The 56922-nt window shown below is 74.4% G+C and carries 39 protein-coding genes and 1 pseudogene; 20 read left to right on the top strand and 20 right to left on the bottom strand.

Going from position 1 to position 56922, the window contains the following annotated elements; all coding sequences use genetic code 11:
- The 6 genes and pseudogenes from AB0M28_RS20605 to AB0M28_RS20580 form a co-directional block, all read right to left on the bottom strand.
- Nucleotides 1-323 (bottom strand): annotated as a pseudogene (locus tag AB0M28_RS20605) (hypothetical protein); the annotation flags it as partial.
- 125 nt (nt 324-448) lie between these two features.
- Entirely contained in the window at nt 449-1441 is a 993-nt protein-coding gene (locus tag AB0M28_RS20600; protein WP_365406604.1) for an ABC transporter ATP-binding protein, read from the bottom strand.
- 64 nt (nt 1442-1505) lie between these two features.
- On the bottom strand, nt 1506-4337 hold the full coding sequence (locus AB0M28_RS20595) for an FtsX-like permease family protein (protein ID WP_365406602.1): 2832 nt from the start codon (nt 4335-4337) through the stop codon (nt 1506-1508).
- A gap of 1 nt (nt 4338) precedes the next feature.
- Nucleotides 4339-7695 (bottom strand): ABC transporter permease, encoded by a 3357-nt coding sequence (locus AB0M28_RS20590; protein WP_365406599.1) that lies wholly within the window; start codon nt 7693-7695, stop codon nt 4339-4341.
- Nucleotides 7696-8053: 358 nt separating this feature from the next.
- Nucleotides 8054-10933 (bottom strand): hypothetical protein, encoded by a 2880-nt coding sequence (locus tag AB0M28_RS20585; protein WP_365406596.1) that lies wholly within the window; start codon nt 10931-10933, stop codon nt 8054-8056.
- Between the two features lie 128 nt (nt 10934-11061).
- Nucleotides 11062-11451 (bottom strand): globin, encoded by a 390-nt coding sequence (locus tag AB0M28_RS20580; protein ID WP_365406593.1) that lies wholly within the window; start codon nt 11449-11451, stop codon nt 11062-11064.
- Between the two features lie 638 nt (nt 11452-12089).
- On the opposite strand from AB0M28_RS20580, the gene AB0M28_RS20575 reads away from it, so the two are divergent.
- Nucleotides 12090-13052, top strand: a complete 963-nt coding sequence (locus tag AB0M28_RS20575) for a methyltransferase domain-containing protein (protein WP_365406590.1) — start codon at nt 12090-12092, stop codon at nt 13050-13052.
- A 33-nt stretch (nt 13053-13085) separates the two neighbouring features.
- Here the strand turns inward: AB0M28_RS20575 and AB0M28_RS20570 are convergent, their stop codons facing one another.
- The 7 genes from AB0M28_RS20570 to AB0M28_RS20540 all read right to left on the bottom strand — a co-directional run bounded on the left by AB0M28_RS20570 (nt 13086) and on the right by AB0M28_RS20540 (nt 23379).
- A complete protein-coding gene (locus AB0M28_RS20570) occupies nt 13086-14060 on the bottom strand; it encodes an FHA domain-containing protein (RefSeq protein ID WP_365406587.1) in 975 nt (324 codons plus the stop codon).
- 22 nt (nt 14061-14082) lie between these two features.
- Nucleotides 14083-15441, bottom strand: coding sequence for a VWA domain-containing protein (locus AB0M28_RS20565; protein ID WP_365406585.1), 1359 nt, complete (start codon nt 15439-15441; stop codon nt 14083-14085).
- A gap of 158 nt (nt 15442-15599) precedes the next feature.
- Nucleotides 15600-16847: a PP2C family serine/threonine-protein phosphatase gene (locus AB0M28_RS20560; RefSeq protein WP_365406582.1), complete on the bottom strand. Its 1248-nt coding sequence runs from the start codon at nt 16845-16847 to the stop codon at nt 15600-15602.
- A 15-nt stretch (nt 16848-16862) separates the two neighbouring features.
- A complete protein-coding gene (locus AB0M28_RS20555) occupies nt 16863-19475 on the bottom strand; it encodes a tetratricopeptide repeat protein (RefSeq protein ID WP_365406579.1) in 2613 nt (870 codons plus the stop codon).
- 25 nt (nt 19476-19500) lie between these two features.
- Nucleotides 19501-20808 carry a hypothetical protein gene (locus tag AB0M28_RS20550; protein ID WP_365406576.1) on the bottom strand — a complete coding sequence of 436 codons (1308 nt, stop codon included), beginning with the start codon at nt 20806-20808 and terminating at the stop codon, nt 19501-19503.
- A 73-nt stretch (nt 20809-20881) separates the two neighbouring features.
- A complete protein-coding gene (locus AB0M28_RS20545; RefSeq protein ID WP_365406573.1) occupies nt 20882-21889 on the bottom strand; it encodes a glutamate ABC transporter substrate-binding protein in 1008 nt (335 codons plus the stop codon).
- A 14-nt stretch (nt 21890-21903) separates the two neighbouring features.
- Nucleotides 21904-23379 carry a hypothetical protein gene (locus AB0M28_RS20540; protein WP_365406570.1) on the bottom strand — a complete coding sequence of 492 codons (1476 nt, stop codon included), beginning with the start codon at nt 23377-23379 and terminating at the stop codon, nt 21904-21906.
- A gap of 232 nt (nt 23380-23611) precedes the next feature.
- Here AB0M28_RS20540 and AB0M28_RS20535 point away from each other — a divergent pair, with 232 nt between their 5' ends.
- Complete coding sequence (locus AB0M28_RS20535; RefSeq protein ID WP_365406567.1) at nt 23612-24820, top strand: pyridoxal-phosphate dependent enzyme; 1209 nt, start codon at nt 23612-23614, stop codon at nt 24818-24820.
- Nucleotides 24821-24872: 52 nt separating this feature from the next.
- Here the strand turns inward: AB0M28_RS20535 and AB0M28_RS20530 are convergent, their stop codons facing one another.
- Nucleotides 24873-25412 carry an HNH endonuclease gene (locus AB0M28_RS20530; protein WP_365406565.1) on the bottom strand — a complete coding sequence of 180 codons (540 nt, stop codon included), beginning with the start codon at nt 25410-25412 and terminating at the stop codon, nt 24873-24875.
- Between the two features lie 290 nt (nt 25413-25702).
- On the opposite strand from AB0M28_RS20530, the gene AB0M28_RS20525 reads away from it, so the two are divergent.
- Nucleotides 25703-26746 (top strand): mechanosensitive ion channel family protein, encoded by a 1044-nt coding sequence (locus AB0M28_RS20525; RefSeq protein ID WP_365406562.1) that lies wholly within the window; start codon nt 25703-25705, stop codon nt 26744-26746.
- Nucleotides 26747-27217: 471 nt separating this feature from the next.
- On the opposite strand, the gene AB0M28_RS20520 is transcribed toward AB0M28_RS20525, so the two are convergent.
- A complete protein-coding gene (locus tag AB0M28_RS20520; RefSeq protein ID WP_365406559.1) occupies nt 27218-27889 on the bottom strand; it encodes a TetR/AcrR family transcriptional regulator in 672 nt (223 codons plus the stop codon).
- Nucleotides 27890-28032: 143 nt separating this feature from the next.
- Between AB0M28_RS20520 and AB0M28_RS20515 the strand changes: the two genes are divergently transcribed.
- The 3 genes from AB0M28_RS20515 (at nt 28033) to AB0M28_RS20505 (ending at nt 31250) form a co-directional block, all read left to right on the top strand.
- Nucleotides 28033-29499 carry an MFS transporter gene (locus AB0M28_RS20515; RefSeq protein WP_365406556.1) on the top strand — a complete coding sequence of 489 codons (1467 nt, stop codon included), beginning with the start codon at nt 28033-28035 and terminating at the stop codon, nt 29497-29499.
- 90 nt (nt 29500-29589) lie between these two features.
- Entirely contained in the window at nt 29590-30957 is a 1368-nt protein-coding gene (locus tag AB0M28_RS20510; RefSeq protein ID WP_365406553.1) for a hypothetical protein, read from the top strand.
- Nucleotides 30954-31250, top strand: coding sequence for a hypothetical protein (locus tag AB0M28_RS20505; RefSeq protein WP_365406550.1), 297 nt, complete (start codon nt 30954-30956; stop codon nt 31248-31250). Before AB0M28_RS20510 ends, AB0M28_RS20505 begins: the two co-directional genes overlap by 4 nt.
- Here the strand turns inward: AB0M28_RS20505 and AB0M28_RS20500 are convergent.
- The 4 genes from AB0M28_RS20500 to AB0M28_RS20485 form a co-directional block, all read right to left on the bottom strand.
- On the bottom strand, nt 31190-32446 hold the full coding sequence (locus AB0M28_RS20500) for a VWA-like domain-containing protein (RefSeq protein WP_365406547.1): 1257 nt from the start codon (nt 32444-32446) through the stop codon (nt 31190-31192). The genes AB0M28_RS20505 and AB0M28_RS20500 overlap by 61 nt on opposite strands.
- Nucleotides 32443-33705 (bottom strand): MoxR family ATPase, encoded by a 1263-nt coding sequence (locus tag AB0M28_RS20495; protein ID WP_365406544.1) that lies wholly within the window; start codon nt 33703-33705, stop codon nt 32443-32445. The genes AB0M28_RS20500 and AB0M28_RS20495 overlap by 4 nt, the downstream gene beginning before the upstream one ends.
- 92 nt (nt 33706-33797) lie before the next feature.
- A complete protein-coding gene (locus AB0M28_RS20490) occupies nt 33798-35129 on the bottom strand; it encodes a hypothetical protein (protein WP_365406613.1) in 1332 nt (443 codons plus the stop codon).
- 111 nt (nt 35130-35240) lie between these two features.
- Nucleotides 35241-35615, bottom strand: a complete 375-nt coding sequence (locus tag AB0M28_RS20485) for a DUF1801 domain-containing protein (protein WP_365406541.1) — start codon at nt 35613-35615, stop codon at nt 35241-35243.
- Nucleotides 35616-35783: 168 nt separating this feature from the next.
- On the opposite strand from AB0M28_RS20485, the gene AB0M28_RS20480 reads away from it, so the two are divergent.
- The 9 genes from AB0M28_RS20480 (at nt 35784) to AB0M28_RS20440 (ending at nt 44542) form a co-directional block, all read left to right on the top strand.
- On the top strand, nt 35784-36992 hold the full coding sequence (locus AB0M28_RS20480; protein ID WP_365406538.1) for an ROK family transcriptional regulator: 1209 nt from the start codon (nt 35784-35786) through the stop codon (nt 36990-36992).
- 88 nt (nt 36993-37080) lie between these two features.
- Nucleotides 37081-38415 (top strand): ABC transporter substrate-binding protein, encoded by a 1335-nt coding sequence (locus tag AB0M28_RS20475; RefSeq protein ID WP_365406535.1) that lies wholly within the window; start codon nt 37081-37083, stop codon nt 38413-38415.
- A 29-nt stretch (nt 38416-38444) separates the two neighbouring features.
- Nucleotides 38445-39386 (top strand): sugar ABC transporter permease, encoded by a 942-nt coding sequence (locus tag AB0M28_RS20470; protein ID WP_365406532.1) that lies wholly within the window; start codon nt 38445-38447, stop codon nt 39384-39386.
- 8 nt (nt 39387-39394) lie between these two features.
- The gene (locus tag AB0M28_RS20465) at nt 39395-40294 is read left to right on the top strand and encodes a carbohydrate ABC transporter permease (RefSeq protein ID WP_365406529.1); all 900 of its coding nucleotides are present in this window, start codon (nt 39395-39397) and stop codon (nt 40292-40294) included.
- Nucleotides 40295-40299: 5 nt separating this feature from the next.
- Nucleotides 40300-41565, top strand: a complete 1266-nt coding sequence (locus AB0M28_RS20460; RefSeq protein ID WP_365406526.1) for a 6-phospho-beta-glucosidase — start codon at nt 40300-40302, stop codon at nt 41563-41565.
- Nucleotides 41556-42560, top strand: coding sequence for a BadF/BadG/BcrA/BcrD ATPase family protein (locus tag AB0M28_RS20455; RefSeq protein ID WP_365406523.1), 1005 nt, complete (start codon nt 41556-41558; stop codon nt 42558-42560). The genes AB0M28_RS20460 and AB0M28_RS20455 overlap by 10 nt, the downstream gene beginning before the upstream one ends.
- 629 nt (nt 42561-43189) lie before the next feature.
- Nucleotides 43190-43588, top strand: a complete 399-nt coding sequence (locus AB0M28_RS20450) for a DUF3995 domain-containing protein (protein WP_365406520.1) — start codon at nt 43190-43192, stop codon at nt 43586-43588.
- Nucleotides 43589-43637: 49 nt separating this feature from the next.
- A complete protein-coding gene (locus AB0M28_RS20445; RefSeq protein ID WP_365406610.1) occupies nt 43638-44078 on the top strand; it encodes a sigma-70 family RNA polymerase sigma factor in 441 nt (146 codons plus the stop codon).
- Between the two features lie 20 nt (nt 44079-44098).
- Complete coding sequence (locus AB0M28_RS20440) at nt 44099-44542, top strand: hypothetical protein (RefSeq protein WP_365406518.1); 444 nt, start codon at nt 44099-44101, stop codon at nt 44540-44542.
- 2 nt (nt 44543-44544) lie between these two features.
- On the opposite strand, the gene AB0M28_RS20435 is transcribed toward AB0M28_RS20440, so the two are convergent.
- Nucleotides 44545-47625 carry a beta-N-acetylglucosaminidase domain-containing protein gene (locus tag AB0M28_RS20435; protein ID WP_365406515.1) on the bottom strand — a complete coding sequence of 1027 codons (3081 nt, stop codon included), beginning with the start codon at nt 47623-47625 and terminating at the stop codon, nt 44545-44547.
- A 1416-nt stretch (nt 47626-49041) separates the two neighbouring features.
- Between AB0M28_RS20435 and malQ the strand changes: the two genes are divergently transcribed.
- The 5 genes from malQ to pepN all read left to right on the top strand — a co-directional run.
- Nucleotides 49042-51318, top strand: a complete 2277-nt coding sequence (gene malQ, locus AB0M28_RS20430; RefSeq protein WP_365406512.1) for a 4-alpha-glucanotransferase — start codon at nt 49042-49044, stop codon at nt 51316-51318.
- A gap of 104 nt (nt 51319-51422) precedes the next feature.
- The gene (locus AB0M28_RS20425) at nt 51423-51608 is read left to right on the top strand and encodes a hypothetical protein (RefSeq protein ID WP_365406607.1); all 186 of its coding nucleotides are present in this window, start codon (nt 51423-51425) and stop codon (nt 51606-51608) included.
- Nucleotides 51609-51799: 191 nt separating this feature from the next.
- Nucleotides 51800-52828 carry an aspartate-semialdehyde dehydrogenase gene (locus tag AB0M28_RS20420; RefSeq protein ID WP_365406509.1) on the top strand — a complete coding sequence of 343 codons (1029 nt, stop codon included), beginning with the start codon at nt 51800-51802 and terminating at the stop codon, nt 52826-52828.
- Nucleotides 52829-52893: 65 nt separating this feature from the next.
- A complete protein-coding gene (locus AB0M28_RS20415; protein WP_365406506.1) occupies nt 52894-54225 on the top strand; it encodes a TerD family protein in 1332 nt (443 codons plus the stop codon).
- A gap of 104 nt (nt 54226-54329) precedes the next feature.
- Nucleotides 54330-56922: aminopeptidase N (pepN, locus tag AB0M28_RS20410; protein ID WP_365406504.1), on the top strand; the 2593-nt coding region annotated here is incomplete at its 3' end.

Here is a 56922-nt window from a genome sequence, read left to right as displayed (position 1 = left end):
TCCAGACGGCTCTCGCCGAGGGCCGCGCCCGCGTCCAGCGGGATCACGTACTCGTGGTCGTCCAGCCGCATCCGGGTGAAGGCCGCGTACTCCCGGCCCTCGGCCGCGGTCACGCCGGTGACCTGCAGTCCGCTGCCGGTGCCCGTGTACGACACCCGGTCGCCCGTCACCAGCGTGACGGTGTGCTGCCCGGGCGTCCCCGGCGCGGCGGCGACGGTCGTACCGCCGTCGTCGCCCGGTTGTCCGGCCTGCGCCGGCAGCACGCCGGCTGCCAGTGCGGCCGCGACCACGGCGACCAGCGCCGAAGTCCGTATCCGACTCATCCCCATCCCTCTCACCTGACGCACCGGCCGCACGGGCGCGGTGCTGCCTCAACGGTGGGATCCATTGGGTCAGTCGGGGGTCGGGGCCCGCCAGGCCGGTGACCTGGCGGGAACCCGCACTGGCACTAATCCGCCGCCGGGGCCTCCCCGTTGCTGTCCCGGGCCGCCGCGTCCGCCGAGTGGTCCGGCCAGACGCCGATGTGGTCGGACTCCAGCTCCAGCAGCACCCGGTGCCGGATGTCCAGGGAGTCGGTGTACGAACGGGGCAGCTGCAGGCGGCCGGAGCGGTCCACGACCGAGTACTCGCGGGCCACCACCGACTCCTGGCCGTGCTCGTCGACCTCGGTACGGCGCAGCACCTCGGACGCGGTGCGGCCGTCGCGGATCGCGACCGTGCGGCGTACCTCGGCGGCCACCGCGTGGTCGTGGGTGACGATCACGATGGTCGTGCCGAGCTGCTCGTTGGCGGTACGGAAGGCCGCGAAGATCTGCTCGGCCGTCGCCGAGTCCAGCTCACCGGTGGGCTCGTCGGCCAGCACCAGCGACGGGTCGTTGGCCAGCGCCACGGCGATCGCGACCCGCTGCTGCTGGCCGCCGGAGAGCGCGGTGGGACGGCGGTCGCGGCACTCGGCGAGCCCCATCAGGTCCAGCAGCTCCGCCGCCCGGTCCATGCGCAGCCGGCGGCGGCTGCGGCCGCCGGAGAGCTGCATGGGGAGCATGACGTTCTGCTGGGCGGTCAGATACGGCAGCAGGTTGCGGGCGGTCTGCTGCCAGACGAAGCCCACGGTCTGCCGGCGGTAGCGCAGCCGCTCCCGGGCGTCCATGGTGAGCAGGTTGTGGCCCGCCACGGTCGCCTGGCCCGCGGTCGGCACGTCCAGGCCCGCGAGGATGTTCAGCAGGGTCGACTTGCCGCTGCCGGAGGCGCCGACGAGGGCCATCAGCTCGCCCTCCGCGACCAGCAGGTCCAGCCCCTGCAGGGCCTGCACCTCGACTCCGTCGGTGGAGAAGATCCGGACCACCTGGTCGCAGGCGATCATGGCGTCGTGGCCGAACTCCGGCTCCTCGCCCTGCGCGTTCGCCCGGGCCTCCAGCTCGGCCAGTGTCGTCGTCTGGGTCACCTGCAACTTCCTTTCCGAACGCCGCGAACAGTGCGGTGGAGCGCCACCCGTCGTGCTGTGTCTGTCATTCCCGGTCCCCCGCCTTCAGCTCCTCCGTGGCCCGCTTGCGCCAGCCCCACCACGCCTGGAACACCACCGCGGCCATGGCCAGCGCCGGCACCGTCAGCGACGGGACCAGCAGCGACACCGTGTCCGCGTGCAGCCGTACCGGCGCGTCCGAGGGCCGGTGCAGCGCCGTGGCCATGGCGCCCAGGTCCAGGCCCGGGCCCACCAGCCGGATCGCGACCACGCTCAGCGCCAGCCCCACCGCGGCGCCCGCCAGCAGCTGCGGCAGCGCCTCCAGGACCAGCAGCCGGCGGCCGTGCGCGGGGCCGAGGCCCATCGTCCGCAGCCGGGCCAGCAGCGCCTTGCGCTCCGGCGCCGCCTGCAGCAGCGACAGCACCACGGCGAGGACCGCGAACCCGGCGGCCGCGAACGCGCCCCCGATGTAGAGCCGTTCGGCGCCGCTCTGCAGCTCCGACCGGCCGAGCCTGGCCCGCGCCTCCGTACGGGTGTCCACCGCGGCCGCCGGGGCGAGCTTCTGCACCGCCTTGCGCAGGGCGCCGCCGTCGACGCCGCTGCCGGAGGCGAGCAGCAGGTTCGGCTCGAGGTCGGGCAGTTCGGCGTACTCCGGATAGGCGTTGGCGAGCATGTCCGCCGCCACGAGGACGAAGGAACCGCCCGGCGCGGCCGGGGTCCGGTCCAGCACACCCACCGGTTTGATCTTCAGATTGCCGAAGGACGGCTCCACTCCGAAGGTCTGCGGATCGGTGTCGGAGCCGGGGTCGGAGCTCAGCTTCAACGCCTCGGCGATGTCCGGGCTGACCAGCGCGTGCAGCTCCACGTCGGCGAACTCCGCACGCGTCCGCCCCGCGGAGTGCGCCCCGATGCCCACTTCCTTGCTGAGCCGCGCGTACTGCTCGCGGTCGGCGATCACCAGCGTGACCGAGAAGGGGGCCTCGGTGACCGCCAGCCCGTGCTCGATGCGCACGGAGGCCACGGTGCGTACTCCGGGCGTGCGCTTCAGCTGCTGCGCCACGGCCGGCGGCAGGAGCGAGCCCTGGCCGTCGATGCTGGCCTCCGCCCCGATCTCCCGCAGCGCCGCGTGCGTACGCGCCTGCTCCACCCCGCTGATGACGGAACCGCCGAACGAGGCGGTGGACAGCGCCACCAGCAGCGCCAGCAGCGGCAGCGCGGACGCCGCGTGGGTCCGGCCTGCGCGCGCCAGCGACAGGAAGCCGATGGCGCCGCGCCGACGCGCGGCGGGCTTGGCCGCCAGCCGCATCGGCAGCGGGTACAGCCGCATGAACAGCGAGGCGGCGATGAGCGCCGCCAGCACCGGCGCCGCGGTGATCAGCAGGTCGACGTCGCCGGTGTCGGTGCCGCGGCGGCGCACCGCCGCGATCGCGCCCACCGCCACCACCAGCAGGGTCAGTTCGACGACCGTCCGCCGCCGGGAGGGCTTCGCCAGCACCAGGTCCTGCCGGGTGCCCGCCCGCAGCGTGCGCAGCGCGGCCACGGCCCGCAGGGGCAGCGCGAGCGTGGCGACCACCGCCACCCCGCCGGCGCAGACCAGCGCCTGGTCCAGCCGTCCGTCGGGCGCCATGAGCAGCGCCACGCCCAGGCCGAGCCCCGCCGCGGGAATCGACACGGTTCCGGTCTCCGCGGCCAGCCGCGCCGCCACCGCCTTCAGCGAACCGCCGCGGGCACGCAGCAGCCGCAGCTCCGCGTCCCGTCGTACGGCGGCCAGCCCGCCGGCCATCACCAGCACCACCAGCGCCGCCGTCGCCACGCCGAACGCGGTGACCGCGACGACGGGGGTGATCGCGTCGCGCAGGGTGAGGTATTCGGCGAACAGGGCCGGCAGCCCCGACGTGACCTGGAGGCCGCCCTGGATCTGCCCGCGCAGTTCAGCGAGCCCCGGCCCGTCCTGGAGCCACTCCAGCTGCTCCAGCGCCGGATCCACGTCGCGGGCGCCGAACTGCTCGGTGCTGAGCGGCAGCTGCCAGTACGCGCTGGGTTCGGGGGTGTTGTACGTCACTCCCAGATCGGAGCCGAACTCCCGGAAGACCGTGGGTCCGTTCTCCGGGGAGAGCAGCAGGGCCGCCTTCCACACGGACGGCACCGGGCCGGGCCCGGGCGGCGCGGGCAGCGCACCCAGCCGGGGCTTGGCGAGCAGCTCGTCGACCTTCCAGAAGTCCGAGCGCGGGTCCTTCGGCGCGACGATGCCGGTGATCTCCACGGGCAGGTCGGCCATACCCGGACCGCCGACGAAGGCGGCCTTCCGCCGCAGATGGAGCACGGAGCCGACGTGCAGCTTCAGCGTCCTGGCGGTGGCCTCGGTGATCGCGGCCCTGAGCTTCGGCGGAGCCGCGTCGGTTCCCTCGTCACGTTCGTCCGGCGGCAGCTCTCCGGACACCAGCCGCACGTGGTCGGCGAGTTTCGCCCGCGCGTCCAGCTGCAGCAGCGGATCCTTGCCGTCCGGGCGCGGCAGCCCCGGGTCGCTCGCCGGCCAGTACGGGGCGGTGCGCACGCCGAACGAGACCGCCGCCGGGTCGGTGCGCAGCGGATCGCGGGTCAGGTCCCGGATGATCCTCGTGCGGTTCTCCATGATCAGCGGCGCGAGACCGCTGTTCTCGCCCATCGGGTCCATGTCGAACTGGCGGTCGAAGCTGAAGGTGAGGGTGCGGTCGTCCGCAGGCGCGGCGTCCACGGTCTCCCGTACGGCCCGGTCCTGGCCGGAACTGACCGCCAGCGGCAGCAGCGCGGCCAGGAACGCCGTCACGAGGACCAGCAGGCCGAGCGCCAGCGCCGCGCCCGGCGCGGTACGCAGCCGGATCCGGGTCCAGCCCCCCATGTCACTCACCCCCCAGGCGCAGCGCGGTCGCCGTGTCGGCGCGGCGCAGCGCGACCACCGCGGTGGTCAGCACCGGCAGCACCACCACCGCGCCCAGCATCAGCCCCAGCGTGTGCCAGGGCAGTTCGACCAGCACCGGTGGACTGGGTTTGGCCGCGGCGCCGGTGAGGGTGATGAGCGGGATCACGGTACGGCTCAGCACCGTACCGAGCGCCAGCCCGGCGGTCATGCCCGTCACGATCAGCACGGTCTGCTCGGCCGCGAACATCCGGGCGAGCTGCCGCTGCGGCGCGCCGAGCGCGCGCAGCACCGCGAACTCCGCCGTGCGCTCGCGGATCGAGGCCGCGGCGCCGACCGCGAACCCCATCGCCGCGAGCAGCGCCGCCACCACGGCCGTGGCGGCCAGGGCGGCCTGCGGGCCGGCGCCCAGCGGGTCGGTGCTGAGCTGCTCGCTCAGCTCGTCGCGAACCAGGATCTGGGCGGGGTTGCTGTACGGCTTGTCGCGCAGGAACTCGACGGCCCGCCCGGTCTGGCCGGGCGCCGTGCGCAGCCACCACTCGTTGCTCTGCAGCGGCGCGGCGCCGGCCGCCACCAGCGTGCGGCTGGCGGTCAGGAAGTCGACCAGCACACCGCCGCCGCCCTGCACCGTGGGGCCGTTGGCGGACGCCGAGCCGAGGTCGGTGGTCGGCAGGGCCCGTACCGAATCGACGATCTTCGCCTCCACGTTGACACCGCCCAGCGTCAGGCTCACCTTCGACCCGACCTTGGCGCCGGTCGACTCGAGGTAGGCGTCCGAGGCGATCGCGGTCAGCGCTGGGCCCGGGGGCTGGTCGACGGAGACCCGGAAAGCCGCCCCCGGCTGCTGGCCCCAGCCCATCGGCTGGGCGCTGCCGGAGTCGAAGGCGAACCGCATCGGGACATCGGCGGTCCCCTCGACGTTCCGCACGACCTTGGGCTCCTCGACGATCATGTCGGTGTCGGGGAGCTCAGCCCTGCCCTGCCAGCGGAAGCCGTCCCCCGGACGCACCGGCGTACGCGCGCCCTGGCCGACCGCGCTGATCCCGGAGACGACCACCGCGTGCTGCGCCCGGTCCGGATTGACGTCGAAGTAGAAGGTCGCGCCCGTCATGCGCAGCGGCTCCGCGGGCTTGCCGTCCGCGCCCGCGTCGTGGGCCAGGTCGACGGTCAGCGTGTGGTCGCGGCCGTCCGGCGGCAGCGCGCCGGCGTTGAGCTCGTACGGCACGCCGTAGCGGTCCTCGAAGAACACCGTGACGTAGTCCGGGGCGTTCTCAGGCAGGTAGAAGCCCTCCTGCTTCCACTTGTCGAGGTTCTGGCCGGAGACGTCCAGCTTCGCCGTCAGCTCCAGCTGCTCCGTGCCCTTCGGGAGTACCAGGCCCGCGCCCTTGGGGCTGCCCTTCGGGGTGAGTTCGCGCAGCAGCGCGCCGGCCGGCTTGCCGGAGAGGTCGCCGCGCAGCAGCATGCCGTCACCCACCGAGCGGGTGTCCAGGGCCAGGATGTCGGCCGACTTGCCGTTGCTCAGCGAGGCCAGGAAGCGGGCCGCGGGGGCCGCCGACTCGACGCCGGGCGCCGAGGAGTACGCGCCGCCCTGGCCGAGCGCCGGCAGGCTGCTGCCGGTCACGCGGATGTCGGTGCCGGCCTGGTGGGCGGCCTGGTCGCGCTGCGAGCGCTCCCACGAGGCGCCCTGCGCGATGGCCAGCATCCCCATCGCGACCGCCAGCACCAGCAGCAGCACCGGGCCCGCCCCGCGCAGCGGACGCCGCGACAACTGCCAGCCGGCCAGCGCCGCGGGCAGGCCCTTCCCGGCGGCCGCCCGCCGCTCCGCGAGCTTCGCCGTGGGCGGCAGCAGGCGCAGCGTCAGCACCGTACCGGCCAGCAGCGCCAGCGCCGGGGCCGCCACCAGCACCGGGTCGACGCCCAGGGAGCCCTCCGTGTCGGCGGTCAGGGCGCCGCCGGAGGTCTGGCGGTCCAGCTGCCAGTACGCCACCGCCGCGATGACCAGCAGGCCCACGTCGGCGCCGGCGCGCAGCGGCGCGGGCAGCGGCTTGGCGCGCGCCCGGGCCATCAGCGTGCCCTGGGTGGCGGCGCGCCACGCGGCCGGGGCGGTCACCGCGAGCGCGCAGCCCACCGCCGTACCGATGCCGGCCAGCCACACCGCTCGCGTCAGCCCGGTGTCGGGGTGCAGTCCGGCGCGGGCCAGCGGGCCGCTGCCGGACAGCAGCCGGATCAGCGGTCCGGCCAGCAGCGGCGCGGCGATCGCGGCGGGCAGCACCAGCATCAGCGCCTCCGCCCCCGCCAGCCAGCCGACCCGGCCGCGGGAGCCGCCGCGGGCGCGCAGCAGCTCGTTCTCGTCGCGGCGTTCGTCGCTGAGGAGCCGCGCGACGAGCAGCAGAGCGTAACCGGCGAGCAGGATCAGCTGCAGCGCCACGATCAGCAGGGTCGAGCGGTTGACCAGCAGCGCCCGGTCCGCGCGCCGCAGCAGGTCCGGCAGGCTGGTGGTGGCCGAGGCCTGGCCGTGCAGCGCCTTGATCGCCATCAGGTCCTTGGAGCCGCGGCTCGCGGCGGCGGACAGCTGGTCCAGCCGGCTCGCGCGTACGTCGCTGTAGTCGGCGCGCAGCAGCCAGTTGCCCTTGTCGACCTTCTGGCCGCCCGCGGTGAACGCCGTCGGGTCGGTCAGGACCGGGCCGTACGTCGTGAACGCCAGGGTGCGGGCGCCCCGGCCGCCGGTGACGTCGTCGAGCATCCAGTACGGGTCGCTCGGGTCCTTCGGGCTGTACAGGCCGTCGATGCGGACGCGGACGGAGGTGCCGCCGCTGCGGGCCTTCAGGGTGAGCTCGTCGCCGAGCTTCAGCTTCAGGGTGGCCGCGGCGTTCTTCGGCAGGGCCCCGCTCAGCACCTGCCCGCCCCCGGTGGTCGGCGCGGGCCAGGAGCCGGCGGTGATCTTCAGCCGGGAGCGGTCCATCACCGCCAGGTACGTCAGGTCCGGGTCCGTGCCGCTGCGGGCCGCCGGGGCCTGCAGGCTGCGGGGGAGGGCGAACGGGCCGCTGCGCGACAGCTCCTGCACGTCCGTCGGCAGCCCGTCGAACACCTTGCGCGACAGGTCCTTCACGGCCCCGTCGGCCTCCTGCCGGCGCTGCTCGTCGATGCTGGGCGCGCGCAGCACGATCGCGGCGTCGGACGCCGCGCTGTACTGCAGCGCGTGCCGCAGGCCGGCGTCGCCGACCGTCCCCGAAAACGATGTCAGGGCCGCGAGCACGGCAGTGGTGAGCAGGACCGTGAGCACGGCTGCGGCGAGCAGCAGCCGGTGCGCACGTACCCGAAGAAAGACAAAGCCGGGCACACAAACCCCCGTTGTTCGTGAGTGCACCCCCCGGTGCGTGAGCCCGAGCATGGCAGACAGCGCTTGTCGGCGAACAGCGCACTACCCAGGACCGGAATACATTCGTGACCACGTCGTCTACCGGTCGGAGACCCTCCGGGGGGTGCGGTTGGGCCGGCGCCTGCGGTGCGCTTCGGCGCTTCGCGTCTCAGTCCTCAGACGCCGGACGGGCTGGATCCGGTACCTGTCCGCTGCCGCTCGGACGCACTACCCGGCAGCGCCGTCCGCACCGGCTGTCGCAGGGCCGCCCGGTGACCGCGTCCTTCATCGCCGTACAGGAAACACCGGCTGCCCCGCGCCGGGACGGCACACGCATCCCCTACGCCTCCGCCGCCCGCATCTGTTCCGCCGGTGTCCGCGTGCTCCACCAGACCTGGGTGAGCACCACCAGCGTCACCAGCGCCGTCACCGACACTGCCGGGAGGGCCAGGGCCGTGGGGTCGGGGTGGAGGCGGGTGGGGGCCAGGGCGGGGGAGGCCGATTCGGGGTGGAGGGCCGAGGCCATGGCCTCCAGGCCGATGCGGGTCGAGAGGAGGCGGATCGCCGCCACCGCTAGGACCGTGCCCGCCGCCCCCGCCAGCACCAGCTGCGGCAGCGCCTCCAGCAGCAGCAGTCGGCGACGGGCGGCGGGCGCCAGCCCCATCGTGCCCAGCCGCGCCATCAGCGCCCGCCGCTCGGGGCCCGCCTGGACCAGCGACAACACCACCGCCAGCACCGCGAAGCCGGTGCCGGCCACGACCGCCGTGCGGTACAGGCGCTCCGCGCCCGTCTGCAGCGGATGGTCGCGCAGACCCTCGCGGGCCGCCGACCGCATCCGTACCTCCATGGGCACCGGGGACGACGCCATCGCCGACCGCAGCGCGCCCGCGCGCACCCCAGGCCCCGCGACGTACACCGAGGTCGGCCGGGTCTCCGGCTTGCCCACCGTGGCGGGGTGGTGGCGGGCCATCACGCCCGCGTCCACCACCACGAACGAACCGCCCGTCCAGCCCGGCGTGGCCTCACGCACCAGCACCGGCCGCAGCGTCAGCTCCCCGTGCGGGGCGTCGAGGGTGAACGTCCGGCCGTCGACCGCCTCCGCCACGGCGGGCGAGATGAGCGCGGCCATCGGCTCCCGGACCCCGCGGTCGTGCAACTCCCCGGCGGGGAACGCCCCGAGCCCCAGCCGCTCGCTCAGCTCCGCGTACTGACGGGAGTCGGCGACGATCAGCGTCACGCCCTCGCCGCCGGCCAACTGCAGCCACGGCTGCCGGTACACGGCCACCGCGATGTCCACCCCGGGCACCCGTCCGACCCGGTCGGCGGCCTCGTCCGGGAGCGGTTTGGGTACGTCGTCGCGGATCCCGCGGTTGTCCAGCGCCGTCTGCCCGGGCAGCACCGGGGAGACGACCGCGTCGGCCCCCACCTGCAGCAGGGCCAGCCGGTCGCGCGCCTCGCCGACACCGGCCAGCACCGAACCGCCGAACGCCGCCGTGCTCACGGCGATCAGCACCGCCAGCAGCGGCAGCACCGCCGCCTGCGGCGAACGCCCGGCCCGGGCCAGCGCCAGGAACCCGACGATCCCCCGGCGGGCGGCCGCGGGCAGCGCCGCCGCCCGCAGCGGAATCGGATACAGCCGTACGCACACCAGCGCCAGCACCATCCCGGCCACCACCGGTGCCGCGCTGACCAGCGGATCCACCCCGGCCGACGTGCCGCGCCGGTACAGGGCCGCCAGCGCGCCCACCGCCAGCGCCACGCCGGTCGCCTCGAAGACGATCCGCCGCGCCGACGGCCGCAGCGTCACGAGGTCCGTCCGCCGCTGGGCCTGCACCGGCGGCCGCAGCGCCGCCCAGGCCCGCGCCGGCACCACCAGCACCGCCGCCACCGCGACGGCGGCGGCCGCCGCCAGCGCCGGGGCGAGCGTGCCGGACGGCACCGCCAGCACCGCCGCCGCGAACCCGGCGGCGGCCGCCGGCACCGCGACCACGGCGCCCTCCGCGGCCAGCCGCCGCGTCACCGCCGGGAGCGAACCCCCGCGCGCCCGCAGCAGCACCAGCTCCCCGCGCCGCCGCGCCCACGCCAGCGAGCCGACCATCAGCAGCACCACGGCCGCCACGGTGACCAGCGCGTACGCGGCGACCAGCACGACCGGCGTGACGGCCGCGCGCAGGTCCACGTAACCCTCCAGCAGCTGCGGCAGCTTGGAGTCCGCCGCGAATCCCTGCCCGCCGGCCTCCGCCAGCACCGGGGGACCGGCCGGCGACTGCAGGAAGGTCACCCGGTCCAGCAGCGCGCCCGCGTCGGCGCCGGTCAGCCGGGAGGTGTCGAGGGGGTAGTTGTAGTACGTCGTGGGGGCGACCCGGGCGCGCGACCACAGCGCGTCCACCGCGGCGGCGCTGCCCTCGTCGAGCATCAGCCCGGAGGCCCAGTACCACTGCTGTCCGCCGGCCACCAGCACCGGGCGCGTCACCTGCCGGGGCGCCTGCAGCAGCGGATCGACGCCCCAGTAGGCGTCGTCGCGGTCGCGGGGTTCGACCAGGCCCGTGATGTGTACGGCGACGGGGGCGCCGAAGGCCCGCATCTGCTCGTAGTGGGCGTCGTTGAACGACAGGGTCGCGGGGTCGACGTTCGCCGGCCGCAGCCGCTGCGCGTGCACCACCGAACCGGTGTGCAGCCCCAGGGTCTTGGCGGTGGCCGGCGTGACCACCGCCTCCAGCCGCGTGACCTTGTCGAGGGCGGTGCCGGCCGCCGGCGGACCGGGCAGCCGGCCCTCGAGCACCCGGGCGTGCGCGGTGAGCCCGGAGCGGGCGTCGAGCTGCACGGTCGGGTCGAGGATGCCGGGGCGGGGGAGACCGGGGTCGGAGAGGCGTACGTCGGGGGCGGTGCGCACGCCGTACGACTGGGTCGACGCGTCGATGCGCAGCGGGGCGCGCAGCAGGGCCGCCAGCTTCCCCCGGCGCTCGGCCAGTTGCTCCGGGCCGAGGGCCGCGGCGCGGTCGGCGGGCAGCTCCGTGAAGTCCGTCTGGCGCTCGACGCGCAGCGTGGCGTCGGCGGGGCGGGCGTCCACGATCTGGCGGCGCAGGCCGCGGTCCTCGTAGCCGGCGACCGCGCGCGGGAATGCGGCGGCGAGCGCCGCCGTCACCGCGACGAGCAGCCCGAGCACCACCGCCGCGCCCGGCATCGCCGCCAGTCGTACGGAGACCCAGAGCCCGGACATCCCCCGTCTGGCCAACCTGCCACCCTCCCCGGATCGGACAGCTCGCTCGAACAGCCCGATCGTGACAGAGCGGTACACAGCCCCGGCAGCCGTCGGCGACGGCCGCAACGCATTCGTGATCCGCGGGGTCAGCCCGGGGTGTTCACCATGGACGCGGCGGCGTACACCAGGTAGTCCCACAGCTGCTGCTCGTGCACGGGGTCGAGCTCCAGGTCGTCCACGGCGGTGCGCATGTGCCTCAGCCAGGCGTCGTGGGCCTCCTTGTCCACGGCGAACGGGGCGTGGCGCATCCGCAGGCGGGGGTGCCCGCGGTTCTCGCTGTACGTGCGGGGGCCGCCCCAGTACTGCATCAGGAAGAGCGTCAGCCGCTCCTCGGCGGGCCCGAGGTCCTCCTCGGGATACATCGGCCGCAGCACGGGGTCCTCGGCGACGCCCTCGTAGAACCTGTGCACGAGCCGGCGGAAGGTCCCCTCCCCGCCGACCTGCTCATAAAAGCTGATCTCCTGCGTCTCGCTCACACCCCCATGCTCTCACCCCCTGGGAGGAGGACCCGGGCCCTAGGTCCCGTTCCCGGGGCTCCGCCCCGGACCCCGTCGGGGGAGGGGGTGGTGGCAGGTGTGTGGCGGGATGGGTCTCGGCCCCGGCCCCGGCCGGGCGGCGGGGGTGAGTGGGGTTCGGCCCTCGGGCCGGGCTGCGGGGGTGAGTGGGGTTCGGCCCTCGGGCCGGGCTACGGGGGTGAGTGGGCTTCGGCCCTCGGGCCGGGCGGCGGGGGTGAGTGGGCTTCGGCCCTCGGGCCGGGCTGCGGGGGGTGAGGGCGAGCGGGGCCTGGCCCGACGGGGCGGCGGTGCTGAAGGTGCGTGGGGCGACCACAGCAAGCGCAGCCACGCACAAGCGCCGGCCACGGTGCCCCTGCGGACCGGCGCTCGGGCGGGTGGGCGGGTGCACAACTCCGCGCCGAAGGCGCGGAGGGCCGGCGCGGACCGCAGGCCGGCGGCGTAGGGCGACCACCGCGGGGCGCGGACCGCAGGCCGACGGCGTGGGGCGACCACCGCGGGGCGCGGGCCGCGGGCCGGCCGTGGGGCGACCACCACGGCCGCAGGCCGCCCGCGCGACGCCGGGAGTCGCAAAGGGCGCCGTCCCGCAGGACCCTGGAGGCATGGGAATCGGGACCGAGGCGCACGCCGACCCCTTCGCGGCGCAGGCCGCCGTCGCACGGGCGCGGATGGTGCGGGGGATCCGGGCCGGCGGCGGGCTGACCGACCCCGCGTGGCGGCGCGCGTTCGAGGACGTACCGCGGCATCTGTTCGTGCCGTACTACTACGTGGGCGGCCTCGGCGGCTACGAGCGGCTGTGGCGCGAGGACCCCGACCCCGCGCGGCGGGCGCAGTGGCTGGAGGGCGCGTACTCCGACGGCCCGCTCGCGACCCGGGTGCGCGACGGCGAGCTGATCTCGTCCAGCAGCCAGCCGTCGCTGATGGCCTGGATGCTCCAGGACCTGGAGGTCGAGGACGGCCACCGCGTGCTGGAGATCGGCGCCGGCACGGGCTACAACGCCGCGCTGCTGTGCCACCGCCTCGGCGACGCCCTCGTCACGACCGTGGACCTCTACCCCGAGATCACCGAGGCCGCCCGCAACCACCTCGACCGCGCGGGCCACCACCCCGCGGTCGTCACCGGGGACGGCGCCCGCGGCTGCCCGTCCCGCGCGCCGTACGACCGCGTCATCGCGACCTGCAAACTGAACCGGGTGCCGCAGGCGTGGCTCGACCAGTGCGCCCCGGGCGCGGTGGTCCTCGCCCCGCTGGCGACGGGCCTGATCCGGCTGCGGGTCACGACGCCGGGCGAGGGCTCCGGCCGCTTCCTGCCGACGCCGGCGTTCTTCGTCCCGCTGCGCGGCGGGGAGGAGGAGCCGGAGATCGACACCCGGGACCTGCCGCGCCGCGCGCTGCGCTCGGACGCGTTCCGCTTCCTGCTCGCGCTGACGGCGGGGACGCTCACGCCCCGCGCGGCGTACGACGTCTGGGAGTCGGCCGGCCACCCGGAGCGGGAACGGTTCGGGCTGACGGTGCGCGGCGACGGGCAACGGGTGTGGCTGGACACGCCGGAGGCGGAGCTGTGACCCGGCCCGGGGGCGGTGCCCCGCGGCGGACCCTCAGCCCCGCTGCAGCCGGATCGTCGTCCAGGCCCCGACGTGCACCCGGTCGCCCTCGCGCAGCGGCACCGGGACGAACGGCTGGATCGGGTCCGCGCCGCCGTTGATCGTCGTACCGTTCGTCGAGTTCTGGTCGACGACCGCCCACGAACCGTCGGGCTGCTCCACCAGCACCGCGTGGTTGTGCGAGACCCCCGGGTCCTCCGGCGGGCGGGAGAGGTCGATGTGGGGCGACTCGCCCGTCGACTGCCGGCGGCGGCCGATCGACATCTGCGGGCCCTGCAGCGGGATCTTCTGCTCCGGGGAGTACGCCGGGAGGTTCAGCCCGGACGCCTCGGGCCCGCTGCGGGACATCATGGACGTGAAGTACTCGCGGTCCGGCGCGACCACCGCGACCCACCCGGTCGGCGCCGGCCCGTACGGATCGTGGCCGACCGGCCCGGGCGCATAGGGGTCGGAGCCCTGGGCGTACGGATCGGCGCCCTGCGCGTACGGGTCGGAGCCCGGCGGCGGGGTCAGCAGGAAGTCGCCGGAGGCGCCCGCCCGCGGGTCCTGCTGCGCGGGGAACGTGTGCAGCGGCTCGGCCGGCCGGTTCATCTGCGACGGCCGCGAGGAGGTGTACCCGTCCTGCCGCGGCGGGTACGTCGTGCCCGTCGACCCGCCGCCCATGCCCATGGAGGAGCCGGTGGGGACGTACGTCGTCGGCGAGTGGGTGAGGAAGTTGTAGCGGCACTCCTCGCAGAAGGGCGCCATCGCCTCCCTCGGCGTCCGGCACTGCGGGCACAGTTCGGCGGGCTGCGTCGGCTCGGGCATGCCGCCCGGGTAGCCGTACGAGCCCATGCCGGGACCGGGTGGCGGCGGTGGGGGGACCGGCGCGCCCGGCATCGGCGCGGCCGCACCGGAGGTCATGCGGATACCGCACACCTCGCACCAGTCGTCGGCCGCCGATGTATGGCCGTTCTGGCAGGTCGCCATGGTGGTCGATCCCCCTGTCTCGTCACTGCTTCTTGACGCGTACCGTCTTCGTCGATCGCGTCTCGAGCGTCATCTCGTCGGCTTCCGCGACCTTCGCCTTCAATCGAACAGTACCGCTCGCCGCATCCACCACGTCCACCACCTTTGCCAGCAGTTTGGCGGTGTCCTCGTTGCCGGAGGCAGCCGCGAGCTGGACCGCGCGGCCCAGTTTGGCGGTGGCGCCGTCCATGTCGCCGGCCTTGCGGTCGTCCAGCCCCGCCTGGATGACCTGCGCCAGTTCGGCCTGGCCGGTGTAGTGCGCGACCTGCGGGTTGATCCGGGTGGAGGCCGCCATGTCGTCCGTCCACACGGCCCGGATGAGGCCCTGGGAGAGCGTGGTGACGCTGCCGTCGCCCTGGGGGAGGACCAGGGACACCCGGGCGGCGAGCATCTCCTGGCCGACGCCGGCCGAGGGGACCTCGACGCACACGTGGTAGTCGCGGGACTCGTCGCCCCACGAGCCGGTCGGGTAGTCGCCGGAGCGCGGACCGGACTCGGCGCGCCGGGCGGTGAGCTCCTCCACGGTGGGCGCGACCTGCTTGACGAACTTGATCGTCGAGCCCTGGGGCGTCCACAGCCGCAGGCTGACGTCCGCGACCTCCTTGCCCATCGCGGTCTCCATCATCTGCGTGAAGTCCGCGGCCAGTCCGGCCGGGTCGGCGACGATGTCGGCCGTGCCGAGCAGCGCCGAGGCTATCGAGGTGACCTCCTTGACCTCCCAGTCGGTGCCGACACCGCGGGCGTCGCAGGTGAAGCGGCCCGCGCAGGCGTCGAGCGTGTCGCGCAGGGCCTCCGGGGACTCGTGCTCGTTACGGCCGTCGGTGAGCAGGATGCCGTGCCGGATGGAGACGTCCGCCGAGTTCAGCAGCCGGTCGGCCATCCGCAGCCAGGTGCCGATCGCCGTACCGCCGCCGGCGCTGAGCTTGCGCAGCGCCTCCTTGGCCTGGGCGCGGGTGGCGGGGTCGGCGACCGCGAGCCGGCCGTTGCCCGGGTAGACCTCCTTGGCCAGATGCGTGCCGCCGACCACGGCGAACGCCACACCGTCGCGGACGGTGTCGATCGCGGCGGCCGTGGCGTCGCGGGCGTTGCGCATCTTCGTCGGCGGATAGTCCATGGAGCCGGAGCAGTCGACCATCAGCACCACGGCCGCGTCGGGTCCCGGACCGCCCATCGCGACGCGGGCGGGGTCGGCGGCGGGCAGCGGCATCCCGCCGGTGGTGCCGCCACCGGTCGAGGTCACCGTGACGATCGCGCTGACCTCGTTGCCGCCCTCCGGAAGGTACTCGTTCTGGTACACCTCGACGGAGAACTCCGGCGCGTTCGACTTCGAGAAGTTGGCCATCTATCCCGCTCCCGCAGTTGCTCTCTAGAACTGAAAAAAGATCCAAGTAGACAAAGCGCCGGTCCGGTCGACGGCCCGCAGGCCGCTCCCCGGCGCCGTGCCGGGGAGCCGTGGCCTTCGGGCCGCTCGGGGGGAGGCCCCCCTCGTGTCCTGAACCCCTACCCAGCGGGGAACGGGAGCACGGCCACCGTTACGTTGTCGTGGCCGCCGCCGTCCAGCGCGTGGCCGACCAGGGCCTGCGCGCTGTGCAGCGGTCTGGCGCGGGCGTCGGCCGGGACGACCGCGGCCATCTCCTCGGCGGCCTCCGCGTAGTTCCACAGCCCGTCGGTGCACACCACCACTACACCCGGTCCCTCCGGCTTGAAGGAAGCCGTGTGCGGGTCCAGTTCGTGGGCGTCCGCCCCGAGCCAGCCGGTGATGGCGTGTGCCCGCTGGTCGGCGTACGCGTCGGCCTCCGACATCAGCCCCGCCGCGACCATCTGCGCCGCCCACGAGTCGTCCTCGGTGAGCCGCGCGGCCGGCGCGGTGCGGTCGTCGGGCACCCAGTACGCCCGCGAGTCGCCCACCCAGCCGACGGTGAGGATGCCGCCGGCGATGATCGCGGAGACGCAGGTGCAGGCGGGGGCGTTGGTGTGGCCGACGCGGTTGCTGGGGTCGCCGGCGAGCGCCGCCACGGACCGGGCGGCGGCCAGCAGGGCGTCGTGCATCGCCTGCTGGGGGTGCGTGCCCTGCGCCAGATCGTCCATCAGTGCGGCCCGGGCCGCGACCGAGGCGGCCGCGGACGCCTCGTCGGGGCGGGTCGCGGAGGACACCCCGTCGCACACCACCGCGATCACCGCGAGCGTGCCGTTGGGCAGCCGGGTGGTGTCGATGGCGAAGGCGTCCTCGTTGCGGTGGTGGCGCAGACCGCGGTCGCTGACCGCCGCGACACCTTCCACCTCCCGCTCCATCCGGTCGCGTTCGCGGGGCTGGGCGTGCCCGCAGTTCTCGCAGTAGCCGTCGGCGTCGATGGTGCCCGTACGGCAGGCGACACAGGTCTTCACCTCCGCGACAGTCTCAGCCTCGGACCCGGTGGGCGGGACAGGCGCGCCGAGCGCCGCCCGCGGGTCCGCCCAGCCGTCGCGTGCCGCGGCCGTCAGGGGCTCCGCGATCCGGTAGTGCTCGGGGTCCGTCTCGGGGGCGGCCAGATGGAAGCCGTCGGAGTCGGGCTCCGGGACCGCGGACGCGGGTGCGATACGGAAGCTGTCGGTGGCCGGGGCCTCGTCGTCCGGCGGCGTCGGGCCGCCGTTGGGGGAGGCCGCGGGCGCGGACAGGTTCGTTCCGCACTCCTCGCAGAACAGGAAGTCCGACTCCAGGGGTTCGCCGCAGTTGGGGCACTCGGTGAGCTGCCCTGCCTCGGGGGCCATGTTCAAGGACACCTCTCAGACCCAGGTCCGGGGACGGAAGCGGTTGGCCTGCTCGATCAGCGCGATGCGCTCGTCGCCGCGCTGGGCGAGCCGGGCCAGCGCCCGGTAGGAGCGCTCCAGGCCGAAGCGCAGGCCCTTCTCGTCGACGGGGCTGCCCAGCAGCCCCTCCGCCGGCGAGGGCAGTTGCTGTCCGCCGGAACGCCCCGAGAGTACCCAGTCGAGGGCGCTGCCGAGTACTTCCGTGGAGAGCGTCTCCCGCCGCAGCGGATCGAGCCCGAACTCCCGCAGCTGCTCGACCTGCGTCGCGGACGCCTGCAGATCCGGCAGCAGCGGCTCGTGCGGTCCGCGCTGGCGCAGCCGCGCCCGTACGGCGGCGACCCGGGCGGCCGTGAAGTGGATGGACGACTCGGGCACCGACTCCAGCGCCCGCACCGCCCCGATCCGGTCCGCGGACGCCAGCTTCACCCGTGCCAGGCCGAACGCGGCGCTCACGTACGACGGATCGGTCGCCCACACCAGGCGGTAGTACTCGGCGGCGTTGTCCAGCTGACCCAGCACCTCGGCGCACACGCCCAGCGCCAGCTTCGGCGCGGGCTCGCCCGGGAACGCGTCGTACACGGCGTCGAAGGCGAGCGCCGCGGACTCCCGGTCGCCGGTGGTCAGCGCGGTCAGCCCGCGGTACCAGACCACCCGCCAGTCGTCCGGGTACTCCGACTCCAGTTCGCGCAGCGACTCGGCGGCCGTGAAGTAGTCGCCGTTGTCCAGCCACGCCCGTACCTGGCGCAGCTTCAGCTCCAGCGACGCCACCGGCGCCGCCTGCAGCGCCGCGGAGACCTCGGCGGGCGCCGAGGCCATCAGGCCCGCCAGGAAACCGGCGTTGGGGTCGGCGGCGTCCACCCGCGGCACGGGCAGAGCCAGCGCCGCGGGCCGGCCGTCCAGCGGGAGGGTCGCGGCGATCTGCACGGGCAGCGCCACCTGCGTCGGCGCCGGATGCTGCGGCGCGTGCGGACCGGGGGCGGCCGGCAGCTGCGCCGGGATGGTGGCGGTGAGCTTCGCGGGTGATCCGCCGAGGGCCTTGCGCTCGGCCTTCGTCAGCATCCGCGCCCCCAGCAGCGAGACTCCGCCGCCGGTCGAACCCCGGGCCGTGTCGCCGGGATCGGCGAACAGGCGGGTGTCCACCACCCGGGTCTCGGGCCCGAAGAGCGTCGACAGGGTCGGCCGCGGCCGGCCCGTCTGCAGCGCGACGACCTCGCGCAGCACGCCCGTCAGCTGCTCGGCCATCTCCTCCGCGGAGGCGAAGCGGCGCGCCGGGTCGGGGTCGGTGGCCCGGACGAGGAACCGGTAGAAGGACTCGTACTGCTGGAAGACGTGGATCGAGTCGGGGTCGGGCAGGCTGTCGACGAAGACGTTGGTGTAGCCCTGGAAGTCGAACGTCATCACGGCCAGCGTGCGCGCCACCGTGTACAGGTCGGACGCCACCGACGGGCCGAGCTCCGCGACCTCGGGCGCCTGGTAGCCGATGGTGCCGTAGATGGCCGACTCGTCGTCGTCCATCCGCCGCACCGCGCCCATGTCGATCAGCTTCAGCTGGTCGGCCGTCTGGATGGCGTTGTCGACCTTGAAGTCGCAGTACAGCAGGTTGCGGCTGTGCAGATGGCCGAGGGCGTCCAGCGCCTCCAGCCCGTACGCGCAGGCCACCTCCACCGGCAGCGGATCGCGCTTGCCGTCCACCGTGCGGCGGTCGTTGGCGATCTCCTTCAGCGACTTGCCGCCGACGTACTCCATCACGATGTAGCCGTCGAGGCTGCCCGTGCGCTGGTCGAGGTGCTCGACGAAGTTGTAGATGCGCACGATGTTCGCGTGCTCGATCTCCGCCAGGAAGCGCCGCTCGGAGACCGCCGCCGCCAGCGCGTCCTCGTCACCGGTGTCCAGCAGGCCCTTGAGGACCACCCAGCGGTCGGAGACCGCGCGGTCGATGGCCAGATAGATCCAGCCCAGACCGCCGTGCGCGAGGCAGCCCACGACCTCGTACTGGCCGTGCACCACGTCGCCCTCGCCCAGCTTCGGGACGAAGGAGTACGGGTGGCCGCACTTGGTGCAGAAACCCTCGGTGCGGCCCGGCCGCTCGCCGCGCGCCCGGCCCACCGGGGCGCCGCAGTCGCTGCGGCTGCAGTACCGCTTGCGCTCGGGTACCTGCGGGTTGTCCAGCACCGCGGAGCGCGGGTCGGGGCGGGGCACCTCCGGGACGCTGACCAGGCCGACGCCCAGCTTGCCGCGGCCCGTGGAGGCCGCCGACGTACGGGAGGAGCGCACCGACACCGACCGTGCGGTGGACTCGCCGGTCAGGGCGCGCGAGAGCCGGCCCGAGACCGAGCGCCGCGACGACTTCGAGGAGCTGCGGGAGGAGCGCGAGGAGCGCGACGAGCTGCCGCGGCCCGACGCCGAGGAGGAGCTGCTGCTGGAACCGCGGCGCGCGTTGCCGGTGATCCCGGTGGGCGTGGCGCCGATCATGGCGTCCGGGGAGACGACGGGCGCCAGACCGCACGTGTCGCAGTACAGCTCACCCCCGCCCACGTCCTCGTACGTCCCACCGCAGCCCGGCCGCTGGCAGGAGGTTGCTTCGGTCATGACGCCCCCATGTCTGCTGTACGTGTCATCGTGTCCCCCGCGGCCGGTCCACGGGCCCGGACAGGGCCTCCGCGGCCGCCTGCTGGTAGCGCAGCACCGCCTGGTCGGCGGCGATCAGATCGCACGGCGCCGACCACAGCATCCGGCGGGCCCGCTCGTACCGCTCGATCAGCAGCGGATCCTCCGCCAGCCCGTGCCGGGCCACCTTCGCCTTGTACGCGTCGAGCCGGCCGCGCAGTTCGGCCCGTACGGCCAGCGGGGCGGTCACCGCGGTGAGCTGCTCGCGGGCCCGCGCCAGCTCGTCCTCCGCGCGCTGCTCCAGGCTCTCCAGCAGCGGGGAGAGGCGGTGCCACTGGGCGGCACGCCGGTAGTCGACCGCCGTGCGCAGCTGTTCGTGCAGGGCCGTCGGCGGGCCGCTGACCGCGGGCACCTCCGAGGCCGCTATCTTCGCCAGCACCTCGCCGCGGGCGGCGCGCGCCTCGGCGAGGACCCGGTCCGCGCGGGAGAGCACGTCGCGCAGCTTCACCAGCCGCGCCTCCGCGTCCTGCCGGACGTGCAGCACGGCCTCTATCTCCCGGCGTATCTCCTCCAGCCCCCGCGCCGCCGTGTCGTAGCGCGTGGTGTCGGGGCGGCCGCCGCCGGGCGCCGAACTCGCGGAGGAGCGCTGCCAGAACGCCAGCGGGTTCGAGACGACCTGCGCGCGCAGCGCCGTCAGCTCCCGGGTGACGCGCTCCAGCTCGTCGCCCGCGGGGTGCTCGCCGGGCCGTACCCCCACCGACTGGGCGAGGGAGCGGGTGCGCTGCAGCTCGGCGGCCAGCAGGTCGATCCGGGCGGGCAGCGCCGACCACACCGAGTCGGCGGCGGCCACCACGTCGAGCACCTCGGCGTAGTGGCTGTTCATCCGCTCGACCAGGGCCTCGAGACCGAGCCGCTCGGACAGCCGCGCCGGGCCGGTGATCGACGTGGGCGCGGCCCCCGTGGCGGCGGGGGCCGCGGGCAGGGTGAGGCCCTCCTCGCGCAGCAGCCGGGTCAGTTCGGCCAGCTCCGTGCCGTTCGGCCAGCGGCGCCGGCCGCGGATCTCACGGGCCTTGGTCAGCGCGCTCGTGTAGGTGTCGAAGTACGACCAGAGCAGGGTGATGGCCCCTTCGGCGGCCGTCCAGCGCTCCGCCGTCACGCCGGTCAGCTCGGCGCCCTCCAGGAGTCTGCGGCCGGCATGGTCCTGCAGGGCGAGCAGCGAGGTCTCGATCGCCTCGTGCTCCGCGCCCAGCCGTGCCAGGGCACGGTCGACCTCCTCACGGCCCATGACGGGTCCGGCCTCGTCCGGAGCCCCCATCAAATCCCCTCTCATGTCCTCTGCCCCCGGCGGCACTTCCGTGCGCCGCCGGGGCTCACCCCCCAGTGTCGCGCTAGTTCAGGTACTCCGGGGAGGGGGGACCCGTGACATCGGGCATCACGTCGGCCAGCCACTTGTTGTACGCGGTCTGCCAGGGGCCGCCGCGGTAGTCCTCCAGCACCTTGTTGACCCGGGCCACCAGGTCGCGGTCGGCCTTGTTCATCGCGACGCCGTAGAACTCCTCGGTCAGCGGCTGGCCCACCAGCCCCATCGACGGGTCCTGGGCGGCCTGGCCGGCCCCCAGCGCATTGTCCGTGATGACCGCGTCCGCCAGGCCCAGCTGGACCCGCACCAGGCAGTCCAGCTGGTTCGGCACCGGGACAACGGTGGCGCCGGTCAGCTTCTCCTCGATGAACTCCTGGGCCGTGGAGCCTTCGGCGGCGCAGACCCGCTTGCCGTTGAGCGTGTCGTCGAAGCCCGTGATGCCGGAGTTCTTCGGTGCCAGCACCTGCTGGCCGGCCTTGAAGTACGCCGTGGAGAACTCCACGTCCTCGAGCCGCTTGCAGTTGATGGTCATGGTGCGCACGACCATGTCCACCTTGCGGCCCTTGAGCGCCGGGATGCGCTGGACGGTGGGGATCGCCCGGTAGACGATGTGGTCCTGGGAGATGCCCAGTTCCGCGGCGATCGCCTTCACCAGGTCGATGTCGAAGCCCTCCAGCGCACCGGTCTGCGGATTGCGGTAGCCCCACTGGTAGCTGTTCTGGTCGATGCCGACGACCAGCCGGCCCTTGTCCTTGATCCGGCTGACCGCCGGTCCGTCCGCGGTCGACGGACGCCAGCTGGCCTGCGGTTTGCCGGGCGGCCGGCCGCCCGCGCACTCCTCGGTCTCCTGCTGGTCCAGCACCTGGCTGCCGTGCGCCGCGGCCGACGCCGGCGCCTTCGCCGGGCCGGCCGCGTCCCCGGCGGCCAGCGGCAGCAGGGCGGCGGTCAGCGCGACGGCGCCGGCCATCGAGGCGACACCGCCCCAGCCGCGCCAGCTCCTCGTCCGCACGTTCATCCCGGCCTCTTCGCTTGCCATCTCGGCGTTCCCCCTCACCGGTACTCCGACAGCCTGCGGCCGACGCCGAGCAGCGCCCCGGCCGCGCCCAGCACGGCCAGCACCGCGGCACCGATCCACAGTCCGCCGAGCGCGTCGCGCCCGCCGGAGGCGGCGGACTTGAACTCGCTCTGCTCGTGGTCGATCGCCTTGGCCAGTGCGCTGTCGACCTTGTCGAAGCACTGCCCGGTGGACTTCTCGCCGCCCGTGCCGATCACCAGGCGCACGGCGGTCTCGTAGTCACCGTCGTTGTCGGCCTTCAGCACGCCCTCGTGCCGCCCCTGCCAGGCGCGCACACCCTCGACGGCCTCCTGGACGGGCTTGCGCCCGGCGTCGTCGTCGGCGAGGGCGAGGGCCTGGTCCATCATGGAACCGGCCCGGCCCCTGTCGTCCGTGCCGGCGAGCTCCTTCATGCTGGTGCTGTAGTCGAGTTCGTACGCGTCCTGGTCGTCGCGGACCACGGCGCCGCGGGAGACCATCTTCAGCCCCTCGTTGCCGTGCGCCTGCAGCGCGTTGATCCGGGCCTCGTTGAGGACCTGCAGCGACTGGGCGCCGTGCTTGTCGGAGTCCTCGAGACCCGAGCGGGCGAAGGTGTGCCCGGCGGCCAGCCACAGCAGCACCGCCGCGGTCAGCGCGCTCGCGGTGACCAGACCCTGGTTGAACACCCGGTTGGTGCGCCGGTAGTGCCGCCGCTGCGCCCACACCAGCGCCGCGAGCGCGAGCACGCCCAGCGCCAGGGCCGCCCACGGCCAGCTCTTCGCGCGCGCGTAGTCCCGGTTCAGCTGGGCCGTCTCGGCCTGGTAGAGGTCCTGGGCGGCGGCCAGCAGACCGTCGTCCCGCTCCATCAGGTCGTTCGCGTAGCGCAGATAGGCGCCGCCGAGCGGCAGGCCCTGGCGGTTGTTGGCGCGCGCGGTCTCGATGGCCGCCGTGTACTGCGGCAGCAGCCGGTTGAGCTTGGAGATCTTCTCCCGGGTCGCCGCGGACCCCTGGCTGTTGGCCGAGGCCTGCACCAGCAGCTTGCTCGCCTGGTCGATGTCCTTCTCGTACCGCTGGCGGACCGAACGGGGCTCCGCGCCGCCGGCCAGGAAGCCGCTGGCGGCCGTGGTGTTGGCGTCGGCCAGGGAGCGGTAGATCTCGGCGGCGTCGCGGCTCAGCGGCTGGCTGCGCGTCAGTACGTCGTCCGCGGCCTCGGCACGGTCCGTGACCTGCCAGGCGGTGACGGCGCCGAACAGCACCACCAGGGCCGCCAGCACCGCGCCGATGATGCGCAGCCGGCCGGGTTCGGTGGTCGCGGACCGGCGTACGCGGTCCATTCCCTCGGCGAACGCGCTGCGCCGCTGCGGCGGCGCGGCAGGGGCGTGCGGCGGCGTGTGCGGTACGTCGGCGCGCGTCTGGCCGGGGACGATCGGCGGACCGGCGGCTGTCGGCTGATCCGGCGGCGCCGCGCTGCCTGCGTGCGGCGGGTATGACACGAGACCTCCCCCTGTGGTCACTTGCTCGCCGCCCAGAATACGGGCGGCGTGGGACACCGCTGTCGAGTATGGCCGCCGGTAGGTGCGGCCACACCGGTTATGCCGGGATCTTGTTCGGATCGCTATGCGGGCTCCCGGCCGGACGGACGGCCCATGGCGGCCATTCTGCTCCTCTATACGCGGCACAGACGGCAAGCGGTTCCGCCCCGTCCGCGTACCTATGCTGGGGATCATGGATTCCCTTGCCACCGGCCAGCGTTCACTCGGCGACAGCGCGCTGGAGTACCCGCTGTGGCCGCCGCTCACGGCGGGCTGCCCGCGCACCAGCACCGAGGACGTGGCGTACCCGCTGGAGGTCACCTACGCCTACGAGGCGCTGGACACCTCGCTGTTCACCGCCCCCGCCCCGCCGCCCGGCACCGGCCTGGAGCGCTGGGCGCCGATACTGCCGCCGCTGAGCGCCCCGGGCCTGGGGGAGGGCGGCACGCCCCTGGTGGACTTGGGCGGGGGCGTGTACGTCAAGGACGAGTCCCGCAACCCGACCTGGAGCCACAAGGACCGCCTCAACCGCGTCGCGGTCAGCGCCGCCATCGGCGCGGGGGCGCCCGGTGTCGTCGTCGCGTCGTCCGGCAACCACGCCGCCTCCGCGGCGGCGTACGCGGCGCGGGCGGGGCTGAAGTGCGTCGTCATCAACGGCTGGGCGCCGCCCGCGGTGCGCTCCTTCATCCGCGGGTACGGGGCGGTGGTGCTGCCGCTGGGCCCCGACCACTCCTGGCCGGTGACCACGCAGATCGCCGAACGCCTGGGCTTCCACCCGGTGAGCAACCGCACCGTCACCCACACCGGCCACCCGTTCGGCCCCGAGGGGTACAAGACGATCGCGTACGAGATCTTCCAGGACATCGGCGTCCCGGAGGCGGTGTACGTGCCCACCGGTTACGGCGAGACCCTCTTCGGCATCTGGAAGGGCTTCGCGGAGCTCCAGCTGCTGGGCCTCACCACGGTCGTACCGCGGCTGTACGCCTGCGAGCCGGCCGCCGGCGGCCCCCTGCACGCGGCGCTGGCCGCGGGCGCGGCGGCGATGTGGGTGGAGACCGGCACCACCGACGCGTACGGCATCGACTGCCCCGTGGGCGGCTACCGCGGCGTGCACGCGATCCAGCAGTCCGGGGGCGGCGCGCTGCTGGTGACGGACGACGAGATGCGGGCGGCCCGGACCGAACTCGGCCGGGCCGGGCTGTGGGCGGAGCTGTCGTCGGCGGCGGGCCTGGCGGGTCTGCGGCAGCGCGGCGGCCCCTCGCCCGACGGGCCGGTGGTGGTGATCTCTACGTCGAGCGGCTTCAAGGACGTCGCGACGGGCGAACGGGACCAGCCGGAGCCGATGGACCCGTCGTGGCCGAGCGTGGCGGAGGCGCTGCGGGGGGCGGGCATCGACGCCTGACGGCCGCGCCGGCCGGCCGGTGGGCGGGCCCGGGGCGAACAAAGGCCCGGATCTACGCGGCGGGAACGCCGTCGATCCGGGCCATGGCCTCGTCCGCGCCGAATGGCTGCAGGTAGGGCAGCCAGCGCGGGTCCCTATGCCCCGTGCCGATGATGCGCCACGCGAGTCCCGACGGCGGCTCCGGCTGATGGCGCAGCCGCCAGCCCAGCTCCGAGATGTGGCGGTCCGCCTTGACATGGTTGCAGCGCCGGCACGCCGCCACCACGTTGTCCCAGCGGTGCTGGCCGCCGCGGGAGCGCGGGATGACGTGGTCGACGCTGGTGGCGACCCCGCCGCAGTAGACGCAGCGGCCGCCGTCGCGGGCGAAGAGCGCCCGTCTGGTCAGCGGTACGGGCCCCCGGTAGGGGACCCGCACGAAGCGTTTCAGTCTGACGACGCTGGGTGCGGCCATCACTTTCGTGGCGCTGTGCAGGAAGGCGCCCGAGTCCTCCAGGCTGACGGCCTTGCCGTCAAGCACCAGGACGAGCGCTCGGCGAAGCGGTACGACGCCGAGCGGCTCGTACGACGCGTTGAGGACCAGGACATGCGGCACGGTGCCTCCTCGGACGCCGGCGGCGCGTGGCTCGCGCCGTGGACGATCTGGTCACAGTGTGTCCCGGCGCACTCTCCTCGCGCCACCACGGACAGGTAAACGGGGCAGGGAACGTGACGGATCTCCCACTGGGGTCCGGTACGTCTCCCGCCCTGCTCGTACCCATGATCCCCGCAACATGCCGGGTCTACGCCTCGGTTGCGCGGCCGGATCGCGACGGATCCGAAGGGGCCTTCGGCGGGGTCCGGCTAGGGTGTTGGGGTCCCCGTTCCGGTACGAAAGGTCCCGCAGTGCTCGCGTCAGCCGCAGCCCGCCTCGTCTCCGCCTCGCCCGCCGCCGCCTCGTCGGTCGAAGCGGCCGGGAACGACGCCCAGGCCGCCGCCGGCTGGGTGGAGCGCAACTGGGAGGCGTGGGCGGCCACGGGGCTGCGGATCTTCCTGATCGTCGCGATAGCGGTGGTGCTGCGGACCGCCGTACGCCGGATGCTCACCCGCCTGATACAGCGGATGAACCGCACCGCGGAGGCCGTCGAGGAGACCGCGCTCGGCGGCTTCCTGGTGAACGCCGAGCGGCGCCGGCAGCGCTCGGAGGCCATCGGCTCGGTGCTGCGGAGCGTGTCGTCCTTCGTGATCCTCGGCACAGCGGGCCTGATGGTCCTGGGCGCACTGGAGATCGACCTGGCGCCCCTGCTGGCGTCGGCGGGGGTCGCGGGTGTGGCGATCGGCTTCGGCGCGCGGAACCTGGTGACGGACTTCCTGTCCGGCGTCTTCATGATCATCGAGGACCAGTACGGCGTGGGCGACACGGTCGACGCGGGCGTCGCCTCCGGCGAGGTCATCGAGGTCGGCCTGCGGGTGACGAAGCTGCGCGGCGAGAACGGCGAGATCTGGTACCTGCGCAACGGCGAGGTCAAGCGCATCGGCAACCTCTCCCAGGGCTGGTCGACGGCGGGCGTCGACGTCCAGGTGCGGTACGACACGGACCTGGACCGGGCGCGCGAGATCATCACCAAGACCGGTGAGGACATGGCGAAGGCGGAGCCCTTCAGCGAGCAGCTGTGGGGCCCGGTGGAGGTTTTGGGCCTGTCCGAGGTCGGCCTGGAGTCGGTGGTCGTCCGCGTCCAGGCGAAGACGATGCCGGGCAAGGCGGCGGGCGTCGAACGCGAGCTGCGCTGGCGAATCAAGCGCGCGCTGGACGCGGCCGGCATCCGCGTCGAGGCCTCAACCCCGGTCGAAACCCCCCAGGAGGGCGACCCCGCGGCCTCGGTAGCACCCCCCTCGGCCCACGCGGTGGCCCCGGCGGCCCCGGCCCCGGTGGTCCCGCAGGGGCGCTAGCCGAAGTTCAGCTCCCGCACCGGGGCGCGCCGCGGATGGGGCTGCGCCCCCGGACCCCGTCGGGCGGGGTGGTTGCGTGTGCGGGGCGGATTCCGGGGGCTCCGACCCAGACCCCCGTGGGGCGCGGCTGTGAGCGGGTCGGCTTCCGTTGGCTGCGCCCCCAACCCCGGGGTGGGTATGGGGCGGCACGGGACCTCTCCGACTGTGGCAGGCCACCGGGACCCCCGGGCGGGCCCGTGGCGGCGTGGCCGTTCGCCCGACCAGACTCCAGGGCTCGCCCTCAGGCCCCGTGGGGGAGGGGGTTGCCTGAGCGGGGCGGAGTCCAGGGGCCGCGTCCCGGACCCCTCCCGCGGGGAGGGTGGCCCAACGGATTCTCGGGGTCCGGCCCCGAACCCCTCCCGCGGGGGGCAAGCGAATCGGCGCGCCGGATCCCGTCGGTGCGGGGCGGTGGTCCGCTTCGGGCGGAGGGGGTCAGTGTGTTGAGGGGTTTCGTAGGAGGCCGTCGACCAGGGCGCGTAGGCCCTCGGGGTATGTGTTCTCGGCTGCGAGGGTGCCCCAGCGGGTGCCGATCGCCGCGAGGTGCGGGACGCGGTCCGCGTCGAAGGCGGCGCGGAACGGCGGCAGGGGAGCCGACTCGTCGCGGTTGCGGGTGTGGGCGCGGACGAGGATCTCGCCCACCGTGTAGTACCAGACGCCGCGGAAGAGACGCACCGCCCCGTCGGGCGTGAGGCCCGCGTCCTCCGCCCCGGCCAGGATCTCCTCCACCATCCACAGCGCCGACTCGTCGAGCAGGCCGATGAAGCCGTCCGCCGTGAGGACCTCCGCCGCCCACGGCCAGCCGGCGAGCGCGTCGTGCATCGCGGTGGCCGCGGCGAGCACCCGCTCGCGCGGGTCCGCGGGCGGCGCCGGGCGCTCGAGCTGCTCGATGTAGTGGTTGAGCAGCAGGACCAGCAGGTCCTCCTTGTTGCGGATGTGGTGGTAGAGCGTCGTCGCCCCGACACCGAGCTCCGCGGCCAGCCGGCGGATGGTCAGCTTCTCCCAGCCGTCGCGGTCGATGAGCCGGCGGGCCGCCGCCAGGATCTCCGCGCGGGAGGTGACGGGCGGCCGGCCGGTCCGGCCCTGCGGTGCGGTCGTTCGGGGCATGGCCCCATCATGCCGCGCCGCCCCCGCATCCCCGTGGTTCACCCCGTCCCCTTGGCGGCCGGGACCGCCGCGATGCTACTTTAGGAACGCGTTCGAAAAGTCGCCCGTACCGGGCGGAGGCAGCACCGAGGACGGAGTCCGCAATGACGAACAGCCCACCCCGCACGGCCGGTCCGGGCCGCACCGCCCGCCCCGGCATGACCCTGGCGGCCGTGGCCGTCGTCCAGTTCATGGTGTCCCTCGACCTGTCCGTCGTGAACGTCGGACTGCCCGAGATCGCCACCGGCCTCGGCTTCAGCCCGCTGGGGCTGACCTGGGTGATCCACGCGTACGCCCTGGCCTTCGGCGGCCTGCTGCTGCTCGGCGGCAAGGCCGCCGACCGGTACGGCCGCAAACGGGTGCTGACGGCCGGGCTCGCGCTCTTCGGCGTGGCCTCGCTGCTCGGCGGGTTCGCCCAGGACCCCGGCCAGCTCGTGGCCGCCCGCGCCGCCCAGGGGGTCGGGGCGGCGGCGCTCGCCCCGGCCGCGCTGGCACAGCTGACCTCGACGTTCCCCTCGGGGCGGGAGCGGATCAGGGCGTTCGGGGTGTGGAGCGCGACCAACGCCGCGGGCGGCGCCTTCGGCGTACTGATCGGCGGTCTGCTCACCGAGTACGCCGGCTGGCGCTGGGTGATGTTCGTGAACGTGCCGATGGCCGCCGCCGCGCTGGCCCTGACCTGGCGCGGCATCGCCGGCGGAGCGGGCAGCGCCCGCGGCGGCCGGACGGACGTGCTGGGCGGCGTCCTGGCCACCGCGGGGATGACCCTGCTGGTGTTCGGCGTCGTACGCACCGACCGGTACGCGTGGACCTCGCCGGTGACGCTGACGACCCTGGCGGCGGCCGTCGTCCTGCTCGCCGCGTTCCTGTACGTCGAGCGCACCACCACCCGTGAACCCCTGGTCCGGCTCGGCCTTTTCGCCAACCGCAACGTCGCCGGCGCGAACGCCTTCAACCTCCTGGTCGGCGCGGCCATGGCCTCGGCGTTCTACTTCGTCTCGCTCTACCTCCAGCGCGTCCTCGGCACCGGCCCGGCCCGCACCGGGGCGATGTTCCTGCCCTTCGCCCTCGGCATGGTCGCCGGCTCCGTGCTCGCCGTGAAGCTCGGCTACCGGGTCGCGCCCCGCACCCTGCTCGTCGCAGGCGGGCTGGTCACCGCGACGGGGCTCGCCTGGTTCGGGCTGATCAGCGCCGACGGCTCCTTCACCGCCGACGTGCTCGGACCGTCGCTCGTCACGAGCATCGGGTTCGGGCTCTGCCTCGCGCCGGTCGTCTCGACCGCCACCGCCGGTGTCGCGCCCCACGAGGCGGGCACCGCCTCGGGTCTGCTCAACAGCTCGCGGCAGATCGGCGCCTCGCTGGGCCTCGCCGCCCTCGGCACCGCGGCCGACGACCGCACCGGCGGCTCCATGACGCCCGCGGCCCTGAGCGACGGTTACGCGCTGGGGCTCAGCCTCGGCGCCGCACTGCTGACCGCCGCCGCGGTCACCGCCCTGGTGGTCCTGCGGCGTACGAGCCCGCCCGGCCGGGCCGTACAGGCGAAGACCCCCGACCCCGTCGCCGTGGCGGACTGACGCGCCCCACCCCCTACCTCGGGAAACGGCCGTCACCCGGTTGCTGCCACCGCGATGCGCCCGCCCCGGCCGGGCCCCTCAATAGAGGACATGCCCGACGCCCTCATATCCCGCGCCTCCACCGCCCGCGAAGTCGCCGAAGCCGCGGAGGCGGTCCGCACCGCCGGACGCGAGGCGAGCGCCGTGCTGGCGGACCCCGCGTTCGCCGCCTCCCTGCTGCGCTCGCCCCGCACCGGCGGCCCCGCCGTCCGGGCGGTCGCGAGGGCGCTCACCGAGCGGGAGGGGCTGGCCCAGGTACCGGAGCCGGAGCGGGGCTGGCGGCCGCTGGTGTGGGCGGGCCGGGCCGCGGCCTGGCTGGCCCGCAGGACCGGGCGGCGGGGCCTGGCGACCGAGGTGGCGGTGTCGTCGCTGAAGCTGCGCGTCGCGCTGTGCGCCGCCTCCCACCCCGAGCTGCGGGAGAACCCGGCCGTGCGGGCGCTGCTCGACGCCGTCGCCGACGACGACCGGCCGCGGGCCGCCGGGGTCCTCGCGCGGCCCGTACGGGACCACGGCACCGGTGACGCGCTCGCCGTCCTCGCCCCCGCGCACGCCGTCGTGCGGGCGTGGCGGCAGCTGCTCGACGGCGGCCCCGGCGCCCGGCGCGACGCCTGGTCCGTCGTCACCGGCCGCCCCGGCGCCCGGCGCGACGCCTGGTCCGTCGTCACCGGCCGCCCCCACCCCGCCCGCCGCCGCCGGTGGCGGTGGTTGCCGGCCTCTCGGGTGCGGCGGGTCCCGGCGGACCCGGCGCTCACGACGGGCGGCCGGTCCGGTCCGCTGCCCGGCGGCCTGGAGACGCTGGAGGTCCTCGGCGCCGACGGGCGGATCGTCGTCCGGCGGATCACGTCCGGGCGCGACGGCGTGGAGCGTTACGTCGTGCTGCTGCCCGACCGGCCCGCCGGGGCAGCCGCCGGCCTGCACGACCTGGCCGCCGCGGCCGGGGCGGCCGGCCGCCCGGGCTCCGCGTACACCCGGGCCGCCTACCGGGCGCTGGGGCACGTACTGCCGGAGGACGCCGAGGTGGCGCTCATCGGGCACGGCGCGGGCGGGGTCGCGGCGGTCGACCTCGCGGGCATGCCGGAGGCCAACGACGCCTGGCAGCTCACCCATGTGGTCGCCGTGGGCGCGCCCGTCGCGCTGGTCCTGCCGTACGACCCGCGCACCCAGGTGATCACCCTCGTCAACGAGCACGACGTGGTGCCCCGCCTCGGCGGCGACGGGCTCCTCCCGGCGCCCGCGGACTGGGTGGAGATCCGCTGGACCGACCCGTCGTACACCTTCCCCCTCAGCCACAGCCTCGCCGCGTACGTCCAGAACCTGGACCGGCTCGTCCCGGAGGAGCGTGACCGCGTGGACGCCCTGCTCGCCGACTACACCGGCGCGGTCGCCGAGACCGCCGTCTTCCGGCTGTTCGACCGGTGACGGCCGTCGACCCCGTCCGGGCGCCCGGCCGCCCGGACACCGGCGACTGGTCGGCGCGGCTGCGGGAGCAGGCGGCGGAGCTGAGCGCCCGCGGGACGCGGCTGCGCGAGCTGTCCGCCGCCTCGCCGGCCGCCGACCTGCGCTCTCTCGCCCTGCGCTGCGACCGCGCGGCGGCTTCGCTGCGGCGGGCGGCGGACGCGCTGGCCCGGCACGAAGCGGCGCTGCACCGTCCTCAGCGCCCCGCGCCGATCTCCACGACCCGCGCCCAGGAGGGCGGGCCGGTCGGAGCGTAGTGGTGGTGCTCGCTCCAGGCGCTGCCGCGCGGGAACAGCCCCACCACCGTCCGGCACGCCGGCTGCCGGTCCGGCCACGGCGTCTGGCCGTCCGTCAGGACGACGACCACGTCGGGGCGGGTACGCAGCGCGGTCGCGAAACCGGTCCGCAGGTCCGTACCGCCGCCGCCCAGCAGCGGGATCCCCTCGGCGCGGCACAGCGGGTGGGCGACGCGCGCCGCCGCGTCGCACGGCACCACGGTGACCTGGTCGCTGCGGCCGCCCACCGCCCGGGAGATCGCGGTGACCTCCAGCAGCGCGCTGCCCAGCTCGGAGTCGCTGACCGAACCGGAGGTGTCGATGACGACGGATACCCTGGGCGGCCGGCGCCGCAGGCTCGGCAGGACCGCGCCCTTCACCGCCGTCGAGCGGCGCGAGGGCCGCCCGTAGCTGTAGTCCTCGCCCGCGCCCGGGGCGGAGGCCGCCGAGCGGACGGCCGCGCCGAGCAGCGCCCGCCACGGCTGCGGCGGGTGGAACACCTCCTCCGCCCACCGCTGCCAGCCCTTCGGCGCGCTCCCCGGACACCCGACGATGCCCTGCGCCACCCGGAAGCGGACCAGGTCGCGCTCCTGGTCGCTGAGTCCGTGCGCGCCGTCCGGGCCCAGGTCCCACTCCCGTTCGAGGCCGTCCGCGCCGCTGCCGCAGTCCAGCCAGACGAAGTCCTGGGTGAGCGGGCCCAGTCCGAACTGGCGCAGATAGTCCTCCATCAGCTCGCCCTGCGACAGCCCGAGACGCTGCGGCATGACGGCGCCCGGCGGTCGCTTCAGCCCCTCGCCGTACACGTCGTCGTTGATCTCGCAGTCCGCGGCGATGTTCATCCGCAGCCGCTCCCCGGCGCCGGTCAGGCCGTGCGCGTGGGCGTAGCGGTCGCCGCGGCCGTGGTGGTCGCGCAGCAGGTGCGACACCTCGTGGACCCAGACGCCGGCCAGATGCTCCACGGACATCCGGGCCACGAACGCGGGGGAGACGTAGCACCGCCAGTACCGGTCGACGGCCATCGTCAGCGTCCGCGGCGACTCCACCGTGTGCAGGGCGAACAGCGCGGTCGCCAGGTACGGGCGGACCCGGGCGGCGAGCAGGCGCGCGGTGTACAGCTTGTCGAGGTCCAGCTCGCCGACGTCCGGCTTGTCGGGGCCCGGCCCCGGCTGCCCGCTCATCGGACCGGCCGGGGGGTCGCGTTCGCAGCCGCGAGATCCGCGCGCCGGGTCGCGTCGGCCGCCACGAGATCCGCACGCCGGGACAGCGTGATCACCCCGGCCAGCCGTTCGATCGCCGCCGGCACCTCCCAGTCCTCCCGGCGCAGGGACGCGAGCGTGGTCGCGGGTACGACGACCACGTCCGGGGCGCCCGTCTCCAGCGCCCGCACCAGCAGCGTCCACGCGGCGTCCCAGCGGGCGCGGGACGGGCGCGCGCGGACCGCCGCGACCACGCCGTCCAGGACGGCCTGGCGCAGATCGCCGCGCCCGGGCAGGACGGCGGCGGCCGGATCGGCCAGCAGCACCTCGGGGTCCGGCAGGTCCATCCGGTCCATCGAGGCGAGCAGTTCCAGTCCGGGACCGTCGCCGACGGTTCCGCGGACCAGCAGGGACAGGACGTCCCGGGAGGAGCCGGCGGCCGTCGCGAAGGCGACCAGCCGCACGGTCATCTCCCAGCTGCGGGGCGACGGCCAGGCGCCGCCGCGCCGCGTCTCGCCGTCGGGCAGCCGGTGCACGAGCCCGGGCCGCGCGGCGAGCAGACCGCACACCGCGCGGCGGGCGAAGTCCACGGACTCCGCCAGCCGTTCGGGGACGAGGCGGGGAAGGGCGGCACGGGGCCAGGTGCCGCCGAGGCCGCGCACGACGACCTCGTGGTCGTGGACCCACCGCAGATGCACGAACCGGTTGGCCAGCGGCGGGCTCAGCTCCCAGCCGTCGGCCGCCGACGAGCGCGGGTTGGCGGCGGCAACGATCCGCACCCCGGGCGGCAACCGCAGGGCGCCGACGCGCCGTTCCAGCACCAGCCGCAGCAGGGCGGCCTGTACGGCGGGGGGCGCCGTCGACAGCTCGTCCAGGAACAGCAGCCCCCGCCCGGCCCGTACCAGGCGCACCGCCCAGTCCGGCGGCGCCATGGGCACGCCCTGCTCGGCGGGGTCGTCGCCGATGACGGGCAGCCCGGAGAAGTCGGACGGCTCGTGCACGCTGGCGATCACGGTGGTGAGCGGCAGCTCCAGCGCCTCGGCGAGCTGCGTCAGCGCGGCGGTCTTCCCGATCCCCGGCTCCCCCCACAGCAGTACGGGCAGATCGGCCGCGACGGCGAGCGTCAGCGCCTCCAGCTGCAGGTCGGGACGGAGTTCGGTGCCGGTGTCGCGGAGGAGGCCGAGTAGCCGGTCGGCGACGTCGAGTTCGGTCGGGACGGCGTGGGCGTGCGTGGGCGTCAAAGGATCACCTTGGGGTGTGAGAAGCCGATGGGCGCGGGCCGCGGGGCCCGCCGGGTCAGGACGTGCGGGACCGGCGGCCGGGCCCTGGTGAGTCAGGAGGAGGCCGTGGCGTTGCGGCCGCGGCCCCGCGTACGGCGCGGCTCCGTACGCGGCGGCCCGGACCGCCCCGGCCGGGTCAGGCCCGCCCGGTACAGGCCGTACGTGACCCGGCGGTCGGCCGCGTCCCGCAGCGCGTCGCGCAGCGCCCCGTCGCGCAGCACCGCGTCCGGGCCGAGCAGGCCCTCGACGACGGCCAGCGCGCCGGCGACGTCGCCGTGGTTGAGGCGTTCGCGGACGTCCGTGAGGCTGTCGGGCCGCCGGTGGGCCACGTCGATGACCCGCAGACAGGGCAGCGGCGGACCGCCGAACGCGACCAGGAGCTCCTCCCGGCGCAGCTCGGCCGGATCGTGGTCCAGCGGCGTCAACGCCCCGTCCACGAAGCCGATCCGGTGCCGGGCGCCCCGGCACTCGACGATCCGCGGCCCGCCGGGCAGGCCCGGCGTAGGCGCCGGTCCGGCCGACCCCGGCGCGAGCGCCTCCGCGACCAGGGGATGCAGCCGGCCGGCGTCGATCGCCCCCGCCCGCAACAGCTCCAGGTCGGGCAGCACCCACGTCGCCGCGTCGGGCAGCACCGGAGTCCCGGACCCGCCGTCCCCCCGGGACACCGACGCGATCCGCCCGCCGGCAACCTCCAGCAGCAGCCGGCGACCGCCCCCCAGCCGTACCGCGACAGCACCGGAGGACCGCCCCTCGGCGCCCAGCAGGAAGCCCGCCTCGTCCGACCACCGGCCGACGGCGCAGGCGAGCCCCGAGGGCACGAACGGTGTGACAGGGGAGGGGAGTCGCGTGGCGGGATCCCCCGCGCGGGAGCGCAGTTCGTGCGCCCTGCGCGCGTCCCACAGATGCCGGTGCAGATCGAGCCGGAAGCGCCGGCTGGGACGCGGATGCGGATGCGGGCAACGGTCGCCGTCCGGCCCGCCCCACAGCGCGAGGCTCAGCCGCTGCCCGGCGTCCGCCCAGGCGGGCGCGGTGCGGACCACGAGCTGGACCGGGCCCTCGTCCGTGGCGTACCGCGCCAGCGGGATCGTGAGCCCGGGCCGGAGCAGCCCGTCGGGCCCGATCCGGGGGAGGTGCCAGCGCAGCAGGTCGGGTGCGAGACGGCGGAGGTCGGAGCGTACGACGGCGGCGAGCTCCCGGCCGCCGCGGCGGGCCAGGAGGCGCAGATCGAGATCGGTGTCGACGCCCGCGGCGGCGCAGGCACCGCCCCAGTCGCCGCTCAGGCGGCGGGCGGTCGCGGTCTCGATGACGGGCGGCGGTACGGCGTACTCACGTACCCGCAGCCAGAAGGAAAGCCGGGAGTCCCCGTGCGCGGTGGTGGGCATCAGCACGCACCTTGCGCGGTCGGGTCCCCCAATCTGTCAACAGAGGAAGTAGTCATCGCGGATGACCTTAGCGCCCCGCCCGCCGCCGTGCCAGGCCCCGGCCCCGGTGCCGGCTCACATCCACTTCACGCCGTCGTCCTCGTGCTCCCGCACCCGGAACGCGATCATGCGCTGCAGGAGCTCCGCCGGAACCGGTTCGCCGTAGGGGAGTTTGACCGTGCCCTTGCCCGTCTCGAAGCCCGTGAGATCCGGGGCGAAGGCCGCCATGGTGCTCGGGGTGACGACGAAGCCGGCGTGCTTCTGGTGGCCGCTCACCATGACCAGGATCGTCCCGGTGGAGGGGTGCAGGAACGCCGGGGAGCCCCACTTCACCGCCTCGGAGACGTCGGGGACCGACTCGTGGACGAGTGCGCGCAGTTGCTCCAGCAGCTCGCGGCCCGGTCCGGTGAAACCGTCCAGATACTCCTCGACCGTCTGCGGTCTGCTCATGCCGTCAGTCTGGCACGCGGTCCGGATACCGGCCTGCCGGACACCCCGCGGCCGTAACGCTTGCGTATCCGACCCCCGCGGCCCATTGACGCCCCCGCGGTCCGGGCCGTAACGTCACCGCATCGATAGGAAGGTTTCTTAACAGTCCACGTCAAGGGGGTGGCCCGGATGGCCGAGCGCAGTGGTACGCCGGGGACGCCGAAGGTGCTGCGGGCCATGAACGACCGGGCGGCGCTCGACGCGCTGCTGGAGCTGGGGCCGCTCACCCGGACGCGGATCGGCCGGCTCACCGGGCTGTCGAAGCCCACCGCCTCGCAGCTGCTCGCCCGGCTGGAGAGCGCCGGACTGGTCGTCGTGACCGGAACGAGTGAGGGGAGTCCCGGTCCCAACGCCCAGCTGTACGCACTGAACCCGCGGACCGCCCACGTCGCCGGGCTCGACGTCACCACCGACGGCATCCGCGCCGGCGTCGCCGACATCACCGGCCGGATCACCGGACTGTACGAGCTCCCGACGCCGCGCCACCGCTCCAAGGACACCGCCGAGCAGGTGGTGAAGGCCGTCGACGGCGCCGTGAAGGCCGCCGGGCTCGTCCGCGAGGACCTGCACCGGCTGGTCATCGGCACCCCGGGCGCCTTCGACCCGAGCACGGGCCGGCTGCGCTACGCCTCCCATCTGCCCGGCTGGCACAGCCCCACCCTGCTCGACGAGCTGGCCGCCGCGCTGCCGATGCCCATCGAGTACGAGAACGACGTGAACCTCGCCGCGATCGCCGAGCAGCGCCTGGGCGTCGCCCGCGACCGGGACGACTTCGTCCTGCTGTGGAACAAGTTCGGCATCGGCGGCGCCATCGTCATCGACGGCCGGCTGCACCGCGGCTTCACCGGCGGCGCGGGAGAGTTCGGCTTCCTGCCGGTGCCGGGCGCGCCCGTCATCCGCCAGGTGTCCAAGGTCAACAGCGGTGGTTTCCAGGAGCTGGCCGGCGCCCAGGAGCTTCCCGCGTACGCCCGCGGGCTCGGCCTGGACGTCCCCGACGGCCGCCACGACGAGGTCTCCGCCGCCCTGCTCGCCCGCGCGGCCGCCGAACCGGCCGAGCCCGCCCACCGCGAGTTCCTGCAGCACTACGCGACCGCCCTGGCCCTCGGCCTGGCCTCCGTCGTCGCCGTCCTCGACCCCGAGCTGATCGTGCTCTCCGGCTCGGTCAACAGCGCGGGCGGCGAGCCCCTGCGGGAGCTGGTCGCCGCCGAGCTGGCCGAACTGGCCGCGCCCCGCCCCCAGGTGGCCATCGCCACCGTGCAGGACGACCCGGTCCTGCGCGGGGCGCTGGAGGCCGCCCTGGCGACCACCCGCGACGAGGTCTTCGACACCTCGCGCTGAGCCCGCCCGTCCCCGCTTACCCCCCGCTGTACACGTCCGCACCGCCCGCACGGATCCACGCACCTTCTGACTGCCCAGGAGGCACACCATGCGCACGACGTCCCACCGGGCCGCGGCGGCACTCGCCGCCGCGGCGGCGATATCCCTGATAGCCAGTGCCTGTACGGGCAGCAACGACTCAGGAGCGAACGACGACGCCAGCAAGGAGACCACGATCACCTTCTGGCACGGCTGGTCGGAGAAGAACGAGGTCAAGGCGATCCAGGACAACATCGACCGCTTCGAGAAGGCCCACCCCAACATCCATGTGAAGGCCGTCGGCGGTATCACCGACGAGAAGATCGACCAGGCGCTGCGGGCCCGCGGCCCCAAGTCGCCCGACGTCGTCTCGTCGTTCACCACCGACAACGTGGGCAAGTTCTGCTCGTCGAAGGCCTGGGCCAGCCTCAACCCGTTCCTCGAGAAGTCGAAGATCGACCCGGCGAAGACCTTCCCGGCGGCGATGAACGAGTACACCCAGTTCGAGGGCAACCACTGCTCCCTGCCGCTGCTCGGCGACTCCTTCGGCCTGTACTACAACAAGGACGCCTTCGAGGCGGCCGGGATCACGGCCCCGCCGAAGACGATGTCGGAGCTGCGCGAGGTCGCGAAGAAGCTGACCAAGACCAAGGGCGACAGCTACGAGCAGCTCGGCATCCTGCCCAACTGGCACAACTTCCAGTGGACGACCACCCGCGCCGCCGCCCAGTACGGCGCCACGTACTTCGACGGCGGCAAGGCCGCGATGTCGACGAACCCCGCCTTCGCGCAGATGCTCACCGACCAGCAGAAGCTGATGAACGACCTCGGCGGCTTCCAGAAGCTGGAGAAGTTCCGCTCCACCTTCGGCGACGAGTTCGGCGCCGAGCACCCCTTCCACACCGGCCAGGTCGCGATGCAGTTCGACGGTGAGTGGCGCGAGGGCATGGCCACGGCCGCGGGCGTCGACTTCGAGATCGGCGTGGCCCCCTTCCCGGTCGCGGACGACCAGGCCGACAGCTACGGCAAGGGCTATCTGTCCGGCACCATCATCGGGATGGCCAACAACAGCCCTAAGAAGAACGCCGCCTGGGAGCTGATCAAGTTCATGACCACCGACACCGAGGCCGTGGTCAGCTTCTCCAACGCCATCCACAACGTGCCGTCCACCTTCGAGGCGATGAAGTCGCCCGCTCTGGAGATCACCCCGAACTTCCAGGTCTTCATGGACATCGCCGCCGACGCCGGCTCGACGACCACCCCCGCGGCGGTCAACGGCGGCGCGTACCAGCTGACGCTGCAGGACTTCAGCTACGACTTCGAGTCGGGCAAGAAGACCGATCTGGCCGGCGGACTGAAGGCCGTCGACGAACAGGTCGACAAGGACATCGAGCAGGCCCGGTAGCGGAGAGGCGGGGACTGCACACGATGGCAATGGCGCATCCAGCGCTGAGGGCGAAGCGCCGCATGGCGGCGCTTCGCACCCTCGGCTTCCTCTCCCCCTGGCTGATCGGGTTCAGCGTCTTCTTCGTCTACCCGCTGATCTCGACCGTCTACTTCTCCTTCACGCACTACGACGGCTACTCGGCCCCGACCTGGAGCGGCACCCAGAACTGGGCGTACGTCTTCCAGGACTACCCGTTCTTCTGGCCGTCCCTGCGCAACACCCTGTGGCTGGTGGTCGTGATGGTCAGCACCCGGGTGGCCTTCGGGCTGGGCATCGGGATGCTCGTCACCAGACTCAGGCGGGGCGGCAACCTCTTCCGCACCTTCTTCTATCTGCCCTACCTCGCCCCGCCGGTGGCGGCCACGCTGGCGTTCGTGTTCCTGCTCAACCCCGGGACCGGGCCGGTGAACACCGTGCTGGGCGGACTGGGGCTGCCCGAGCCCGGCTGGTTCAAGGACGCCGACTGGTCGAAGCCGGCGCTGACCCTGCTCGCGCTGTGGGGCATCGGCGACCTCATGGTCATCTTCCTGGCCGCGCTGCTCGACGTACCGAAGCAGCAGTACGAGGCGGCCGAGCTGGACGGGGCGAACTCCTGGCACCGCTTCCGCTACATCACCCTGCCGAACATCAAGCCCATCATCGTGTTCGCGGTGGTCACCGGCGCCATCCAGATCATGAGCTACTACACCCAGGCGGTGGTCGCCGGGAAGGTCTCCAGCGGCGAGGCCGGCGGCGCCGGCGAGGTGGTCGAACCCGGCTATCCGGAGAAGTCCACCCTGACCCTGCCGTCGTCCATCTACAACCTGGCCTTCCAGCGCGGCGACTACGGCGCGGCCTGCGTCATCGCGCTGGTGCTGTTCGCGTGCTCGATGGCGTTCACCCTGCTGCTCATGCGTAGGCGGTTCGGCCTCGTCCAGGGCGGGGAGTGAGGGAGACCATGACCCAGGTCATCAGCCCCGTACAGGTGCGGCAGCCGGCCCGGCCGCTCACACCGGCCGCCCGGACCGCGCGCCGCAAGGCGCTGCTGGAGTGGGTGGCGGTGCACGCCCTGGCCGTCGCCGCCGGCCTGTTCTTCGTCCTGCCGTTCGTCTTCATCTTCCTCACCGCGGTGATGAGCGACCGGCAGGCCCTCACCCGCGATCTCACGCCGGACACCTGGGAGTGGGGCAACTTCGCGCAGGTGTGGGAGTCCCCGAACTTCGTCAAGTGGTGGGGCAACACCCTGATGTACGCGGGCCTCGGCACCGTCCTCATGGTGCTGTCGTCGGTCCCGGTCGCCTACGCCCTGGCCAAGTTCAGGTTCCGCGGCCGGAACCTGGCGATGGTGCTCACCATCTCGGCGATGATGCTGCCGCCCCAGGTGGTCATCATCCCGATGTACCTGTTCTGGACCAAGCAGATGCACATGGGCGGCACCCTGTGGCCCATCATCATCCCGCTGGCCTTCGGCGACGCCTTCTCCATCTTCCTGCTGCGGCAGTTCCTGCTCACCGTGCCCGACGAGTACCTCGACGCCGCGCGCGTCGACGGCTGCGGTGAACTGCGCACGCTGCTGCGGGTGGTGGTGCCGATGGCGAAGCCGGGCATCGCGGCGGCGGCCCTCTTCCAGTTCTTCTACTGCTGGAACGACTACTTCGGACCTCAGATCTACGCATCCGAGGATCCGACGGCGTGGACGCTCTCCTACGGTCTCGAGTCCTTCAGGACCACGCACCACGTCAACTGGAACCTCACGATGGCCGCGACCGTGCTGGTCATGGCCCCGGTCATCGCGCTGTTCTTCTTCGCACAGAAAGCCTTCATCGAAGGCATCACTCTCACGGGAGTAAAGGGATAACCGGTATGAAACTCGCAGTCGTCGGCGGCGGTAGCACGTACACGCCAGAGCTCATCGACGGGTTCGCGCGGTTGCGCGACGCCCTGCCGATCCACGAGCTCGTACTGATCGACCCCGCCGCCGAGCGGCTCGAACTGGTCGGCGGGCTGGCCAGGAGGATCTTCGCCAGACAGGGCCACGGCGGCCGGATCACCACCACCTCCGATCTGGACGCGGGCGTCGAGGGCGCCGACGCGGTGCTCCTGCAGCTGCGCGTCGGCGGCCAGGCGGCCCGCAACGAGGACGAGACCTGGCCGCTGGAGTGCGGCTGCATAGGCCAGGAGACCACCGGCGCGGGCGGGCTGGCCAAGGCGCTGCGGACCGTTCCGGTCGTGCTGGACATCGCCGAGCGGGTACGCCGTACCAACCCCGACGCGTGGATCATCGACTTCACCAACCCGGTGGGGATCGTCACCCGGGCGCTGCTGCAGGCCGGGCACAAGGCCGTCGGCCTGTGCAACGTGGCCATCCACCTCCAGCGCAAGTTCGCCGGGCTGCTGGACGTCGCCCCCGAGCAGGTGCATCTGGACCACGTCGGGCTGAACCACCTCACCTGGGAGCGGGGCGTGCGGCTCGGCGGCCCGGACGGCGAGGACGTCCTGCCCAAGCTCATCGCCGAGCACGGGGCGCGGATCGCGGACGAACTGCACCTGCCCGCCTCGGTGCTGGACCGGCTCGGCGTCGTCCCCTCCTACTACCTGCGCTACTACTACGCCCACGACGAGGTCGTCACCGAGCAGCGGTCCAAGCCCTCGCGGGCCGCGGAGGTCGCCGAGATCGAGCGGCAGCTGCTCGCGATGTACGGCGATCCGGCGCTCGACGAGAAGCCCGAGCTGCTGTCGAGGCGCGGCGGCGCGTTCTACTCCGAGGCGGCGGTGGCGCTCGCCGGGTCGCTGCTCGGGTCCGGCGCCGGCTCCGTGCAGGTGGTCAACACCCTCAACAACGGCACGCTGCCCTTCCTCCCCGACGACGCGGTGATCGAGGTCCCGGCCCGGGTGGACGGCAGCGGCGCCGCTCCGCTGCCGGTCGCGCCGCTCGACCCGCTGTACGCGGGGCTGATCTCGCATGTCACCGCCTACGAGGACCTGGCGCTGGAGGCCGCCCTGCGCGGCGGCCGCGACCGCGTCTTCAAGGCCCTGCTGGCCCACCCGCTGGTCGGGCAGGTCTCCTACGCCGACACGCTCACGGACACCCTGATCGCGCACAACCGGGAGCACCTCGCGTGGGCGTGACACAGGGGGCGTCCGCGCCGGCCGCCGCCGTCCTGGCGGTCGACGCGGGCAACAGCAAGACCGACGTGGCCCTGGTCTCCGCCGACGGCGAGGTGCTGGGAGCCGGTCGTTCGGGGGGCTTCCAGCCCCCCGTGGTGGGGGTCGAACCCGCCGTCGACGTACTGGCCGAGGCGGTCCGCCAGGCCGCGGCGTCCGCGGGGATCCCCGCCGGGAGCGGGCCCCTCGCCCGGCACGTCTCCGCGTGCCTCGCCAACGCGGACTTCCCCGCCGAGGAGGAGGCGCTCACCGCCGCCATCGCCCGGCGCGGCTGGGCCCCCGGGGTCGAGGTCCGCAACGACACCTTCGCCGTGCTGCGGGCCGGCGTCGAACAGCCGCGCGGCGTCGCGGTGGTGTGCGGCGCGGGGATCAACTGCGTCGGCATGCTGCCCGACGGCCGCACCACGCGCTTCCCCGCGATCGGCCGGATCTCCGGCGACTGGGGAGGCGGCGGCGGGCTGGCGGACGAGGCGCTCTGGTACGCGGCGCGTGCGGCGGACGGCCGGGGCGAGCCGACGGAGCTGTCGCGGGCGGTGCCCGAGCACTTCCGGCTGCGCACGATGGGCGAGCTGATCGAGGCCCTGCACTTCGACCGCGTCCCGGTCTCGCGGCGGCACGAGATCGCGCCGGTGCTCTTCGCCGTCGCGGCGGCCGGTGATCCCGTGGCGCGGTCCCTGGTGGACCGGCAGGCGGACGAGGTCGTGGCGATGGCGTCGGTCGCGCTGGAGAAGCTGGACCTGCTGTCCGAGCCCGCGGACGTGGTCCTCGGCGGCAGCGTCCTGGCGGCCCGCCACCCCCAGCTGGACGCGGGCATCCGGGCCCGGCTGGCGGCCCGCGCCCCGAAGGCGGTCACGCACGTGGTGACGGCGCCGCCGGTGCTCGGTGCTGTGCTGCTGGGGATGGACGCGGTGGGGGCGCCGCCGTCGGCGCAGCGGCGCGTGCGCGCCCAGTACGCGTAGCCGCTGCGCGGCGGGCTGCGGTGCGCCTGCGGCGGGGCGGTACGTGTGGTTGCGTTCGCGTTGCCGGGTGCGGTTCGGCTGCGCCCACGCCTGCCCGCAGCCTGCGGCGCCTCCGGCGAGGTGGTGTGGGTGGTTGCGTTCGCGTTGCCGGGTGCGGTTCGGCTGCGCCCACCCGTGCCGCCCTGCGGCACGCCTGCCCGCAGCCTGCGGTGGCGCCTGCGGACGCCCCGGGGCCCCGGGCCCCCAAGCCCCCGGCCCCCCATGCCGCCCCGGCCTTCCGCGGGCACGGGCGCCCGGGCGCTACGGGCGCCCGTACTTCCCAGGCCCCTCCGGGCCCCAGGCCCTCGGCTCCTCCGGGCTCCGCCCCCCAACCCTCCGCCCCTCTGGGCCCGGGCTCCGCCCCCCGGCCCCCGGCCCCTGGGCCCCCAGCCCCCCGGTCCCTCGGTAGCCGGCCCTCGGCCCCCGGCCCGCCGGGCCTGACGATCCGCCCGGGCTTCCGGGCCGCGGGCTTGCTGAAGTCGTGGGGAACCTATGGGGCGTTTGCTTCCTCTGGTGGGGTGAGAGTGGTTCTACGTTCCAGGAGGGTGACCGTGCGAGGACAGCGTGCTGCTGCTGGTGTTGTGAGTGCCGTGTTGGGGGTTGACGGGCTGATCCATCTCTACTGGGCGACCGGGGCCACCTGGCCCGCCGGGGACCGGGGCACGTTGTCGTATGCCGTGCTCGGCGCCGACGTGCCCTTCACCCCGGGGGTGTTGCTGCCGCTGGCCGCGCTGCTGTTCGGCGGCGCCGCCACCGTCGCCCTGCGCGCGCGGCACCCGCTGCTGCGGTACGGAACGGTCGCCGTCGGCGCCGGTCTCACCCTGCGTACCCTCGCGGGGCTCGCGTGGATGACCGTGCTCGACACCGACGCCCCCGACGGCTCGGCGTTCCACTGGCTGAACCCCGTCCTCTACACACCCCTGTGCGCGGTGCTGGCCGCCGCTTCCTTCGCGGCCGTGCGCAGGGAAGACTCACCCCGTGCCGCATGACGACGTGACGGGCCTGGTGCGCGCGGCCCAGCGCGGGGACACCCTCGCGATGAACGCGCTGCTCCAGGACCTCGCCCCGTACGTGGGAAGGCTCTGCGGCCCCATCGCCCTCGAACAGGGCCCGGACGCCGCCCAGGAGGCGCTGATCGCCGTCTTCCGCGGGCTGCGCGGACTGAAGGAGCCCGCGGCCCTGTACGGCTGGGTGCGCAGCATCGCCGTACGGGAGGCGGTCCGCCTCGCCCGCCGCGCGGCCCGCGGCGAACCCGCGGACCTGACGGACCTGCCCGCCGCGGGCGACCCGCAGCTCGCCGCGGACATCGGCGACGTACTGCGGCGGCTCTCCCCGGAACACCGCGCGGTGCTCGTACTGCGCGACGTCGAGGGGCTGGACGAGCGCGCCGCGGCCGAACAGCTGGGGGTGCGGGTGGGCACGGTGAAGTCCCGGCTGAGCAGGGCACGGGAGTCGTTCCGCAAGGCGTGGTCGGCATGACGGACGAGGGAGCTACGAGGATGACGGACTGGCCCGCCGCCGAGATCGACACCGTGGCGCGGCTGCGCGCCCTGGCCGCCGGCGTGCACGGCGCCGCGGTGACGGAACGGGTGGTCGACGCCCCGTACGACACGGTCTGGCCGCTGCTGACCGCCCTGGAGGGCGTCGTCACCGATCTGCACCGGGTGCGGATCCAGCGCAGCGGAAGCGACACGCTCACCGTCGAGGCCCGCAGCCGCTACGGACTGCGCGCCCGCCTGCACGGCGTACAACAGCCCGGGTACTGCTGGCTGCAGAGCCGCTTCCTGCTCGTCGGCTTCGCCGCCGTACCGCAGGGCGCCCGCACCCGGGTCGCGTTCACCGGCGGCGTACGGGTGCCGGGGCGGGCGGCGCTGGTGCCGCTGGGCGTGCGCCGGGAGGGCCGGGCGAGCCTGGAGCGGCTGGCCCGCAGGGCGGCCGGCTGACGTCAGCCGATCGCCCGGACCTCCACGGACCACAGGGAGTACCCGAACTCCGTGCCGCGCTGGTCGCCGTGGACGCGGACGAAGCGGACGCCGGGTTCGTCCATACGGACCGACTCGCGCCCGCCGCGCCCGCGGCCGACGACCGCCGCCGTCCGCCAGCGGCGGCCGTCGGCGGAGACCTCGATGCGGTAGCGCGCGGCGTACGCGTCCTGCCAGTGCAGCACGACCTCGCCGACCCGCGCCGGGCGCCCGAGCGCGACCTGGATCCACGCGTCGTCCCGGGCGGGCGAGGACCACCGCGTGGCCGGGTCGCCGTCGACCACCGCCGGGGCGGGGAAGTCGGGCGTCTCGTCGCCGGAGGAGGAGGCGCTGCCCCCGCGCGCCAGGTCGGGGCCTGCCGTACGCGGATAGGCGCGCACGGTCAGCGTCCGCTCCTCGCCGCCGGCGAGCCGCACGGGCACGGTGTACGTCCCCGCCTTCGCGCCCTTCGGCGCGCTGATCCTCAGCCGGACCGTCGCCGTACCGCCGCGGGGTACGTCCACCGACCGGGGCGCCGAGACCTTCAGCCCCCTGGGCGCGGCGGCCCGCAGCGCGGCGCGTACCGCACGCGGGGCGTGGCCGCTGAGCGTCGCCTCGACGGTGGCCGTACCGCCGATGGCCACGTCCACCTCGGGGCGCGGCAGCTCCAGCCGGGTGCGTTCCGTGCCCTCGGCCCAGGGGATGACCTCGTGGACGGCGGGCGCGGCCCCGCCGGTCCAGGTCAGCCGTACCGCGTCCGCGCGGGCGCCCCGCGGTGCCAGCTCGGTGAAACCGGACGCCGCCAGCTCCCCGGCGCGCCGCCACCCCTCGCCGGGAACGAACAGCTCGACCGCGGGCGCCGCCAGCGGATACGGGCTGCCGCCCGCCGTGCGGGGTTCGGTGAGCAGCGTCAGCGTCTGCAACGGCCGCCCGTCGAGCGGCAGGACGAGCTCCTGCTCCGCGCCCCGCGGCCGGCGCGCCGTGCCGGGCTTGCCGTCCAGCGCCGTGTCCGTCTCCTTGGGCGAGGCGGCCGAGGCGCCGGTGAAGCTGTCCGAGCTGGCGACCGCCGTCGCTGCGAACGGCCCCAGCACGCCCTCGCCGACCCGGCCCGGCGCCCCGCCGATCTCGCCCCGCAGCGTGTCCAGCTCCAGCCGCGCGCGCCACGCCTGCTCGCTGCGGCCGCGCGCCTGCGCCAGCATCATCTCGACGGCCCGGTCCCCGGCCTCGCCGTACCGGGCCAGCTGCCGCAGCCACGGCCGCAGTTCGCCGGAGAGCGCGCCCAGCCGGCCGGGCGCCTCGCGCATCGTCGTGAACGCCTCGCGCAGCGGTCCCGCCGCCCGCTCCAGCGCCGCCCGGTCGCCGGACTCGTACGCCCGGGTGAACCGGGCCAGCAGCGGCTTCAGATACGCCGACTCCCGTTCGTCCAGCGCCGACGACGCGCTGTTCCCGGCCAGGGCCGCGAGCGCCTCGCGGTCGAGACCGGAGCCGCGGGCCAGCTCGTCCAGCGCGGCGGACCACGATGCCTTCGGGTCGTACGCCCGGGCGTTCCACGCGAAGTCGGCGGCCGTGAAGAGGGGGATACGGGAGGCCAGCGGCTGCTCCATCGCCCCGGCGAGCAGCGCGGCGGAGCCGGTCGCCACGGCCGGTTCGCGGCCGGTGTAGGGGCCGAGGAAGACGCGGCCGGCGTCGAAATCGTTGACGGGGTAGTTGTCCTGGGTGACGACCGGATGCCCGAACACGGCCAGCGCCTCGCCCAGTTCCGCCCCGGTGATGGTCCGGGGCAGCACCCCGACGCCGGTCCACGCGACCTCGACGCCCGGATCGAGGGCGTCGGCGAGGGCGCGCCGGTACTCGGTGCCGCCCTCCTGGAAGTACTCGGTGGGCAGCAGGGACAGCGCGGGCGCACCCTCGCCGCCCAGCCGGGCCGCGAGCGCGTTCGCGGTACGGGCGTGGGCGCGGGCTGCGGCGCCCGGCCCGGTCCCGAACTCCTCGCGGTCCGCACGGCAGTGCCACTCGTCGTAGCTCACATCGGGGAACTGCAGCTGGAAGGCCCCGAAGCCGAGCTCCCTCATCTCCTCGGCCTTGCGCAGCAGATCGCGCTCGTCGTCGCGCGAGGAGAAGCAGTAGTTCTGTCCGGGGGCCACGGCCCAGGCGGGCGTGACGTGGTTGCGCCGTGCGCGCTCGGTGAGTTCGCGGAACTCGGCGCGCCGCCCGGCGGGGTAGGGCTCGCGCCACTCGCTCTGGCGGTACGGGTCGTCGCCCGGGGCGTACAGATAGCGGTTCTGCTTGGTCCGCCCCATGAAGTCCAGGTACGCCAGCCGCTGCTGATGGCTCCAGGGCTCGCCGTAGAACGCCTCGGCGGTGCCCCGCACGGCGGCGCTGGGCCAGTCCCTGATCCGTACGGCCCTCAGCGCGCCGGCGTCACCGTCGACGGCGAGCTGCCGCAGCGTCTGCGCGGCGTTGAACAGTCCGTCGGCGCCGACGCCGGCCAGCACGACGGTCCGTCCGCCGGCGGCCAGCCGGTAACCCCCGGCGGGCAGATCGCCCTGCGGCTCGGCCCCGAGCGCGCGCAACGCGAGCTCCGCCTCGGTCCGCCCGCCACGCGGCGAGGCGTCAGCCTCGCCTCCGGCGGGGTTCTCCTCCAGGCGTACGACGACGTCGGCGCCCCGGGGGAGGGGCGCGACGGGGGAGAGCACCTCGACGCTGCGCGCACTCCCCAGGGCGTCCTCGACGACGCCGAGGGCGTACGGATCGACGTCGGGCGCAGCCAGCACGGCCACGCGCCGCCCGGCGAGGGCGACTTGGCCGTCGCCGAGGCGCAGCTGCTGGGGCCGGGGCCACACGGAGGTGGCGGGAGCGGCGGCCCCGCGCCGCGCGGGCGACGTGGTCGGCCCGGGCTCGGGGGCGACGTGCGAGGAGCCCGCGGGCGCGGCCTGCGCGGGGAGGGCGTCGCAGAGCAGGCAGCCGGTGAGGGCGGCGGACAGCACGGCGACGGCCAGGACGGCGCGCGCACGCGTGGGGCTCGCCGCCCGTGCTCCACCGATGCCGTTGCTTGCGCCGCGCAACGTACCCCCTGCGACTCGTCTGTTGACGGGTGCGTCGGGTCGCCCCCGCGTTCGGTTCTGCTCAGAGCCCACCACTTGCGTGAGGCGGGTGTCAACGCGAGGGGGCGGGGAAGGTTAGTTGTCGCATTTGTCTGATTCATTACGAGGCGCCGCCGACCGCAAAAACCGCCGCCCCGACGGCCGCTGGACCCTAGGTCTTGCGTGATACCCGCCACCCCGGCGGCAAATCCCCCGCGGGCGCCGTAGTGTGAGGCGGAGCACGGGGGGCGCTCAGGGGGCGCCCCGCACCTCGTAGACGACGCGATGGAGGGACGACGTGGCCGGCCACGACCATCTGAAGTTCGACGGCGGCTCCGATCCGGACTACGGGCTGGAGGGCACGTGCTCCTGTGCGCAGCTTCCGCTCACCAGCGAGCCGCCTCTTGCGGCTGGGGCGCCGCTCACGAGTGAGCCTCCGCTCGCTGCGGACGAGAACCTCATCAGTGAGCCGATGCCTCCCACGCACTTCGAGGCTTCGCCTCGGGTCTGACGTCCCCGGGCGCGGGTTTGCGCCGGGCGCGCGGCGCTGCGCGCCTCGTCCTCAAGCGCCGGACGGGCTGGATCCGGTGCCGGTCGCGCTGATCGGCTCGGCTCCCGCGGGCGCCTGCGGCGCGCTTCGGCGCTTCGCGCCTCAGTCCTCAGACGCCGGACGGGCTGGAGGTCGCCTTTGCGTCGGCTGACGCGGTCGGCGCTGCGCGCCTCGTCCTCAAGCGCCGGACGGGCTGGAGCGGTGCCGGTCGCGCTGGCAGGTGCGCTTTTGCCGGCGTAGCGCAGCGGAGTCGGTCCATCGTGTCGGTTCGCCGACGGCATCCCTCGGCGGAGCGCAGCGGAGCCGTTCGCTTCGCATCAGTCGGCGCAGCGCAGCGGAGCCGGCGCAACCCCACCGGGTCACCGGCGGCGACCCTCGGCGGAGCGTCAGCGGAGCCGTTCGCTGGGCGGCGCCATGGCGCCGTCCCCTCGCGCTCCGCCCGGCAAGGCCCCCTGGGGCCGCAGGATCAATTCGATCCCCACCGACAACCAGCCACGAACACCCCCACCCCCCACGCCCCACCACCCGGTCACCGTCCCCACAGGGCTTACCGTCCCCATCACCCGGTCACCGTCCCCACAGGGGTTACCGCCCCCATCACCCGGTCACCGTCCCCACAGGGGTCACCGCCCCCACCACCCGGTCACCGCCCCACCAGGGCCCACCCAGGCGCCGGGGGTGACCAGGCACTGCCGTAACGGGTGGTGTGCGGGTGGGGGCAACCCCGCGCCGCAGGCGCGGGGCGGCGCCGGTCACCGGGCGACACCCCGGAGGGAGCCGCACCCCGCGGGGCTGTCATCGGCGCGGGGGATTTGAGACGCTTCGGGGGTCCACCGTGAGGGGGAGGCATGGAACTGGCCCGCATCGCCGCCGCGCACGGCGTCGCCACGTTCTACGAGCCCGCCCCCGGACACCGCGTCACCGTCCCGGAGGGCACCGTGCGCGCCGTGCTCGCGGCGATGGGCGTCGACCCCGACCGAGGGAGCCAGGGACCACCGCCCCTCCTGCCACCGACCGTCGTAGGGATGCCAGACCTCCCCCACGGCACCCGCGTACACGTGGAACTGGAGGAGACGGGGGCGCCCCCCGGAACTGAGGCACACACGGGACCCGAGCCACCTCCCCGAGCCGGCGCAGGCGCCGACGCAGGGGCAGACGCCGCCGCCGACGCGGGGGCAGGCGCCGGCGCCGGCGCCAGCACACCCCCCACCGCAAACCTCCCACCCGGCTGCCACACCCTCACCGCCACCGCCCCCGACGGCCGCACCGCCACCTCCACCCTCGTCATCGCCCCACCCCGCATGCCGCAGGCCCCCCGCGCCCACGGCCTGATGCTCCAGCTGTACGCGCTCCTCTCGAACCGCTCCTGGGGCATGGGCGACCTCGGCGACCTCGCCGAGCTGGCCGCGTGGACGGGCCGCACCCACGGCACGGGCTTCCTGCAACTGGGCCCACTGCACGCCGCCGTCCCAGGAGCACAGCTGAGCCCACCCGACCCACCCCACCCCACCGACCCACCCCACCCCACCGACCCATCCCACCCCACCGACCCATCCCACCCCACCGACCCATCCCACCCCACCGACCCATCCCACCCCACCGACCCATCCCACCCCACCGACCCACCCCACCCCACCGACCCACCCCACCCCACCGACCCCTCCCCCTACCGCCCCTCCTCCCGCCGCTTCCCGGACCCCGTCCACCTCCGGATCGAGGACATCCCCGAGTACCGCTACCTCCCCCCGGAGGACCGGGACGCGATCGCCCCGCTCCTCACGAAGGCCGCCGCCCTCCGCGACGGCGTCGTCGGCAAGGGCGAGCTGATCGACCGCGACGCCGTCTGGGCGGTCAAGCGCGCCGCGCTCGAGATCGTCCGCCGTGTGCCCATGACGGCGGGGCGGCGGGCGGCCTACCACGACTTCCTCGCCGCCCAGGGGCAGGCGCTGGAGGACCACGCCCTGTGGTGCGCGCTCGCCGACCTGTACGGGCCCGAGTGGCGGGCCTGGCCCGCGGGACTGCGTGCGCCGCGGTCCGCCGCGGCGGGGCGTGCCCGCGCCGAGCACCTCGACCGCGTCGACTTCCACAGCTGGCTGGTGTGGCTCACCGACGGCCAGCTGGCCCGCGCCCAGCGCGTGGCCCGCGACGCCGGCATGTCCGTCGGCCTGGTGCACGACCTGGCGGTGGGCGTGCACCCCTCCGGCTCCGACGCCTGGGCGCTGCAGGACCACATCGCCGCGGGGATGTCCATCGGCGCCCCGCCGGACGCGTTCAACGCGCAGGGTCAGGACTGGGGTCTGCCGCCCTGGCGCCCCGACACCCTCGCCGCGGCCGGCTACCGCCCGTACCGGGAGGTGCTGCGCGCCCTGATGCGCGGCTCCGGCGCCGTACGCATCGACCATGTGATGGGCCTGTCACGGCTGTGGTGGGTGCCGGAGGGTCGGCCGCCCGCCGAGGGCACCTACGTGCGGTACGACGCCGAGGCGATGCTCGCGGTCCTGGCCGTGGAGGCGTGGCGGGCGGGTACGCCGGTGATCGGGGAGGATCTCGGGACGGTCGAGCCCGAGTTCCGGGACGCGCTGGCGGAGCGCGGGGTGCTGGGCACGTCGGTGATGTGGTTCGAGCGGGACTACCGCGGCGACGGCAGCCCGCTGGCCCCGGCGCGCTGGCGCGAGGGCTGCCTGGCCACGGCCACCACGCACGATCTGCCGCCCACGGCGGCCCGGCTCACCGGCTCCCACGTCGGGCTGCGGCACCGGCTGGGGCTGCTGGGCACGCCGTACGGGCAGGCGCGGCGGGAGGACGCGGCGGACACGGGGGAGTGGCTGGAGCTGATCCGCTCGCTCGGGCTGCTGCCCGAGGGCGCGTACGACGAGGAGGCGGCGCTCAAGGCCGTGTACCGGCTGCTGGCCCGTACCCCGGCGCGTCTGGTCGGCGTCTGGCTGCCGGACGCGGCGGGCGACCGGCGGCCCGCGAACCTGCCCGGCACGGTGGACGCGTATCCCAACTGGCGACTGCCGGTCGCCGACCCCGACGGCCGCCCCCTCACCCTGGAGGACCTGGCCGCCTCACCGCGCGTACACGCACTGCTGGAGGACGTACGACGGGCGGTGGCGGGACCCTGAACGGCACCCCGGACGCGCGCCCTGCGTCCGGGTTCGCTAGATTCGGGAGCGTGGTCACCAAGAATGCCTTGCGCGCCGGCACCCTCACCGCCGGTACGACGCTGATGCTGCTGATGTCGTCCCCCGCCTTCGCCCTCACGCGTGACGCCGGCGACGACCCGGGTGAGGGCCTGAGCGTCGGCGAGACGCTGGGCCTGTACGTCGGACTCCCGATCCTGGCGTTCCTCGTGATCGCGGGCCTGGTCGTGGCCCTGGACAAGTCGGACCGCAAGAGCTCCGACGCGGCGTGAGCGCGGCGTGACCGAGGCGTGAGCGCGGCACAACCGAGGCGCGGCCCCCACGCGACCGCGACGTGAGCCCCGCGGCCGTCCGAGGACGGCCGCGACCCGCCGTCTCGCCACCCGGGCAATCCGTTTTGGCCTGGCGGACGGATCGGGCAGAGTGGGGAGGCGACCCACCACGTCCCCAGGAGGAGAGCCGCATGCGGATCGGAATCGTCGGAGCGACCGGACAGGTCGGCGGAGTGATGCGCGACATCCTCGCCGAACGCAAGTTCCCCGTCGACGAGCTGCGGCTGTTCGCCTCCGCCCGCTCCGCGGGCCGGACGCTGACGTGGCAGGACCGCGAGATCACCATCGAGGACGCCTCGGCGGCCGACTACTCCGGCCTCGACATCGTGCTGTTCTCCGCCGGCGGCGCCACCTCCCGGGCCTTGGCCGAGAAGGTCGCCGCCCAGGGCGCCGTCGTGATCGACAACTCCTCCGCCTGGCGCCGCGACCCCGAGGTCCCCCTCGTGGTCTCCGAGGTCAACCCGCACGCGGTCAAGGACCGCCCGAAGGGCATCATCGCCAACCCGAACTGCACCACGATGGCCGCGATGCCGGTGCTCAAGCCGCTGCACCGGGAGGCCGGGCTGACCGCCCTGGTCGTCTCCTCCTACCAGGCCGTCTCCGGGTCCGGACTGGCCGGCGTGGAGGAGCTGTACGGGCAGATCGCCGCGGTCGGCGAGGACGCCCCGAAGCTGACCCGCGACGGCACCGCCGCCGACTTCCCGGCGCCGGACAAGTACGTCGCCCCCATCGCGTACAACGTGCTCCCGATGGCCGGCTCGATCGTCGACGACGGGCTGAACGAGACCGACGAGGAGCAGAAGCTCCGCCACGAGTCCCGCAAGATCCTGGAGATCCCGGAGCTCAAGGTCTCCGGCACCTGCGTGCGCGTCCCGGTCTTCACCGGCCACTCGCTGCAGCTCGGCGCCCGCTTCGAGCGCCCGCTGAGCCCCGAGCGCGCGGTGCAGATCCTGAAGGAGGCGGACGGCGTCGTCTACACCGAGGTGCCGACCCCGCTGATGGCGGCGGGCCGCGACGAGTCGTTCGTCGGCCGGATCCGCAACGACGAGACCGTCGAGAACGGCCTCGCCCTCTTCGTCTCCGGGGACAACCTGCGCAAGGGCGCCGCGCTGAACGCGGTCCAGATCGCGGAGCTGGTCGCGGAGGAGCTGAAGGGCTGACGCCCGGGCGCCCGGGAAACCCGGAAGCCTGTGTTCCGGCGGGGGACCCGTGTGAGGATCCCGCCATGACCCAGATGGCCAAGGGAGCCAACCTCCCCGTCCCCGCCGAGGCGCTCCATGTGACGGTGAGCTGGCAGCGCGGTCCGGGCGTCCCCGAGGTGGACGTCTCCGCGCTGCTGCTCGACGCGTCCGGCAGGGTCCGCGGCGACGCGGACCTCGTCTTCTACAACCAGCGTGAGCACCCGTCGGGCAGCGTGCGCCATCTCGGCAAGTCCGATCAGCAGGGCCCGGCGGTCGCCGACTGGCTCCAAGTGGACCTGCCGGCCGTCGAGGCGGGCATCGACCGGATCGTGGTGGCGGCGTCCGCCGACGGCGGCACGTTCGGGCGGATCCCGCTGCTGGAGGTGCGGGTGACGCTGCCCGGCGGGCAGCCGGTGGCGTCCTTCGCGATCGGGGACGCGACGGCGGAGACGGCGTTCGTCTTCGGCGAGTTCTACCGGCGGAACGGCGGGTGGAAGTTCCGCGCGGTGGGCCAGGGTTACGCCACGGGGCTGGCGGGCCTCGCCACGGACTTCGGCATCACGGTGCAGACCCCGCCCCCGGCGGCCCCGCCCCCGCCCCCGCCGCCGCCCCCGCCGCCGCCCCCGCATCCGGTGCCCCCGCCTCCCCCGGCGCCCTACCCCACCCAGGCCCCCCCGGCCCCAGCGCCCTACCCCACCCCGGCCGCGGCCCCGGACCCGTCCCCCGCCCAGGCCGCGTATCCCGCCCAGCCCCCGGCCCAAGCCCCGTACCCCACCCCCACCCAAACCCCCGCCCGCCTCCCGGGCCTCCCCGGCCTCGACGCCGCGTTCGCCCCCCAGGTCCACCGGGGCCGCGGCAACCAGCGCGTCACCTGTGAGCCCACCCTGCCGCCCGGCGGCTGGGTGGTGCTGGAGATCGTCTGCTCCGGCAGCCCCGGGGTGACCATCCAGTCCTGCGACGCCTACGGCCGCAGCACCGACTTCCTGCTGGAGGCGTACCAGGACGACGTGCACGGCCGCACGGCCACCCTGGTGCCGGCCGACCGCCCCCTGTCCGTACGGGTGGAGGCGGACACCGCGTGGGAGCTGAGCGTGCGGCCCCTCGGCCACGCCCGCCGGCTCACCCACACCCTGGACGGCCACGGTTCGGACCTGCTGCTCTACGAAGGGCCCGCGGGCGTGCTGTCGTTCGGCCACGGCGGCGAGGACAACTTCATCGTCGACCACCTGGTGGCGACCGGCGAGCCGGACTGGCCGGAGGACCTGGACGGCCTCGTCAACGAGATCGGCCGCACCGACGTCCTCGCCCCGGTGAAGGGCCCCGGACTGGTCCGCGTCCGCGCCGACGGTCCCTGGCGGGTGTCCGTGGGCGGCTGACCGCCCCCGCAGGTGCCACCGGGCCCACCCCGTATCCCGGAGGTACCACCCCCAGCCCCCGTGCGAGGATGGCCGGAGGCTTAAGCAACGAAGGAGATGCCCTGGTGCCTGGCACGAACCTGACCCGCGAAGAGGCGCAGCTGCGGGCGCGACTGCTCGATGTCGAGTCGTACGTCGTCGACCTCGACCTGACCGGGGCGAAGGAGGGGGGCACCTTCCGGTCCGAGACGACCGTCCGCTTCCGGTCCGCGGAGCCGGGTGCCGCCACGTTCATCGACCTGGTCGCCCCCTCGGTCCGCGAGGTCACCCTGAACGGCACCGCGCTCGACCCGGCGGAGGTCTTCGCGGACTCCCGGATCGCGCTGCCGGGCCTGGCCGCCGAGAACACGCTCACGGTCGTCGCCGACTGCGCGTACACCAACACCGGTGAGGGCCTGCACCGCTTCGTCGACCCGGTGGACGGCGAGACGTACCTCTACACGCAGTTCGAGGTGCCGGACGCCCGCCGCGTCTTCGCGTCCTTCGAGCAGCCGGACCTCAAGGCGACGTTCCAGTTCACGGTGAAGGCCCCCGAGGGCTGGATCGTCAACTCCAACTCGCCGACCCCGGAGCCGGTCGACGGCGTGTGGGCCTTCACGACGACGCCGCGCATCTCGACGTACATCACGGCGATCATCGCCGGCCCGTACCACAGCGTGCACGGCACCTGGGAGGGCGACGGGCGGAGCGTACCGCTGGGGATCTTCTGCCGGCCGTCGCTGGCCGAGTTCCTGGACGCGGACCACATCTTCGACGTCACCCGGCAGGGCTTCGACTGGTTCGAGGAGAAGTTCGACTACGCGTACCCCTTCGAGAAGTACGACCAGCTCTTCGTCCCGGAGTTCAACGCGGGCGCGATGGAGAACGCGGGCGCGGTGACCATCCGCGACCAGTACGTCTTCCGGTCGAAGGTCACCGACGCCGCGTACGAGGCGCGCGCCGAGACGATCCTGCACGAGCTGGCCCACATGTGGTTCGGCGACCTGGTCACCATGGAGTGGTGGAACGACCTCTGGCTGAACGAGTCGTTCGCCACGTACACCTCCATCGCCTGCCAGGCGTCCGCCCCCGGCTCGCGCTGGCCGAACTCCTGGACGTCCTTCGCCAACCAGATGAAGACCTGGGCGTATCGCCAGGACCAGCTGCCGTCCACCCACCCGATCATGGCCGAGATCCGCGATCTCGAGGACGTCATGGTCAACTTCGACGGCATCACCTACGCCAAGGGCGCCTCGGTGCTCAAGCAGCTGGTGGCGTACGTCGGCGAGGACGAGTTCTTCCGCGGCGTGCAGGCGTACTTCAAGCGGCACGCCTTCGGCAACACCCGGCTGACCGATCTGCTGGGCGCGCTGGAGGAGACCTCCGGGCGCGATCTGAAGTCCTGGTCGAAGGCGTGGCTGGAGACCGCCGGCATCAACATCCTGCGACCGGAGATCGAGACGGACGGCGACGGGAACATCACCTCCTTCGCCATCCGCCAGGAGGCCCCGGCGCTGCCCGCCGGTGCCAAGGGCGAGTCCACCCTGCGCCCGCACCGCATCGCGATCGGCCTGTACGAGCTGGTCGACGACCGGCTGGTGCGCGACGAGCGGATCGAGCTCGACGTGGACGGCGAGCTGACCAAGGTGCCCGCACTGGAGGGCCGCCGCCGGCCGGCCGTCGTGCTGCTCAACGACGACGACCTGTCGTACGCCAAGGTCCGCCTGGACCCGCAGTCCCTGGCCGCCGTGACGAAGCACCTCGGTGACTTCGAGGGCAGCCTGCCGCGCGCCCTGTGCTGGGCGTCCGCCTGGGACATGACCCGCGACGGCGAACTCGCCACCCGCGACTACCTCGACCTGGTCCTCTCCGGCATCACGAAGGAGAGCGACATCGGCGTCGTCCAGTCGCTGCAGCGGCAGGTCAAGCTGGCCCTCGACCTGTACGCGGCGCCGGACTGGCGTGCGGCTGGTCTGGCCCGCTGGACGGAGGCGTCGCTGGCCCAGCTGCGCTCCGCGGCGCCCGGCGGCGACCACCAGCTGGCCTGGGCGCGGGCGTTCGCGGCCACGGCCCGTACGGACGAGCAGCTCGACCTGCTCGCCGCGCTGCTCGACGGCTCCGAGTCGTTCGACGGGCTCGCCGTCGACACGGAGCTGCGCTGGGCGCTGCTGCAGCGCCTCGCCGCCACCGGGCGGGCCGGGGAGGCGGAGATCGCCGCCGAGCTGAAGCTCGACCCGACGGCCGCGGGTGAGCGGCACGCCGCGACGGCCCGCGCGGGGCGGCCGACCGCCGAGGCCAAGGCGGAGGCGTGGGCCTCGGTCGTGGAGGGCGACAAGCTCGCCAACGCGGTGCAGGAGGCGGTCATCGGCGGCTTCGTGCAGACGGACCAGCGGGAGCTGCTGGCCCCGTACACGGAGAAGTACTTCGCCGCCGCGGCGGACGTGTTCGCCTCGCGGTCGCACGAGATCGCCCAGCAGATCATCGTGGGGCTGTACCCGACGCTGCAGGTGTCGCAGGCCACCCTGGACGCCACGGACGCCTGGCTGGCGGAGACGAACCCGGCTCCGGCGCTGCGCCGCATGGTCGTCGAGTCCCGCGCGGGCGTGGCCCCCTCCTGGCAGGTGACCGCGACCTCCCCGGCCGCGAAGGGCTCGCTCGACTCCTTCACCTGGTCGCTGT

This window comes from Streptomyces sp. NPDC051940 (genome assembly GCF_040680895.1).
GTDB lineage: Bacteria > Actinomycetota > Actinomycetes > Streptomycetales > Streptomycetaceae > Streptomyces.
Note: the sequence above shows the minus strand (reverse complement) of the source record. Positions and strands in the feature narration are given on the sequence as shown.

Bases quoted from the DNA above. Each gene is read 5' to 3' on its own strand.
- AB0M28_RS20595 (WP_365406602.1), bottom strand. From the start codon at position 4,337: ATGGGGGGCTGGACCCGGATCCGGCTGCGTACCGCGCCGGGCGCGGCG.
- AB0M28_RS20445 (WP_365406610.1), top strand. From the start codon at position 43,638: ATGAACGCGCTGCTCCAGGACCTCGCCCCGTACGTGGGAAGGCTCTGC.
- AB0M28_RS20440 (WP_365406518.1), top strand. From the start codon at position 44,099: ATGACGGACTGGCCCGCCGCCGAGATCGACACCGTGGCGCGGCTGCGC.
- AB0M28_RS20550 (WP_365406576.1), bottom strand. From the start codon at position 20,808: ATGGGGGCTCCGGACGAGGCCGGACCCGTCATGGGCCGTGAGGAGGTC.
- AB0M28_RS20475 (WP_365406535.1), top strand. From the start codon at position 37,081: ATGCGCACGACGTCCCACCGGGCCGCGGCGGCACTCGCCGCCGCGGCG.
- AB0M28_RS20565 (WP_365406585.1), bottom strand. From the start codon at position 15,441: ATGGCCAACTTCTCGAAGTCGAACGCGCCGGAGTTCTCCGTCGAGGTG.
- AB0M28_RS20535 (WP_365406567.1), top strand. From the start codon at position 23,612: ATGGATTCCCTTGCCACCGGCCAGCGTTCACTCGGCGACAGCGCGCTG.
- AB0M28_RS20545 (WP_365406573.1), bottom strand. From the start codon at position 21,889: ATGGCAAGCGAAGAGGCCGGGATGAACGTGCGGACGAGGAGCTGGCGC.
- AB0M28_RS20560 (WP_365406582.1), bottom strand. From the start codon at position 16,847: ATGGCCCCCGAGGCAGGGCAGCTCACCGAGTGCCCCAACTGCGGCGAA.
- AB0M28_RS20520 (WP_365406559.1), bottom strand. From the start codon at position 27,889: ATGCCCCGAACGACCGCACCGCAGGGCCGGACCGGCCGGCCGCCCGTC.
- AB0M28_RS20460 (WP_365406526.1), top strand. From the start codon at position 40,300: ATGAAACTCGCAGTCGTCGGCGGCGGTAGCACGTACACGCCAGAGCTC.
- AB0M28_RS20415 (WP_365406506.1), top strand. From the start codon at position 52,894: ATGACCCAGATGGCCAAGGGAGCCAACCTCCCCGTCCCCGCCGAGGCG.
- AB0M28_RS20575 (WP_365406590.1), top strand. From the start codon at position 12,090: ATGGGAATCGGGACCGAGGCGCACGCCGACCCCTTCGCGGCGCAGGCC.
- AB0M28_RS20585 (WP_365406596.1), bottom strand. From the start codon at position 10,933: ATGTCCGGGCTCTGGGTCTCCGTACGACTGGCGGCGATGCCGGGCGCG.
- malQ (WP_365406512.1), top strand. From the start codon at position 49,042: ATGGAACTGGCCCGCATCGCCGCCGCGCACGGCGTCGCCACGTTCTAC.
- AB0M28_RS20500 (WP_365406547.1), bottom strand. From the start codon at position 32,446: ATGAGCGGGCAGCCGGGGCCGGGCCCCGACAAGCCGGACGTCGGCGAG.
- AB0M28_RS20470 (WP_365406532.1), top strand. From the start codon at position 38,445: ATGGCGCATCCAGCGCTGAGGGCGAAGCGCCGCATGGCGGCGCTTCGC.
- AB0M28_RS20465 (WP_365406529.1), top strand. From the start codon at position 39,395: ATGACCCAGGTCATCAGCCCCGTACAGGTGCGGCAGCCGGCCCGGCCG.
- AB0M28_RS20515 (WP_365406556.1), top strand. From the start codon at position 28,033: ATGACGAACAGCCCACCCCGCACGGCCGGTCCGGGCCGCACCGCCCGC.
- AB0M28_RS20480 (WP_365406538.1), top strand. From the start codon at position 35,784: ATGGCCGAGCGCAGTGGTACGCCGGGGACGCCGAAGGTGCTGCGGGCC.
- AB0M28_RS20425 (WP_365406607.1), top strand. From the start codon at position 51,423: ATGCTGCTGATGTCGTCCCCCGCCTTCGCCCTCACGCGTGACGCCGGC.
- AB0M28_RS20570 (WP_365406587.1), bottom strand. From the start codon at position 14,060: ATGGCGACCTGCCAGAACGGCCATACATCGGCGGCCGACGACTGGTGC.
- AB0M28_RS20510 (WP_365406553.1), top strand. From the start codon at position 29,590: ATGCCCGACGCCCTCATATCCCGCGCCTCCACCGCCCGCGAAGTCGCC.
- AB0M28_RS20420 (WP_365406509.1), top strand. From the start codon at position 51,800: ATGCGGATCGGAATCGTCGGAGCGACCGGACAGGTCGGCGGAGTGATG.
- AB0M28_RS20555 (WP_365406579.1), bottom strand. From the start codon at position 19,475: ATGACCGAAGCAACCTCCTGCCAGCGGCCGGGCTGCGGTGGGACGTAC.
- AB0M28_RS20485 (WP_365406541.1), bottom strand. From the start codon at position 35,615: ATGAGCAGACCGCAGACGGTCGAGGAGTATCTGGACGGTTTCACCGGA.